The sequence below is a fragment of the beta proteobacterium MWH-UniP1 genome (assembly GCA_036362785.1).
GTDB lineage: Bacteria > Pseudomonadota > Gammaproteobacteria > Burkholderiales > Burkholderiaceae_A > Lacustribacter.
Genome location: CP143625.1, coordinates 1,319,744 through 1,376,648 on the forward strand (window position 1 = coordinate 1,319,744; position 56,905 = coordinate 1,376,648).

Here is a 56,905-nt window from a genome sequence, read left to right on the forward strand (position 1 = left end):
AGCCATTCAACAACACGCGCCGCAATATACCGATGCCATCTTGCAAGACCGCGAGGCGCTGCGCTCCGCATTGAAGTCGTTGCGTGTGGACATCAACGCGCCAAACCTAAAAAATGCCGGCCTTGGTGCCTTGCAATTGGCACTCTTTGAAGAAGTGGCCGAGTCCAAACTCTGGGATCCAACCTTCATCATTGACTATCCCGTGGAAGTCTCGCCACTGGCACGTGCGTCCGATCAGCGGCCCGAAATCACCGAGCGCTTTGAGCTCTTTATCACTGGCCGCGAAATTGCCAATGGCTTTTCAGAGCTCAATGACCCAGAAGATCAGGCGCGACGTTTCCACATGCAGGTGATCGCCAAAGATGCTGGCGATGAAGAAGCCATGTACTTTGATGCCGACTATATCCGTGCGTTGGAGTACGGCATGCCGCCAGCAGGTGGCTGCGGCATTGGCATTGATCGCTTGGTGATGCTGCTCACCGACAGCCCCAGCATCCGCGATGTGATTCTGTTTCCGGCCCTGCGGCGCGAAGAATAAGCGCCAGCAATAAAGAACGGGCCAGCCAAACTCCCCTTCGGCCGGCCCGCCGGAAACTAGACCATCTTCACTGCAGGTGCGGCGGATTTAGAAATAAATCCGTTGATACAAAACGGGCCTTTCGCGGCCAAAGCCGCTTTCGCCGCGGCCTGTGCTTCAGCTGGTGTTTTAACCGACACCCCTTCTGCACCAAAGGCCTGAGCGACTTTTTGATATTCCACCGGCAGCAGTTCGCAGCCTGACAAACGCGCCTCACCATAGGTGCGTAGCTGAATCTGATACTCCGCATTCCAACAACAGTCATTGCCCACCACGCAGACCATCTTCACGCCATAACGAACCGCCGTATCAAATTCCGACGGATGAAAACCAAAGGCGCCATCCCCCATAAAGGCCAAGACCAAAGCATCAGGCCGCTCAATTGCCGCACCGATGGCAAACGGCGTTGCTCCGCCAATGGCGCCTGCTGGGCCGTTGACCACACGAATTGGTGCTTTGATGATGGCCTGGGCCCATTGACCAAACTCGCCACCATCGGCCACCAGAATCACCTCGCGGGTCTTGGCAATCTCAGCAAATGGCTTAAGCAATGCAATCGCATGCATGGGGTCAGTCGCGGCATTGGCCAAGTCGGCCCAGTTCGCAGGCTCAAAGTCGATCGTCTTTTTCGCAAGTGCGGTCCAGTCGGCATGGGCGGAATTTGCCGTAACGCTCGCCGACTGAATCGCTGACATCAGCGATGGCCCGTCGGCATGAATTGCTGCAAGCAGGCGATTGCCCAACACCGTCTTCGCATGCGCCAAGACCTTTTCTTCGGCATCGACCACGACAAAACGGGCCTGAGCAGAAAAGATGCTGGGGTCGCCAAACTTCAAAGTGAAATCGATCTTCTTCCCAACCAAGACCACCAAATCAGACTCGGCCAACAGCCCCGGAAAAGCGCCCAGAGCCGGATCATTAATGCCGCGTGGGCTTTCCATGCCAATAATGGGAATGCCAAGTTTTGTGCGACATGCAGCAACAGCGGACTGATGCGCCGGCTGCATCAAATGCGACCCAGTTAAGACCAAAGGCTTTTTCGCCTGCGCAATTTTGGAGAGGAGATTGCTCAAACTTTCAGCAGCAGGCACGATCGGCACGGGTTGGAAATCTTTTGGAGACACCGGGACATCGGCCTGATCGAGGGTGCCATCCAACACATCCTGCGGCAGACTGAGCGCCACGGGGCCGGGGCGGCCCGACCGGGCAATACGGATCGCATTGGCAATATCTACAGCCAAGGTGGCGGTCGATCGGGCCACAAGTGATGCCTTGACACACGGTGCAGCAACGGTGGCTTGGTCCATTTCTTGAAAGGCACCCTTGCCCAACTGATTCAGTGGTGCATGGCCAGAAAGGAGCAAGACCGGCGACTCTGCCTGCAGTGCCGTGTACATCGCCGACACCGCATTGGCGTGGCCGGGGCCGCCGGTGACCATCGCCACCGCCACATTACCCGTCAGTCGCGCTGCGGCATCGGCCATATGAACCGCAGCAGCCTCGTGCCGGACATGAAACAAGCGCAAAGGGCTGTCAATGGCTGCATCAAAGATGGGCATGATGTGATTGCCCGACAGCGTGTAGATATTCTGAACACCCGCGATCTCTAAAGCCTTGGCAAGAATGTCCGCACCACGGACCTTAGCGGCTGAGGAATTTGCTCCCACTGTGGTTTCCTTATTTGATTTCAATATTTAAAAGTTTTCCAAGACGCTCATACACCGCGACCTGCTCAGCAACAAATTTAGCGGTTTCTTCAGGCGTGGTTGGCTTTGGCATGCCGCCAATTTTTTCGGTGCCCGATATCCATTTGGGATCCGCGCCGATTTTTGCCATCGCCGATGACAGGCGGTTCACCACGTCTTTGGGCATATTCGGGGGGCCAACCAAGGCGCTCCAACCCACCATGGCTTCAAGCTGCGGATATCCGGCTTCGCGTGCGGTTGGCACATCGGGCAAATCTTTAAAACGCTCTGGAACGGTCTGCACCAAAGCCCGAACGCGATTGCCCCGCATCAGCGGCAAGGCCGGGCCCAGGTTGGTGCAAGAGAAATCGGCCTGGCTGCTGGCCACCGCAGTGACGGCCTCGCCACCACTCTTATAGGGCACCTCAACGGCCGCAGCCTTGCCGAGTTTGGCAGCATCGAACAGGGTCTGGGTGGCAAAGTTCAACAAAGTACCTGTGCCGCTCGTGCTGTAAGTCAGCTTGCCAGGGTTTCTTTTAAGACTTTCGACCAAATCTGCCAGAGTCTTGATCGGAGAATCCGCACGCACAACGCAGACCATGGGATTGAGCTCCAAAAGACTGATGAAGGTGAATTCGTTCCATTTGTACTTCAGCCCTGGCTGAATCGCTGGCGCAATGGCATGGGAGCCCACCCGCGACAACAAGAGCGTATGGCCATCGGGGGCGGCATCCCGCACCGCCAATGTACCAACCGTGCCACCCGCACCAGCACGATTCATCACCACCATGGGCTGAGACAAATGCGCCTGCGCTGCTGCCGCGAGATTACGGGCCGAAAGATCCGCATCCCCACCGGGGCCAAAAGGAGCGATCAGTTGAATTGGTTTTGATGGGTATGTCTGCGCGACCGCACTACCCATCGTGATAACACTGGCAAGCACCATCAGACCGAAACTACGTTTCATGCCTATCTCCTCAAAAAAATTGCTGAGCTTAGTGACCAAGTTTTAATCTGTGAACCAATAGTTAATAACTTGCTTTTCACAAAAATAAAAAAGGGGCACCAATCTGGCACCCCTCTCAAGATTACTTCACAAGAATTCACGTTGATAAATTAGTTGGCCTGAAGCTTTCGAGCCGACACGACCTTGCCCCAACGCTCATATTCCAAAGCGATTTCTTTGGCGAAATCTGCAGGTGAATTACCCACGGTGGTCATGCCGAGCTGCTCAATCCGCGACTTTACGTCGGGGTCCGCCAGAACCTTGACCGTGTCTGCATGGATCTTGTCGATAATGGCCTTGGGCGTACCGGCGGGCACCATCAAACCAAACCAACCCAGGTTTTCAAAGCCCGGAATAGCGGCCTCGGCAATCGTGGGCACATTGGGCAGCTGTGGTGAACGGGTTTTGCTGGTCACACCAATTGCACGCAGGCGGCCCGCATCAATATGGCCCTTTGCACCTGCAATGTTGCCCACCATAAATTGCACCTGACCACCCACGGTATCCGTGTAGGAAGCCGCCTCACCTTTATAGGGAATGTGCTGGGCTTCAATGCCCGCAGCATAGACAAACGACTCGCCGGCCATATGCACTTGGCTACCCGTTCCGGCTGAACCGAAGTTCAATTGATTGGGTTTGCTCTTGGCCAATGCGATGAGCTCTTTCACATCTTTTGCAGGAACACTGTTATTCACCACCAAGACCTGTGGACCGCTTGCCAGATTTGTCACAGGAAGGAGATCTTTCTTGGCATCAAACGGCATCTTTTTGTACATATGCGGATTGACGGTCACGATACTGCCTGAGGTGACCAAAATGCTGTAGCCGTCTGCAGGCGATTTAGCGACAGCATCAGCACCGATATTGCCGCCGGCGCCGCCACGGTTTTCAACCACCACCGACTGGCCCCAGGCAACCGAGAGTTTTTGCGCGACCAGACGAGCCACAATGTCCGTGGCACCGCCTGCAACAAATGGCACGACCAACTTAACGGGTTTGTTGGGATACGCTTGGGCCGATGCAACGGGCGCATAGGCAAGCGAAGCGATCACCGAGGTCGCCGCAACCGCTGCGATAAACGTGCGCCGTGCGCTGCGTTTAATTTGATCCTGCATTTAAGTCTCCTAATAGTTTTATAAAGATTGGCTCTGAGTTTGCTGCGAGACAAAACTCAGGCGCTACTGGGGATAACGAAGGGTCCTCCCCAACTTGTTTGGGTGTTCTGATTACACCCCCTGCGTGCGTCACCTGACACAGGCCCGCCCGAATATCCCATGGCGCTAAATTGAATCCCACAAAGGCATCCAATCGACCACACGACACCCAGGCCAAGTCGATGGCCATCGCTCCCGACCGACGCACACCACCGAACGTGCGCAGCTGCCGAGTAAACCACTGGCCGAAAAAATCTACATAAGAAGCATTGGGTTTAGGGGTGACCACCGCTAAAAGTCCAGAAATCGGAACACTTATGGCGGACACGCGGACAGGCTGCCCATTTAATGTTGTGGGCTCACCCTGCAACGCAGCAAAACACTCCTCGCGACAAGGGTCTGCTGTTACCCCCATCACCACCTCTTCTGATCCGTCGGCAAGCCGCTCGGTCAACGAGATCACCGTGGCGTAGTGGGGAATGCCTCGGACATAGTTGGCACTGCCATCAATCGGATCCACATGCCAGACATAACGAGACGACACCGCATCCTGCTGTGGGCCTTGGCCAGCTTCTTCACCATGGATTAGCGTTCCGGGTGCAATCGCGTTCAGCGCCGCGCGAATTTCTTCCTCGATCTCCAGATCCACATCGCTGGCCCAATCCCCTTGGCCTTTTTCGATCACAGCAACATGGCTGCGGGCCCGCTCCATCGACTTGCGCGCCGCAGACTGAGCAAGCTCGCAGACATCGGAAAACCAGGCCTGGTGATTCGCCATGACGAGACGGACCGTTTAATCGTTGCCCAATGGGCCCCTAGACAATCGCTCGAATTTGTTCCACAAGTGCGTCGGGCAACTCAATGCCCTCGGCCCTTGCTTTTTGCTCAAGCGCAAACCGACGCTCACCGGGAACACGAACGTCATCATCTTGCAAAATAAATTCCAATAAGGATTCAATGCGCTGCTCGTAAACCGCACGGCCTGCCAGCGCATCGGGATTGATGCCAATAAAGGCCTGGCCAAGCTTGGGCTGATTCCCCGCGTCGACAAAGAAAGAATCGGCCTCGGCGCCGTACTGCGCGCCCGTGAGTGTGGTCACCAAAAGCTCGACCGTCATCGCGAGCATGGCACCCTTCATGCCCCCCATGGGCATCATCATGCCGGCAAGCGCCGCCTTGGCATCGGTGGTGGGTTGGCCCTGCGCATCCAGGGCCCAGCCCAGCGGGATCGGCTTATCTTGCTTGGCCGCCACCATAATCTTGCCGCGTGCAACCTCAGACAAGGACAAATCAATCAGCACTGGCGATTTGTTTTTCCTTGGGAAAATCGCAGCAATCGGGTTGGTTCCATAGACCGATCGCTTCCCACCCCAGGCTGGCATGGCCGCAGGCGAGTTGCCAAAGGCAAAGCCAACCAGACCAGCCTGCCCCATCGACAAAAGATGATTACCGGCAACACCAAAGTGATGGCTGTTGGTTACCGCGCCAATCGCAATGCCCGTTTCCTTCGCCTTGCGCGCTGCGTGGTCGATTGCCTGTGCACAGGCCGGAAAGGCAAAGCCATTGGCTGCATCGATCAAAACGGCCGATGCGGTCTCACGCAGGACTTTAGGCACCGCCTTGGGATCTACCCGATGATGGGCCACATGGGCCAAATACATGGGTACCCGAGAAATCCCGTGGGAAGCCATGCCCTGCGCCTCCGCCTGAATGAGCGCCTCCGTCGTGGGCACGGACTGCACCTCAGACACACCCTTGCGACCAAAGGCTTCCAGCGTCATGACGCGAATCTGATCAATAGACATCTTCATACAACGGTCTCCAGGGCTTGTTCCACACGTTCGGCAATTAAACTAGACACACGCTCGTTGGCCTCTTGAGTCAGGCCCGCAATATGCGGTGTCATGATCAAAGATGGCAAATCGGTGGGATGGACATTGGCCGGCAGCGGCTCCGATGCAAAGACATCGAGCGCCGCGCCACGCAGGTTTCCAGCAATCAAGGCCTGGTGCAATGCAGTCTCATCCACCACACCACCACGGGCCGTGTTAATCAGCACGGCGGTCGGCTTCATGCGCGACAACTTCTCGGCGTTAATCAGATTGCGGGTTGCATCGGTCAGCGGCACATGCAGGCTCACCACATCGGATTGCTGCAGCAAACTATCGAGTGATCCACAGCGAGAGACTTGATGTTGGGCAAAAATCGGATCTGACTCCGACAGTGCGGGATCAAACGCTACCACCTTCATACCGAGCGGAAGTGCAAGCTTTGCAACAAGACGGCCAATAAAACCAAAGCCCACCAGCCCCAGGGTACGGTGCTCAAGCTCCAGGCCATTGGAGTAATCCAGACGCGGCCATTTGCCCGCAGCGACTGCGGCCGAGGCCGAAAAACAGCCCCGCATCAATACAAATGCAGAGCCGATCACATATTCGGCGACTGCCCGGGCATTGGCGCCGCTTGCCGGAATCACGGTCACATGGCGGTCAGCACAGGCGTTCAGATCAATGTTATCTAGACCAACACCAAGCCGGCCCACCACGCGCAGCTTGGGTCCTGCGGCCAACAGGGCCGCAGTGACCTGAGTCCGGTTGCGCACAATCAAAGCATCTGCCGATTCGATCGCCGCTGCCAGTTCGGCAGGCTGATCGACAAGCTTTGGGTCATAGAGGACGGAGAACTTCTTTTTAAGCCGATCAACCGCGGGTTGATCCATAAATTCGCAAATCACCACCTGGGCCATGGCCGCAACACTTTCTCAGAGTCTTGATGGCGCGATGGTAGCGGGGCCAAGTCGACTAAGTCAACTATATGAGTTGTATCTCTTAGGGCCTTTGGCTATACTGTCCATGTGTACTCGTCACTCAAAACCTTCCAGAAAGCGGAGCCGTTGTACCAGTCGGTCCAGCGGCAGATTATGGATGCCTTGGCCCGAGAGGAATGGCGTCCTGATGAAGCCATTCCGTCAGAAAAACGGCTCTGTGAGCGCTTTGGCGTGTCGATTGGCACACTGCGCAAGGCCATTGATGCCCTGGTAGAAGCCCATATTTTGGTAAGACAACAGGGCCTTGGCACCTTCGTGGCCAGCCACAGCCGGCCCCGTCAGCTCTTCCAATTTTTCAATGTCAGCCCGCACGAGGGCCCCAGAAGCTACCCCGATGTCCAATTCCTGGGCTTTGCGACTGGCAAAGCCGACAAGCTGGCCGCAGACAAACTAAAGATCGCCCTTGGCGCAGATATTTTCAGAATTCGTAATCTCTTGGTGATGGACGGCAAACCCATTATTGCGGACACCATCACGCTGCCCGCCAATCTATTTCGCGGCATGACCGAATCGATTGTCCGCGACCGCCAAGGCACGCTGTACAACCTGTACCTGGAACGCTACGGCGCCAATGTGATTCGCATTGATGAACGTGTCCGTGCGGCGGCGGCACCGGCCACCAGCGCAAAACTTCTCGGCATTAAAACTGGCGCCCCCATCTTAGAAATCAGACGTATCGCTCTTTCCTTTAATCAACAGCCGGTCGAATGGCGAATTTCCCATGTCAACACCAGCCACTACGAATATGTCCACCGAGACGCACTCGAAAACTGAAATGTTAGAGGTCCGCGTCTGGCGCGGCAGCCAAGAAGGCGAGTTCAAAACCTACTCAGTACCACGCCATGAGAGCCAGACGATCTTAGACGTCGTTACCTTTATTCAGCGCGAGGTCGATCCCAGCCTGAGTTATCGCTTTGCCTGCCGTGTCGGCATGTGTGGGTCGTGTGCCATGCTGGTTAATGGCCAGGCCCGCTGGACCTGCCGAACCCATGTCAGCAAAGTGCTCGACAGCACCAACCGACTTGAAATTGCACCGCTGGCCAATCTGCCCGTGATCAAAGACCTGGCCACCGACATGACCCAGTTCTTTGATAAGTGGGCCAAGGCCAAAGGGCAATTCAAGGGCGACAAAACCCGTCACGACAAATTCGCACAGGTCCGGCCAGACTCCGCCGAGCGACAGGCGGCTGATGCCGGCATTGAGTGCATCGGCTGTGGTGTCTGCTACGCCTCGTGCGATGTGGTCACCTGGCGGCCCGATTATCTAGGGCCAGCAGCGCTCAACCGCGCCTGGACGCTGACCAACGATGAGCGTGACATCGCCCAACTCGATCGCCTGAAAGCAATCGCAGGCGACGCAGGCTGCCACGCCTGCCACAGCCATTTTGCTTGTACTGAGCGATGTCCGAAAGGCATCTCGCCCACTGCCGGTATTGCTGGGCTAAAACGACTCGTCGGCCGCATGGCCGCCAAAGGACAACTCAAATGAGCAGCTCTTCCATTGCCCAAGCCAAGGCCTGGTATTGGCAGCGCATCAGCGCCATGGTGTTGACCATCTTTGTTGTCGTACACCTGACCATCATGATTATTGCGATTCGTGACGGACTCACGGCAGCCGAGATCCTCTCCCGCACACAGGGCAGCATTGCCTTTGGCTTATTCTATGCACTCTTTGTGCTGGCCTGCGCCGTGCACGTGCCAATCGGCGTGGCAAAAATTCTTGAAGAGTGGTTGTCTCTTTCAGCCCCGGCGGCATCACTGATTTCAAAAATTCTGGCGGCGGTGATCGTGATCATGGGCCTGACCGCCGTGTGGGGGGTTGTGTAATGCAGACTGCACCACGTCGTTCCGGCCGCGCCCAAAGCATCGCCTACTGGGCCTTCATGGTTCACCGTTTTTCGGGCTTGGCATTGGCCCTGTTCCTGCCGATTCATTTCTTCCTGCTCTCGCAGGCCATTCGCGGCGAGGCCGCGCTGGATCGAGCCTTATCGCTGACCGCGCTGCCCATTGTGAAGTTTGCCGAATGGGGGCTGGTCGTGTTGCTCACTTTGCATTTGGTGGGCGGCATTCGCCTGATCCTGATTGAATTTGGCCCCTGGCGTGGGCAGCGCTCTGGCTGGATCACGGCGTCTGTTTTTATTGCGGGTGGCACTGGGTTTTTGTTTCTGTACAACCTGCTCACTACCGCATAAACGTTCATAACGCAGGCATAGCTTTAGCACTTTTTACTTTCAATTGAATCACTCAAGGATCGACCGCATGTTTAAACTAGATCTTCAGCAGGTGGAAGATGCTGCAAAAGAGCTCTATATCCGAGCACTCAAACAACTCCCCCCGGATATCAAGACCGGCTTTGACAAGCTTGCCAAGAAAGAATCCAATGCGACTGCCCAAAGCATTCTGGGCACCATGATCAAAAACATCTCGGTGGCCGAAGACACCGACAACTTGCTGTGCCAAGACACGGGTATCCCGATTTACAACGTCTGGATTGGGCGCGATGTAGCCGTTGATGGCGTCGCACTCAAAGCGGCCATCCGAAAAGGCTGTGAGCGGGCCACCCGCGAATATCCGCTGCGCTCTTCCGTTGTGCATCCGATTACCCGCAAAAATGACCACACCTCCTGCGGGATCGAAGTGCCGGTCATCCACATCGACTTCGTGGAAACACCTGGCATGATCAAGCTAGAAATGGTGCCCAAGGGCAGCGGCAGCGAGAACAACTCTTACCTGCGCATGGCCATTCCTGCCGAGGGCCTGCAGGCCGTCAAAACGTTTGTCATCGATTCAGTGCTCGCCTCGGGCGGTAAGACCTGCCCCCCCACCATCGTTGGTGTGGGTGTGGGTGGCACATCGGACCTGTGTGTGGCACTTGCCAAACGCGCTGCCACTCGAGCCTTGGGTTCACAATGTGGCGACGCCGAGGGCCGCAAGCTTGAAGAAGAACTCACCAAGGCCGTGAATCAGCTGGGCATCGGCCCACAGGGTCTTGGCGGTGATGGCACCGCTTTCGCCGTCCATGTCGAAATGGCCGCAACCCATATCACCATGAACCCTGTGGCCGTGAATATGCAATGCCATTCGGCCCGCCGGGCCAGCGCGGTCATTAGTCAAAACGGTATTGAGTACGGCTATTAATCAGGAAACGAAGATCACCATGGCTCATTACGACATTTCCATGCCCGCCACCGAAGAACAGGTGCGCAAACTCCGCGTCAATGACACGGTTACCCTTCAGACCACCCTATTTGGTATCCGTGATGCCACCCAGATTCACATGTTTGATCGTGGCCGCAAAACAAAGTTTGATCTCAACGGACACGCCGTTATTCACACCGCCCCCAATGTCCGTAAGGTCACGCCAAGCCCAGAGTTTCCAGCGGGCTATCAGCCTGTTTGCATTGGCACCACCACATCGGACCGTATGGAACGATTCACACGCCCGCTCATGGAACAATATGGCGTGCGCTTCATCATTGGCAAAGGGGGTATGCGCGAAGGTTCTCTGGCCGCATTCAAAGAACTTGGTGGCGCTTACTTGGCCATCATTGGCGGCACTGCCGCATTAGAGACCACCTGGATTGAACAGATTGAAGATGTGGATCTCGATGACTTAAATCCCGAATCCCTCTGGCGTTTCAAGATCCGTAATTTCGGCCCCCTACTCGTTGGCATGGACAGCCACGGCGACAGTCTCTACGACACCGTCAAAGAACATGCGGCTGCACAGCGCAGCAAGGTGTTGGCACAGCTCGGTGTGGGGCAGACATCATGAGCGCGATGAGCCAAGTCAAAACTGTACAGACCGACATTCTGGTCTTAGGCTCTGGCGGTGCAGGGCTCTTTGCGGCATTACACGCCCATCAACGTGCCCCCAATGCCCACATCACCATTGCCGTGAAAGGCCTGCTCGGAAAGTGCGGCTGCACACGTATGGTCCAGGGTGGCTACAACGTGGCACTTGCCCAAGGCGACTCGGTCGAGCGTCACTTTATGGACACCATCGAAGGCAGCAAGTGGCTCGCCGACCAAGACCTGGCCTGGACATTGGTGACCAAGGCGGTGGAGCGTATTCATGAATTAGAAAACGAACTCGGCTGCTTTTTCGATCGCAACCCCGACGGCACCATTCACCAAAAAGCCTTTGCAGGCCAGACCTTTGACCGCACCGTGCATAAGGGCGACCTGACCGGCATTGAAATTATTAATCGTCTTGCCGAACAGGTCTGGGCACGGGGCATTCATCGACTCGAAGAGCATCGCGCCATTGATCTGATCAAGAGCCCCGACGGCCAACAGCTCTCTGGCGTATTGATGATTGACATGCGCACGGGTGGCTACACCTTTGTTCAGGCCAAGGCCGTATTACTGGCCACCGGTGGTGGCCCCACCATGTACAAATATCACACCCCATCGGGTGATAAGAGCTGTGATGGTCTTGCCATGGCCCTTCGCGCTGGTTTGTCGCTGCGTGATATGGAGATGGTGCAGTTCCATCCAACGGGTCTTCTCGCAGGATCTGGCACCCGCATGACCGGCACGGTGATTGAAGAGGGTCTGCGTGGTGCCGGTGGCTATCTGCTCAACGGTGCCAAAGAGCGGTTCATGCACAACTACGACTCGCGTGGTGAGCGGGCAACGCGCGATATTGTGTCGCGATCCATCTATTCCGAAATGCGCGCAGGACGGGGGACGCCTAATGGTGGGGTTTATATCCAGATGTCCCACCTTGGGCCCGAAAAGGTGCGCAAATCTTTCAAAGGCATGGTCGAGCGCTGTGCCGACTGTGGCTTCGATCTGGCCGGCGGCTTGGTCGAAGTCGTGCCCACGGCCCACTACATGATGGGCGGCCTGGTCTTCCAGCCTGACTGCAGCACTGCCCTGCCTGGCTTATTCGCCGCAGGCGAAGACACGGGCGGCGTCCATGGCGCCAATCGCCTGGGTGGTAACGGTGTGGCGAACTCCACCGTCTTCGGCGGCATTGCCGGCGACACGATGGGTGACTATGTCCGCAAAGAAGCACGCGCCGCCGATCCCGACCGCGATGCCATTTCGGCCAGCATCGCTGCCCACGAGCAGCCCTTTCACAACACTGGCCGGGGGCTGGAGCAGGTCCGAGATTTCCTTTATGAAACGATGTGGAACAAGGTGGGCATTCTGCGACAAGCTCAGGACCTGCAGTCCGCCCAGGGCGAGTTAAACGGCTTGGCGGATCAGCTATCGGGCATTGGTGTTGGCGATCAAAACCGTGCCTATAACCTGACCTGGCATGACTGGATGAACCTGCGTAACCTGACCGAGGTCAGCAAGGCCGTCACGGTCGCAGCAATTGCACGCGAAGATTCCCGTGGGGCTCATTTCCGTGAAGACTTCCCTGAAATTCGCAATCTTGAATCGTCGGCCTTCACCACGATTCGCGAGAACAACGGAAAGATTGAGCTCTCTTGGACACCAGTGAAGTTCAGTCGCGTTAAACCGGGTGAAACAATACTCACCGATTAAAGCGTTTCGCAGCGATAAGTCGACTCAGCGAGGTCGTCATCTTGGCCCGATCACCCTAAAGGGAATTGGGCCTTTTTTTAAAGTGCGAATGCCTTCGGTAAATAGCGAACCAACAACGACAGCCCCGCTAGGCCAACAATCACCCAGACCAAACGATTTAAGTGATGGACCTGGAGCCGCTTACGAATTGCACTGCCTGAGTACGCACCGAGTAGACACAAGGGCAAACAGACTAAGACGAGCTGGAAAAGGTCTGGCTGCCACATCAGGCCGGCCACAATAAAGAGTGCGAGTCGCGCAAAAGACGTGAACCAAATCAGAAACGCCAGGGTGGCCCGGCGTTGGGCTTCAGTGGGAATACGCCGGCCTAAGTACATGGCATAGATCGGTCCGCCAGTACCAAAAAGCGCTGTAAAGGCGCCGCCAATACTGCCGTAGACGATTCGCCATGCCGGCGCGATGGCCTGGTGGTTTGGCCGCAACAACAGATTACGTGTGGACTGAAAGACTGCGAAAAGGCCAAGGGCCACTAATAAGACTGGCTCTGGTGCACTGACCAAGAGTGTGAGCCCCACCACCATACCCAGCAGAATCCAGAGCAGTAGCGCTTTCAACTCGGGCCGGTCCACATCGCGGTTATTTCGGACACCAACAAAAATACCCGCCACCAGATCCATGATCAGCATCATGGGAACGGCAATCTTTAATGGAATGACTTGGGCGATCAGCGGAATCGCCACCACTGAGGCGCCAAAACCCGTTAGGCCAAACACCACATAGCCCAGGAAGACAAAGGCGCCAGTAAGGCCGAGGGTCAGCAAGCTGACCCTCGGTAAGCGTTCACAGGCGTGAACACCAAATCACCACCAACAGCAGCGAGTTAGGCGGACTCGTGGATACGAGTCAACACGAACTCACGATGGCCCAGGGCCTCGGCAGCCGTCCAGCGGCCGTTAGCGGTCGCCAGCATGCACTCAAGCAGCTTGTCGCCCGTCTGATCCAGCGTCATTTCACGCTGCAGCAGGCCAGAGCAGTCCACGTCGATGTGCTCAGACATCAGACGCACGGTACGTGGGTTAGCACACAGCTTGATCACAGGAACGATTGGGTTACCGATCACGTTGCCCTGCCCCGTGGGGAAGAAGTGAACTGCAAAACCAGATGCAGCACACAGGGTCACCATTTCGGCAGCAGCCGAGGACGAATCCATAAACCACAGGCCAGGATGGGTTGGGATTTCAGCCTTATCCAACACGCCATCAACCGTGCACTTCTTACCAATTTTCTGGATGTTGCCCAGCGCTTTTTCTTCAATGGTGGTCAGACCGCCAGCGATGTTGCCTTTGGTGGGCTGGGACTCCGACAGGTCGGTGGTCTTCCAGCGGTTGATCATGTCTTGATAGCGGTTGAACATGAACATGAAACGCTCACGAACCTTGTCGTTGGCGCAGCGTGCTGCAACGATGCTCTCGCCGCCGGTCAACTCGGATGTCTCACCGAAGACCAGGGTCGAGCCCAGGGGGTGCAGCTTGTCAAAAGCATTACCCACGGTGGGGTTCGCACCACAGCCCGAGGTCGTGTCCGACTCGCCGCACTTGGTCGACACCCACAGGTCGGCTATCGGCGCCTCTACGCGATGCAGCGAAGTGGCGTATTGCACGAACTCTTTCGCGGCCTTTGAAGCACGCATGATGGTCTCGTGGTCGCCGTGGCCCTCAATACCAAAGCCAACAACGGGCTTGCCAGTCTTGGCAATGCCGTCAACAACGCGCTTGGTCCAGCCGTCTTCAATACCGATCACAACGACAGCCGCCACGTTGGGGTTGCAGCCTGCGCCGATCAGGGTCTGGAAGTGCAAATCAAGGTCCGGACCGAACTGCAGACGGCCATAAGGGTGGGGGATGGCCATGGTGCCTTTGATGGCAGCGGCAACCGCTTCGGATGCAGCGTTGGAAAGGTCGTCCAGGGGCAGGATGATGACGTGGTTGCGAACACCGACGCGACCATTGTCACGGCGATAACCCCAGAAGGTGGTGTTTTTATCAATTACAGGCATGTTTAATCCTTGAAATAAAGTGGTTCGGCTTACCAGCGCTTGGTCTTGATGTTGTGAACATGAGCATGTTCACCGGCCTTGATTGGTGCGACCACCTTGCCGATATCGATGCCGTACTTGAAAACGGTCTCACCCACCGCCATGTCTTTCAGGGCCACTTTATGGCCGATCGGCACATCTTGAACGGCCTTGACCGTGATGGTCTTGTCTTCGTCCATGATCCAGGCGTTGAGTTCGGTCCCCGCCTTGATCCCCTCGACGACCGCGACAGCCACGGTGTCTTTTGCGTCATGCAGCACTACGTGAATCATGTGATCTCCTTTGGGCTAACAACCAAAGGAATTCTAGGCCGGCGGACCCAGGATGTCAACTAAGTCATATATATGAGTTAACTGAGAGGCGCACCCGCCAGTAGGACCGGTGCCAGCGAAATCGGGGCTCGGCTCGACCCCGTTTTTACTCGCCTCGCCCCCGATTCCGCAATGTCACCGGCCTGACCGTAACAATTCCACGAGACATAACAGCTGGGCTACTCCGCCTCGTCGATCCACTGCATCTGGATGGCTTCCAGAATCTTTTCGTTGGAGCGATTGGGATCGTCGGCAAAGCCAGGCAACTCGGTCACCCAGCGATGCAGATCCGTGAACCGAATCTGCTGCGGGTCCACATCGGGGTGGCGCTCGCAGAGCTGGATGGCAATCTCAAGGGTGTCGGTCCATTTCATGATGCAGACTCCAAAAAGCAAACGAATGCGGCGGTTGCTGACGGCTACGATCTTCGCCGCTATTAGTGATTTTCTCGGGCGTAATTGATGGTGTAGCGCGGCAGTTCCACCACCAAATCCTGCTTGGCCACCTCGACCTGACACGAGAGCCTTGAAATTGGCGTTAACCCCCAGGCGCGGTCTAGCAGATCGTCTTCGTCTTCCCCAGAGGGCGGCAAAGAGTTAAACCCCTCGCGGACAATCACGTGACAAGTTGTACAGGCCCGGGACATCTCGCAGGCATGCTCAATCTCCACACCGTGCGCAAGTAGGCTGCGGCAGAGATTATCGCCTTCGGCCGCCTCAAACTCTTTGCCTTCTGGGCAGATTTCCGGGTGAGGCAGAACCTTAATGTGAGGCATTGTTCATCACTCCATGAATCGACTGGCCCGCCAAGGCACGCTGTACGGCGCGATCCATGCGGCGGGCTGCAAACTGATCGGTAAGGCTACCAAGGGCCTTGGTGCGGTCCCTTAATAAATCCAGATCGTGTCCGCCACAGGTGGCATGTAACTTATCTACGGCAGCCGTAATTACGGCCAGCTCTTCTTCAGAGAGCAGATCAGCATCTTGCGATAAGGCCGCTGTAGTGGCTTCCAACATGCGCTGAGCATCTACCTGGGCTTCGCGAAGCGCTCGAATCTGCATATCTTCCTTGGCTGATGTAAATCCGTCTCGCAGCATGTCGGCAATCTGCCCATCCGTTAGGCCATAAGACGGCTTCACAGCAATCGACGACTGCACGCCGGTGCTCTGCTCCTTGGCGGTGACCGACAACAACCCATCGGCATCCACCTGAAAGGTCACTTGAATTCTTGCCGCACCCGCCACCATGGGCGGTATGCCGCGCAACTCAAACTTGGCCAGCGAGCGGCACTCGCTCACCAACTCGCGTTCGCCCTGGACCACATGAATCGACATGGCCGTCTGGCCATCTCTAAACGTCGTAAATTCCTGGGCGCGCGCAACCGGAATCGACGTGTTCCGTTCAATAATTTTTTCTGTCAGGCCGCCCATGGTCTCTAAACCCAACGACAGCGGAAGAACATCCAGCAGTAGCCAGTCATCCCCTTCGGCCTTGTTTCCAGCCAAAAGATTGGCCTGCAACGCCGCACCAATGGCCACCACGCGATCGGGATCGAGTTCGACCTTGGGTTCTTGTTTAAAAAATTCACGAACGGCCTGGCGAATGCATGGCATTCGGGTGCTGCCGCCAACCAACACGACACCCATCAAATCCCCCGCAACCACCCTGGCATCGTTCATGACCTGGCCAGCCACGGCAATCGTTTTGTCGATCAGCGACTTGGTGATTTGATCAAACTGTTGGCGCGACATTTCGGCATGAAACACCCGACCATCGTCGCGCTGCCAGTCCTGGGATAGCGATTCGGTGGGCTGAGCACAATCGGTCAATGCCTCTTTGATCTGGCGGGCCAAGCCCGAAAGACTTCTTTTTTCACGCGGGGACAAAGACGCATAGCCGCCAGAAATCCCCCATTGGTCAAGCCAGTAGTTCAGAAGCAAGTCATCGAAGTCATCACCACCAAGCGCCGTGTCACCACCAGTGGCCACCACTTCAAAAACACCCTTGGTAAGACGCAATACCGACACATCAAAGGTGCCCCCACCAAGATCGAATACCGCGTAGAGCCCCTCGGCACCCGAATCCAAGCCATAGGCCAGGGCCGCGGCCGTGGGCTCATTAATAAGACGCAAGACCTCAATCCCGGCGAGTTTGGCGGCGTCTTTGGTGGCCTGGCGTTGCGCGTCATCAAAATAAGCGGGCACCGTGATCACTGCACCGGCAATTTGATCGGTAACGCCAAGCCCGAAGTGGTCCTCGGCCCGCTGACGCAAGACCCGCAGTATTTCAGCAGACACCTGCACCGGGGAAATCTTTCCTGCAGCTGTGACCAGTTGCACCATGCCGCCCTGCTCATCTTCAGTAAGGCGATAAGGCGTTTGGTTTGTCAATGCATCTTTCAGGCCGCGGCCCATCAGCCGTTTTACCGAAACGATGGTATTTTCAGAGTCATCTTCAGCATGCTCTAAGGCCTCGTAGCCTGTTGCCAATGCGCCTTCGGCGCCATAGCGAACGACCGATGGCAACAACACTCGCCCCTGCGCATCAGCAAGCACATCCGCGCTTCCACTACGCACACCAGCGACGAGTGAGTGGGTGGTACCCAGATCAATCCCTACGGCAACACGCCGCTGATGGGGCTCGGTAGACTGCCCGGGCTCAGCGATCTGCAGCAGTGCCATGACTTACCCTTCTTTGTTCTTGAAGAACCTGTGATTGAAATTTAGTAAGAAACATCAGGCGCCGCACCTCGGCCGATGCACGCACTGCATCCGACGATGGGCGATCCAACAGATGCTCCAGCAGCAACTCAGATTCCGCGATAGATGAGCGGACCTCTTCCGCCAACTGTGACAAAGCACGAACATCGGATGCGGCGACGGCATCTTCCATCGACTCCCGCCACTCCATTTGCTGGATTAGGAAATCTTCTGGCATGGCCGTATTTCGTTCGGCATCAATGGCCACACCGTGCAGTTGACAGAGATAGGCGGCGCGACGAACGGGATCTTTTAAGGTTTCGTGGGCCTCGTTGATTTGAGTGGAGTACTGCAGTGCCAACAGGCGTTGGGCATCGGTGCCGCCAGCGAAGCGATCTGGATGAACCGCCCCTTGAACAGCACGCCACGCCGACTCTAGCGCTGCCGTGTCGAGACCGAACTTAACGGGAAGACCGAAGAGAGAGAAATAATTGCGGGCGGCAAATGTCGAGCCGGACCCATTACCGCCAGAAGCTGCCACCGATTAAACCTTGAATGATTCGCCGCAGCCGCACTCACTTTTCACATTTGGGTTGTTGAACTTAAAACCCTCGTTCAAGCCCTCACGTGCATAGTCCAATTCCGTGCCGTCGATATAAGGCAGACTCTTTGGGTCCACCACCACCGTGACACCGTGACTTTCAAAAGTGGTGTCCTCTGGCGAAGCAGAATCCACGAACTCCAGCTTGTAAGCCAAGCCAGAGCAGCCTGTAGTTTTCACGCCAAGACGCACACCCAAGCCCTTGCCGCGCTTGGCAATAAATTGCGACACGTGCTGGGCAGCTTTTTCCGTCAAGGTGACAGCCATGGTGTTAATCCTGCGGTTGGTTATGCGGCTTTTGCCTGTTGCCCGGCTTCAGAGTGCTTGGCCTTGTAGTCATCAATGGCCGCCTTGATTGCGTCTTCTGCCAGGATAGAGCAGTGAATTTTAACGGGTGGCAGTGCCAGCTCTTCCGCGATCTGGGTATTTTTGATGGCCATCGCCTGATCCAAGGTCTTGCCCTTCACCCACTCGGTTACCAGCGACGAAGATGCAATGGCTGAACCACAGCCATAGGTTTTGAACTTTGCATCTTCAATGATGCCTTGTTCGTTGACCTTGATCTGAAGCTTCATCACGTCGCCACAGGCGGGCGCGCCAACCATTCCGGTGCCGACACCAGGGTCTGCTTTGTCAAATGCGCCAACGTTACGCGGGTGCTCGTAGTGATCAATGACCTTGTCGCTATATGCCATGTTGAATCTCCCTAAAGTCTTTCTTGCTAAGAATTAATACTTAAACCATCTTTCTTAGTGGGCGGCCCACTGAACTGTGTTCAGATCCACACCCTCGTTGACCATCTCCCAAAGCGGCGACATCTCACGAAGTTTGGCTACCTTGTCTTTCAAGAGCGCCACCGTAAAATCAATGTCCTCCTGAGTGGTGAACCGGCCAACCGAGAACCGAATGGAGGAATGGGCCAACTCGTCAGAGCGGCCAAGGGCACGCAGCACATAGGACGGCTCAAGACTTGCCGATGTGCAGGCCGAGCCCGACGACACCGCCACATCTTTAATGCCCATTAACAGGGACTCGCCCTCCACGTAGTTAAAGCTCACGTTCAGGTTGTGGGGCACACGCTGCTCCATATCACCATTCACGTAGACCGCTTCCATTTCAGAAAGACCAGCCCAGAGCCGATCCCGAAGCGCTCGAATCCGCTCGTTTTCTGCGGCCATTTCTAATTTGGCCAGGCGAAATGCTTCCCCCATGCCCACAATCTGATGGGTGGGCAGCGTGCCCGAACGCATGCCGCGCTCATGACCACCACCATGGATCTGGGCTTCAATACGGATACGGGGTTTGCGGCGAACAAACAACGCACCAACGCCCTTTGGGCCATAGGTCTTGTGGGCCGAGAACGACATGAGGTCCACCTTGAGTGCCTGCAAGTCGATGGCTACCTTGCCGGTAGCCTGTGCGCTGTCCACATGAAAAATAATACCCTTCTCGCGGCAGAACTCCCCAATGCGGGGAATATCCTGAATCACACCGATCTCGTTGTTCACATACATGACCGAGACCACCACGGTGTCAGGACGAACTGCAGCAACAAAGGTGTCCCAATCAATCAATCCATTGGACTGCACATCAAGGTAAGTGACCTCGAAGCCTTCGCGCTCAAGTTCACGGCAGGTATCTAACGTGGCCTTGTGCTCGGTCTTCACCGTGATGATGTGCTTGCCTTTTTCTTTGTAGAAATGGGCAGCACCCTTCACAGCCAGATTGATCGACTCCGTTGCGCCTGACGTCCAGACGATTTCTTTGGGGTCGCAGTTCACCAACGCCGCCACCTGTTCACGGGCGTTTTCAACCGCCTCTTCCGCCTTCCAGCCATAGGCGTGGCTGCGAGACGCTGGATTGCCAAAGTCTTCGCGCAAATAAGGAATCATTGCGTCAACCACCCGTGGATCAACAGGTGTCGTGGCGGAGTAATCGAGATATACCGGCTTTTTCATTAGGCCACCGTCGTGTCAGAGACTGAGCGAGGCTCTTGGAACATCACATGACGACGCACGGGAGCCTCGATCGAGGGGATCACACGTTTTGTTTTTTGCTCTTCCACCAGATCGTGCAGGGTCACCGAGTCAAGAAAATCCACCATGTGACGGTTCAGGCTTGCCCACAACTCGTGCGTCATGCACTGATGGTCATCATGGCAGTTCTGCTTGCCACCGCATTGGGTCGCATCCAGGGGCTCGTCGACCGCGTAGATGATGTCCGCCACGGTAATGTCTTTGCCCCCACGGGCCAGCTTATAGCCCCCGCCCGGACCACGCATGGATTCGACCAACTCATGGCGGCGTAGGCGGCCAAAGAGCTGCTCGAGATAGGAAAGCGAGATTTTCTGACGCTGGCTAATGGCGGCCAACGTGACCGGGCCCTTGTCCTGGCGAAGGCCTAGATCGATCATCGCAGTGACTGCAAAACGTCCCTTTGTAGTCAGTCGCATGGAATTCTCCGAATAATTGAGTAAATCAGTAGGGAGTTTATCTTTCCCTATGATTTTGATCAACTATTACGGATTTTTGACCCTAGTACCCGAATGGGTTTTCCAGCCATGAAAACGGGGGCCAAGGCCCCCTATTTTCTGCTCGATAAAGCCGGAGGACCTGTGAATCCGTATCTGGCGCGAGATGCGCCAGATGGACCCCAAGCAGCCCGACGCAGTGACCGCGTTAGGCCGCGGCCACCATGGTCGCGCGACGGCGGACCACTTCCATCAGACCATTGCAGGCGTCTTCGATGTAATCGAGTGCCTGCTCAAAGCCCTGGGGGCCTCCATGGTAGGGATCGTTAATAGTGGCGGCCTCGAACTCAGTCGCAAAGCGCATCAGCAGCTGAAGCTTGTGCTGAAGGCCACGTGGACACATACGCTGCAAGAGCGCCAGGTTTTCCCAATCCATGGCCAGGATGTAGTCGTAATCAGAAAAGTCCGACAACTGGATCTTGCGGGCGACGGTTGTGGACAGATCGTAGCCACGCTTGGCCGCAGCATTGATGGCGCGCTGATCTGGGGCCTCTCCCACGTGAAAATCGTGGGTACCTGCAGAATCGCTCATGACGAAATGCTCTAGGTTGCTGGTTTTTACCAGCGCCTGAAACACACCGTGTGCCGTGGGCGAGCGGCAGATGTTGCCCATACAGACAAACAAGATCTTGGTCTTCATACCAATAGGTACCTCGGTCTTTTTGGTTGGCCGGCTGAGCTTGGGCTTGGCCGTGGAGAGTGCCGAATCAAACGGCGTGGTTTCAATCAACTCTTTGTCAGAGCTCGTATCAAATGTTGTCATACCAATACCTTTTCGATTGAGTCGTGCAACTTGTCTACTCCAAACACTTCTTCTTTTAATTTGGACAGCTGATCTCTCAGCTGTGCCGCTTTTTCAAATTCCAGATTCCGGGCGTGCTCCAGCATGGCCTTCTCTAGTCGTGCAAGCTCTTTGGCCACATCTTTGGGGGATCGCTCTGACAATGCGGCGTCTGGCACAGGCGACATCACCAGCTCGGCGGTCCGGGGATCGACCACGCCGTCAATCAGGTCGCGGATCTGTTTCATCACACCGCGCGGGGTGATGCCACGTTCAGTATTGAAAGCAATCTGCTTGGCGCGGCGGCGTTCGGTCTCGTCGATCGCGCGGCGCATGGAATTGGTGATGCGATCAGCATACAAAATGGCCTGACCGTTTAAATTACGGGCCGCACGGCCAATGGTCTGAATCAGGCTTCGCTCCGAACGCAGAAAGCCTTCTTTGTCGGCATCAAGAATGGCAACAAGAGAGACCTCGGGAATATCGAGACCCTCGCGCAGCAGGTTGATGCCCACCAGCACATCAAAAGCACCGAGCCGCAGGTCGCGCAGAATTTCGACCCGCTCAACCGTATCGATATCCGAATGCAGGTAGCGGACTTTGACCCCGTTATCGGCCAGAAAGTCAGTCAGATCTTCCGACATGCGTTTGGTCAACGTGGTCACCAAGACCCGCTCACTTTTTTCAACGCGCAGTTTGATCTCGCCCAGCAAGTCGTCCACCTGGGAAGTGGCGGGCCGAACCTGGACTGCCGGGTCGATCAACCCCGTGGGGCGCACCACCTGCTCAACAATCGCCCCACCACTCTTTTCAAGTTCGTAATCGGACGGCGTGGCCGAGACGAAAATCGCCTGCCGCATCTTGGGTTCGAACTCTTCGAACTTCAACGGCCGGTTGTCCAGAGCCGAAGGAAGACGAAAGCCGTAATCCACCAGGGTCTGCTTGCGGGAACGGTCGCCGCGATACATGCCGCCCAGCTGACCCATCGTCACGTGGCTCTCGTCAATGAAGATCAGTGAGTCTTTCGGCAGGTAATCCACTAGCGTTGGCGGTGGTTCGCCAGGTTTGGCGCCCGACAGATGGCGGGTGTAGTTCTCGATGCCTTTGCAAAAGCCCAGCTCGGCCAGCATTTCCAAATCAAAGCGTGTGCGCTGTTCAATCCGCTGGGCCTCAACGAGTTTTCCGTTGTCAACAAAGAACTTGCTGCGCTCAAGCAGTTCTTCTTTGATGGTCTCGACCGCCCGCAGCACGACTTCTCTCGGCGTGACGTAGTGCGACGATGGGTAGACCGCAAAACGTGGGATCTTCTGACGAATACGGCCCGTGAGCGGGTCAAAAAGCTGCAACGACTCGATCTCATCATCAAAGAGCTCGATCCGCAGCCCCAATTCGGCATGCTCGGCCGGGAAGATGTCGATCGTGTCACCGCGGACCCGAAAGTTGCCACGGGAAAACTCCAGATCGTTGCGCTGGTACTGCATGCGCACCAGCTGGCCGATCAGATCGCGCTGGGCAATCTTGTCCCCCTGCCGAACAATCAGGACCATCTGGTGATAGTCAGAAGGGTTACCAATACCGTAAATGCAAGACACCGAGGCCACGATGACCGTGTCGCGGCGCTCTAGGAGTGACTTGGTGGCCGAGAGCCGCATCTGCTCAATGTGCTCATTGATCGCCGAGTCCTTCTCAATGAACAAATCCCGCTGGGGCACATAGGCCTCGGGCTGGTAATAGTCGTAATAAGAAACAAAGTACTCCACCGCATTGCGGGGGAAGAACTCCCGCATCTCGGCATAAAGCTGGGCGGCCAGCGTTTTATTGGGCGCCAAAATTAAGGCGGGACGGCCAAGCCGGGCAATGGTGTTGGCCATGGTGAAGGTCTTGCCCGACCCGGTCACACCGAGCAGTGTCTGAAACGAGAGCCCGTCCTCCACCCCTTGGACCAGGCGTGCGATGGCCTCAGGCTGATCACCTGCTGGCTCAAACGGCAACGCGAGCTCAAAGGGGCTTCCAGGAAACTGGATCACCCCGGGGGTTTCACGGAGTCCCATGCTAGACTTTCGGATGGTTTTTTCTGGCACGTAAAAAATTGTGCAATCGCGCATTTTCGCCTGTCAGATGCCGAATTTCCACCTTTTTTTCTTTATCTAAACCCTTGACAAACGGGTTTTCAAGCACCCATGACCAGCCCAGCCCAGACCCTTTTTTCCGCCGTTGAAATGGCCCCCAAAGACCCGATCTTGGGCCTCACCGAAGTCTATTTGGCCGACACGCGGCCAGAAAAAGTTAACCTTGGTGTTGGGGTTTACTACGACGATAACGGCAAATTGCCGCTACTTAGGGCCGTAAAGAAGGCAGAAGAAGACAGGGTCAAGAAAGGGCTGCCCAAGGGCTACCAGCCGATCGATGGGCCCGCCGTCTATAACAAGGCGGTTCAGGCCATGCTCTTTGGGGCCGATAGCCCCGAAGTGAAGTCTGGGCGAATTATTACCATTGACACCCTGGGCGGCACTGGCGGCCTAAAGGTCGGCGCCGATTACCTAAAGCGACTTCTTCCCCACAGCCACGTGGCCATCAGTGACCCCACTTGGGAAAACCACCGGGGCGTGTTCGAGGGGGCTGGCTTTTCAGTCGCCACTTACACCTACTACGACCCCAAGACCCGTGGCCTGGATTTCGGCGGGATGATCACCAGCCTAAAGGGCATGCCCGACCGCACCATCGTGCTGCTCCACGCCTGCTGCCATAACCCCACCGGGGTCGACCTGACCACCCAGCAGTGGGAGGAGGTCGTGGCCCTGTGCAAGCTGAAAAACTTTGTGCCCTTTTTGGATCTCGCCTACCAAGGCTTTGGCGAAGGCATCCACGAAGACGCAACCGCTGTCCGCCTGTTTACCCAGTCGGGCATGCCATTTTTGGTGGCCAGCTCATTTTCGAAGTCCTTCTCGCTTTATGGTGAGCGGGTCGGTGCCTTGTCAATCATGACCGCCAATGCTGACGAGGCCGTCCGCGTGCTGAGCCAGATCAAGCGTGTGGTTCGCACCAACTACTCTAACCCCCCCACCCATGGTGGCGGGATTGTGACAGACGTACTTACCAACCCCGAACTTCGCAAACTCTGGGAGGATGAACTCGGAGAAATGCGTGAACGTATCCGTAAGATGCGCGTTGAGCTGGTTGAGAAACTGAAAGCCTTGGGCGTGAAACAAGATTTCTCTTTCATGACCAAACAGCGGGGCATGTTTAGCTATTCGGGCCTGAATCCCCAGCAGGTAGACCGCATGCGGGAAGAATTCGGCGTTTACGCAATTGCTTCCGGCCGAATCTGCGTTGCAGCCCTGAACTCGGGCAATATCGACCGCGTCGCCAAAGCCATCGCCGCAGTTCTCTAACGGCCTGCTGTTTCCTGCAAAAGTGCTATCCCCACTGGCGATAGCCCTTAAGGACTTCCCCCGAGTGATCTTCGGGGACAGATCTGGTCAGATAGAGGCTTCTCGCTTTCTGGGGTTTGGGAATGACAACTAAGCCGCGCATCGCCGTATGCGATGACTGGGAACAGTGCGCGCAAAACTGTGCCGATTGGTCTGTACTGCAGCAGCTGGCTGACGTGCAAATTTTCACATCGGCGTTTTCTTCTCGCGAAGAAGCCATACGAACACTGAAAGACTTCGATGCAATCTGCCTGATGCGGGAACGCACCCCCTTTCCCAAGGAAGTCATCAGCCAGCTGCCCCGGCTCAAAAGACTGCTGTTTACGGGCGAGAGAAACCTGTCGGTTGATTCGGAGTTTGCGCGCAGTTGTGGCATCGAGGTCTCCGGAACACCGGGCGGCCCGAACAAGTCCTCGACTGCGGAACACACCTGGGCCCTTATCTTGGCGGCAACTCGCCGCGTCGTGCCATCCATGAACGGCATGGTGGCGGGCCATTGGCGGGCCGCTCCATCTGGAGAACCCTATCCCCTGCCCGACACCTTAGAGGGCGACCGTCTCGGCATCATTGGCCTTGGCGAGATTGGGCAGCGCGTGGCCCGCATTGGCCAAGCATTGGGCATGGACGTTGTGGCCTGGAGTCAGAATCTCAGCAATGAGAAAGCAACTGCCTGCGGTGTCCGTCGCGTCGACAAGAATGAATTGATTGCGACATCCAAGGTCATCAGCCTACATCTCGTGCTGTCCGATCGCACCCGTGGCACGATCGGCCCCACCGAGTATTCTCTAATGCGACGAGACTCGGTGTTGGTCAACACCTCTCGTGCAGCACTGATTGACGAGGCGGGGCTCATTGATGCGCTCGCGTCAAACCGGCCCGCACATGCCGCACTGGATGTGTTCGGCACCGAGCCCCTGCCAGCAGGACACCCATTTTTAAGCCACCCCAAGATCACGGTCACACCGCACCTGGGCTTTGTGTCAACACCCGTCTACGAAACGTTTTACAAGACGCTGGTGACAGACCTGCTGAAGTGGGTTCGCCAGCAATCGGCCTGACCGTTTACTTCTGCGGCACCGGCGGGTGGTCTTCGGGCGTCACCCCAAGCGCAATCAGGAAGCGCGACACCATGTTGTAAGCAGAAATTACGCCAACTAGCTCTACAGTCTGTGTGTTTCCCAAAGACTGCTGAAGCCGTTGCATGATCTCAGCTGGCACCTCAATATCTCGCGTCATGTGAAGCGTTAATGCAATCGCATCTTGCTCGGTCTGATCAAACATCGAGAAGTCGGCAGACGACTGACCAATCAGACGTAAGGCATCCACCTGAGCCTGTGTACCGCCTGCCGCAAGAAGCTCGGGGGCATGATGAAAAAACTCATACTCGGCTCCGTTTAAAACCGCCACACCGCACATGGCGATTTCTCGTAGCTTCGCCGAGAGCGACAAGTTACGCCGGACTTCCCCGATAAACGTATTCCATCCGCGGGCAAAAGGAATGCTGTGCAAGAGCATACGATCCAGGTTGATCAGGTGGCCGCCACGGCGAGCACGAATGGCGTTCACCACATCGGCCGGTTCAGCAAGGTCTTGGGGAACGTAGGGGATAGGCTGGGACATAAACGTCAATCTCTCTTTCCAAAGTATCGTTTTTTTAAAAAAACAACTGGCAGCAATTTATAAACAAAAACTAGGCGGCCTAGCGCTTCCGTTGGATTCGTTATTGCCAAGCGCAGAATTATGCGTGTTAAAAGACAATGCGTATTCAACATAATCCAAAACATGTCGGAGAAGTCACGCAGGCGATCATCCTTGCAGAACTTCTGAAGCGCGGCATAGCTGTGTCGATCCCCTTCGGCGACAACCAACGTTACGATCTGATCATCGAGTTAGCCACCGGTTTTCAACGTGTGCAATGCAAGACTGGCAGGCTTAAAAAGGGGGCGATTGAGTTTGCCGTTGCCTCATCCAGATACCACCGAGGTGGTCGGCGGGTGTCCTATGTCAACCAGATTGAACTCTTCGCCGTCTACTGCCCTGCCAACGGGAAATGCTACCTGGTACCGGCCGCCTCTCTCGCACTCAAGAATCAGTGCTCCCTGAGAATCGAGCCTGCTGGCAATGGCCAATCCAAGGGAATCCGCTGGGCAATCGATTTTGAGTTAGTGTAGAATCCCTGTTCTTTCCTCGATAGCTCAGTTGGTAGAGCACCGGACTGTCAAAAGGCAGCACTGCAGGGAAACCTGCAGAGGAAAATCGGGTGAATTCAGGGAATGTCAGACAGGGGGTAGCCTCTTTTTGAAGAATCCTGAGCCAAGCCCGCCGAAGGACCATCTTTCACTGCGTGGAAGGTGTTTAGGCGGGAAGGTGCAGAGACTAGAGGGTGAGCAGTCCACGCAATAAACCTCATTAGCGCCCGACACCCTAACGGTTTTAGCCGAGGGTGATGAGATAGTCCAGCGTGAAAACGTTGTAATCCGTAGGTCCCTGGTTCGAGCCCAGGTCGGGGAGCCAAAACAAAAGGCTTGCGCACGCGCAAGCCTTTTTCTTTTAGACTGCCGGGCATGTCACAAGAAACCCTTCTGGTCACGCTCGAGGCCCTGTTAATTGGGGGTGGCGCGCTCGCCTTTGGCCTGTGGCAACTCCATAGCGTCAAAAAAGACCAGGAAAAGACCCGTGAAGAAAAAACACGGCAACCCAGCCAAGCAGAGCGAGACCAGCCTTGATCCCAAACGTGGATACCCTGAACCCCCTGACCGAGGCCATCGGGCTATCGGTGGCGCCGGTTTTTCTGCTTACCGGCGTTGCGGGCATGCTCAATGCATTGGGCACCCGCCTGGCGCGGGTCATTGATCGCGGCCGTGTCTTGGAAGACCGGCTGGTCGACTCCACGCCCGAGTCCAACCCCCGTCACCACCAGTTTGTAAAAGAGCTCGAATCACTAGATGTCCGAAAACGCATCATTAATGGCGCCACAGCCCTAATGGTGATTTGTGCGGTATTCATCGGCCTGACGGTGGTCGAACTTTTCTACTCCACCGGCATGCAAGGTAGGCTTCAAATTTCGCAGTGGGTGCCGACCACATTTTTAGCTGGTTTTTTCTGTTTCATCGCTGCCTGCGTGCTCTATCTGGTCGAGATTCTTGTGGCCTCTCGGGGCATTGTCTTCGCTAGCAGAAAACGGTAGCGAATCATCTAGGGCTGTTTTAGCCGGTCCGGACAAGTAAAGAGCATTCGTCCGAACAAATTCGGTGCTGGCTCACCTGGCCGACACCCCACTTTTCTTTGTCTCGATTTTCGTGGTTCTTGCGCCCTAAGGGATCTCCCGATTGTTTGCGGCTATCAGCTTGAAAGAATATATAGCCACCAAAACAATTATTAGGAGACCGCCTTAAATGAAACTCTCTTGCGTTCAAAAACGTATCGCAAAATCAGCGACTGCCATCGGCTTGTCCGCACTAGCAGCCAGCGTTTTTGCCCAGGCCGCACCCGCACCCCAGCCCGCATGGAAGCAAGGCATGCCGTCCAGCATGTCCGACTCCAAGCTTGCACCACTGGCTGGAAAAATGACGATCACCGCCGCCGCCGACATCCCAGTGCAAAACATCAAACTGCCCCCTGGCTTTAAGGCCGAGGTCTGGGCGACCGGCATGCCTGGCGCACGGGCCATGGCTATGGGTGACAACGGAAAGATCTACATCGGTACCCGCGCCATTGGCCGTGTCTACGAAGTCACCGATAACGGCAATGAGCGCACCAGCCGCGTGGTGGTAGACAAACTCGTGCAGCCCGCTGGCGTGGCCTACAAAGATGGCTCGCTCTATGTGATGGCGATCAACAAAGTCTTGCGGTTTGACGGCATTGCGAAAAATCCAGCAGCGCAGCCCGTTGATCTGACCGACAAATTTAAACTACCACCCGAGCAGCACCACAACTGGAAGTACATTGCCTTTGGTCCAGATGGCAAGCTCTATGTGCCCTTTGGTGCGCCTTGCAATATTTGCGAACTACCAACCCCCGAGTACGCCCAGATTCGGCGCTACAACCCCGATGGTTCAGGCATGGAAGTGATTGCCACCGGTGTGCGTAACAGCGTTGGCTTTGACTGGCACCCAATAACCAAAGAGCTCTGGTTTAGTAATCATGGCCGTGACTGGTGGGGCGATGACAAACCAAACGACACATTGAATCGGATTCACAAAACCGGTTTGAATTTTGGCTTTCCGTACTGCCACGAAGGCAAGCTGGAAGACGATGCCGTTCGCAAGCCCAATGCTTGTAAGGGTGTCGAGCAGCCCGTTGCGCTAATGGGGCCGCACGCCGCAGTGATGGGCGTTCACTTCTACACCGGCAACATGTTCCCGGCCGAGTACAAGAACGTGGCCTTTGTGGCGCGCAAGGGCTCTTGGAACCGGTCGACCAAAATTGGCTTTGACATCGTGACGGTGAAGGCCGACAACGATGGAAAAAACGCCAAGATTGCATCGTTTATGACGGGCTTCATGAACCCAGCAGACCAGTCTTTCTGGGGCCGCCCCGCCTACATGCTGCAAATGAAAGACGGCTCGCTGTTGGTCTCTGACGAACAGCTTGGCGCGATCTATCGGATCAGCTACGCAAAATAAACTGAGTTGAAGTTCAGACTCCGTTCTCTCGTGGCACTCGGCCTTGTATGGGCCGGTGTCACAGTTTCCCAAGCACAAGACCTCGGCTCTCGGCTGGTGTCTTGTGCCGCCTGTCATGGCGCAGACGGCAACTCCAAAACATCTGCAAGCCCGTCACTGGCTGGTCAACCCCGGACTTTTCTAGAGAATCAAATGATCATGATTCGTGAGGGCATACGGGACATCCCACTCATGAAAGGCCAGCTTGATGGCGTGTCAGACACCGATGTTATCGCTTTGGCCAAACACTTTTCAGGCCAGACCCTGATTCCGCTAGAGATCAAGCGCAACGATGCGCTCTATCAACGCGGCGCAGAGCTCTCTAAAAAAATGTTGTGCGGCACCTGCCACTTGCCAGACTACCGTGGCCGCGACCAAATGCCACGCCTATCGGGCCAGCGTGAAGACTATCTGCTGCACTCCATGCGCCAGTTCCGTAACAATGAAGCGATTGGCCGAGACACCATCATGACGGCATCGCTCTACGGCATTCCCGACGAAGACTTGATCGCAATCGCACATTATTTGGCGCAAAACAAACCAGCCAACTAACTCAGCGGCTTCGAAACGGATTGCTCCGGTGCAACCACCAATCAAACACCGGAAACAACATGCAACCCGCACCAAGGGCTGCAAAGCCAATTGCCCAATCACTTGGCGCTGTTCCGCCACCTGCTAGATCAAGCGCACCACCAAAAATCGCTGGGCCCAACACCCCGCCACCACCGAACCCGATCAAGGAATACAGGCCCATCGCAGCGCCCTTTACCTTTGGGTCTGCAGAGGCCACCATTCCTGCTGTTAGCGTTGCCGAATCGGCCATTACCAAAACCGTGTAGCCCGTCAGTAATAAAAACACTACCCACCACGCACTACCGGCACACAAAGCCATGGCAATTCCTGCCAAACCGGTGCACACCATTACCACCACAATCCAGGCCCGCCGCCCAACTTTCAACGCCACTTCATTTCCCAATATGGATGAGGCAACGGAAAAAATACTCACCACGGCCGCCGCAGTTGCCGCAGAAAACGGCGTGAACGAGCCGGACGGCATCAGGGCCGCACTAAACGATAAAAAGGCAACGATCCACGCGCGAGACCCAAAGAGCTCAGCGCAATGCACGCCGTATCCCACAGTAAAACCAAGACATCGCCGATCGGCCAGAATCAGTCGCCAGGTTGCCACTGGAAACAATCGCTGCCAAGACCACTGAATTGGCGCGGGGTTACGTTCATGCGCCAACGGCCGTGTCCGCGACAACACAATTAAGCCGGCCACCAAAGGTCCCAGAGCACACAGGAAAAAAGTCCAGTGGGTGCCAATGTGCGGCAGCGCTAACCCGGTGACAAACAAAGACGATGCCGCACCAAAGCCAAAAAACGCTGTGTAAAACGCCACAAAACGCGACTGTTCCACACCACGGGTGCGGTCTGAGAGAATCTTTAATCCGGGCATATACGTGGCGGCAATACCAACACCCAACATCAGCTGAAAAAACAAGGCCGATAAAAAGCCCTCGGCACCAATCGCAAAACCCATCCCGCCCGAAGCCGCAATAAGACTACCCGCCATATAAATTCTGCGGGCATCCATCACATCCGTAAGACTCGACCAAGTCGACACCGTGGCCACATAGCCAATGAAAAACCCGCTGGCAATCCAGCCCGCCTGGCTGTTGGATAGGCCCCAATCCGCCTGAAGCTGAGTCAAGGCCACCGCATAGGTCGAAAAGCCCATCAACGACAAGATATGGGCAACGAGCAAAGCAATGGCCACGCGTTTAACTTGCATGCACAATAGACGCCATGATTCGAGGCCTGGTGGTAATTCTTCTTTTCCAGGGGCTTGGCGAGATTATCTCCAAAGTCTTGGCTTTGCCTATTCCTGGTCCAGTGATCGGGCTGGTGTTGCTGCTGGCCACCCTGCTCATTCGGGGCAAGATTGACCCAGACCTGGATATGGTCGCCTCGGCCTTTGCACAACACCTGGGGCTACTCTTCATTCCTGCGGCCGTAGGCGTGGTGATGTTTGTACCCAAACTTGCCGACTATGGTCTTGCGATTGCAGCCATTTTGATCTTAAGTGTTGGCCTTGCCGTGGCCACCACCGCCTTGTGCCTGAAGTGGCTCAGTAAACCTGGTCCATCCGATATCTATGGTAGCCCCAATCAGCCAGACGGGGAAATTGCCTCAGAGCGATCAACACCTGCAGGCGGAGAACGCCCATGAACACGGCACTGCCGCTGATGGAATTGCGTGAAATCTGGGTTTACTTAACGGGCACGCCGCTACTATCGCTAGTGCTGACATTGATTGCCTATCAAGTCGGCCTCATGATTTACGAGCGCTTTAACAAAAATCCGTTTGCCAACCCTGTGGCGATTGCCATCGCGATTGTCATCACCACCACTTCCCTAATGCAGATGCCTTACGCCACCTATTTCGAGGGGGCGCAGTTCATTCACTTTCTGCTCGGCACTGCCACGGTAGCGCTCGCCATACCCATCTTTAAGGGCTGGCACCTGCTTAAGGGCCGAGGAATTCTGCTGAGTCTCTCGCTGATCGCCGGAGGCGCCGTATCAATTTTTAGTGCGGTGGGTGCTGCCGCCCTGCTCGGCATTCCCAAAGAATTACTGATGCCCTTTTATGCAAAATCAGTCACCGCGCCCATTGCTATGGGTGTTGCGGAAACTATTGGTGCTTCGCCAACATTGACTGCCGTTTATGCCGTGAGCACCGGCATTATTGGTGCCATTCTTGCCCGTTATGTGTTGGATTTTTTAAAAATCACACAATGGTGGCAGCGTGGCTTTGCTATTGGCGTGGCCGCCCACGGCATTGGGACATCCCGCGCGTTTTCCGTTAACGCCGAAGCCGGGGCCTTTGCCAGCATTGGCATGGGCCTGCACGGCATTGTGGGCGCAATTATGATTCCCTGGATACTTTGAACCAGGCGGCGTACATCGCCGGCAGTGACAAGAGTGTGAGCACCGTTGCCACAATCAATCCGCCCATAATGGCCACGGCCATTGGCCCCCAGAACACGCTGTTGCTCAGTGGGATCATGGCCAAAACGGCCGCAGCGGCCGTCAATACAATTGGCCGAAATCGCCGCACGGCTGATTCAATCACTGCCTGGCGATCGGGCACACCGCGTTTGCGGTCCTGCTCAATCTGATCAATCAGAATGACTGAGTTGCGCATGATCATGCCGGAGAGCGCAATCACCCCCAGCAAGGCCACAAAACCAAAGGGCCGATCTAACACCAACAACGATGCCGCAACACCAGCGATGCCAAGCGGCCCAGTAAGAAATACCAAAAAGGCCCGTGCAAAACTCTGCAGTTGAATCACCAACAGGGTGAAGATCACAAAGAGCATGACCGGCAGGCCGGCCGCAATCGATGCCTGGCCTTTGCTGCTTTCTTCCACCGAGCCCCCAATGTCCAGCCGATAGCCAGCCGGCAAACGCGCCACGAGGGGTTTTAATTGCTCAAGCAGCAGTGTGGTCATGGTGGCACCCTGCACACCATCGACCACATCTCCCTGCACGGTAATGGCGTACTCACGATTTTCACGCCAGACCACACCGGGCTCCCAGACCACGCGAATCTTCGCAATCTGATCCAGCGGCACGAGTCCGCCAAGCGTGGAAGGCAGCATGGTCTGTGACAACTCGGTGAGTTGGTCACGCTCGGATTTGGTCAGCCGCATCACAATCGGCAAAGAACGATCCGCTTCTCGGAATTGACCAATCCCAACCCCGCTGTACTGGGCCGCTAAAGACTGCGCTACTGCCTGCGACGACACACCAAACTGTTGGGCACGGGCAGCATCCACATCAATACGCGCAATCGGAATGCTTTGATTCCAGTTGTCGTTTACACCGTGCATACGGGCGTCGGCCCGCATCACGGCTTTGGCCTCATCTGCAAACCGCCGCAGGACTGCGGGGTCGGTACCCACCAAACGAAACTGCACGGCATAGGCCACAGGCGGGCCGTTGGGCAACAGACGCACCCGAATACGTGCCTCGGGAAAGGCATCTTCCAACTCGCGTGGCAGGCGGGCCACCAGGGCCTTGCGGTCTTGGGCTGTGTCCGACAACACAATGGCCTGCGACACGTTACTCTGCGGCAGGATCTGGTCAAGCGGCAGGAAAAATCGCGGTGCGCCAGTTCCGATCCAAAAGTTTACTGACCGAACGCCGGGTGTCTCTGAGATTTTTTTCTCAACTCGTTTGGCCAATTCCTCACTCGCCGCAACACTCGCGCCCTCGGGCAACCAGACATCGACCATGATCTCTGGCCGCGAAGAGTCCGCAAAAAACTGCTGCTGGACCTTGGTCATGCCAAAGAGCCCCAGACCAAACATGACCAGGGTGAGTGCGATTGCAGTCTTTCGGTAATCCACGCACCAGGCCACGGCGCGACGAAAAGTCTTGTAAAACGCCGAGTCAAAATGCTCACCCGTCTCGCCGCGCGAGGCATTCGGTGGGATCTTCAGCATCCGGTAGCCCAGATAAGGAACAAAGATCACCGAGACAAACCACGACACAATCAAAGCCGCCGCCGTCACTGCAAAAATTGCAAAGGTGTATTCACCCACTGCAGACTTGGCAATACCAATTGGCAAAAATCCCGCTGCGGTAATGAGCGTGCCAGTCAGCATGGGCATCGCAGTAAGCGAATAGGCCGCCGTCACCGCCGTGACCCGGTCCGCACCCTCCTCCAGCTTTCTGACCATCATTTCCACCACAATGATTGCGTCGTCGACCAACAGCCCCAGTGCAATGATCAAAGAGCCCAGGGAAATCTTATGCAAACCAACCCCCCAAAGCTTCATGATTAAAAACGTCACTGCCAATACCAGCGGGATGCTGATGGCCACGACTAGCCCGGGCCGCGGATCAATCCGCCAGGGCTGGCGATGCAGGCCCAAAGACAAAAGACTCACCGCCAAGACAATCGCAATGGCCTCCAGGAGCACCACCAAAAACTCATTGACCGAGCCAGCCACCACGGCGGGCTGGTCTTGCACCTGACGCAAGACAATACCGGCGGGCAATTCCGTTTCAATTTGTTGCACGGCCTTATTCAGGCGTTTGCCCAGGGCCACGATATCGCCGCCACGACGCATAGAAACGCCGAGTGCGACCACCTCTTCACCTTGAAACCGCACCTTCATCTGGGGCGGGTCAATCGGCTGGCGACGAATCTCGGCAATATCGCCAAGGCGCAAGACCTGATTACCAATGCGAAGCGGCAGCTGCCTTACGGCCTCAATCGAGCGCAGGCCCTCTTCTAGGCGCAGGCCAAAATCAACACGATCACCGGAAAGGCTCCCCGCAGATTCAACTGCATTTTGAGCACTCAGCTGATTGGCGACCTGGGCCACCGTGAGCCGATACTGGGCAAGTCGCCGACGCGAGAGTTCCACATAAACCCGCTCCTCTTGCAGGCCGTAGATCTCGACCTTGCCCACATCGTCAACCCGCAACAGAGACTGCCGAACCTGCAGGGCATAGTCGCGAAGATCCCGCGCCGAGTAGCCTGGCGCCTGCATGGCATAAATCACGCCATAGGTATCCCCGAAGTCATCGTTAAACACTGGCCCCTGCACACCAGGAGGCAGCAAGGCCTTCATATCGCCAATCTTTTTACGGACCGTGTACCAGACCTGACTCACCTCAGAAGCAGGAGAGCTGTCTTTGATCTGAAAAATAATCACGGATTCGCCAGGCTTGGAATAGCTGCGAATCTTGTCGGCATAGGGCACTTCCTGCAACGTGCGCTCTAGGCGATCGGTGACCTGCTCGGCCACTTGTATCGCGGTCGCACCTGGCCAGGCCGTGCGAATCACCATCACGCGCCAATTAAAGGGCGGGTCTTCGTCTTGTCCGAGTTGGAAAAACGCGCCCACACCCATCACCAAGAGCACCACCATCAGGTAGCGAATGAGCGCTGGGTGTTCAATGGCCCAGCGAGAGAGATTAAATTGGCCGCGTTGCATTTATCGGGGGCTGACACGCACGGTCTGGCCGTCGGAGAGCACCTGAGTCCCTGCGGCGACAATCTGGTCACCTTTACTCAGCCCACTAAGCACCTGAACACTTTGCTCAGTGGTGGGCCCCACCTTGATCTCCACACGCTCTAACACCGCCTTGTCGTCGGCCTGGGGCTTTAAACGATACACAGCGCCACCATCCATAACCGCAGACAGCGGGATCATCCATCCCGGCGACTGTCCAGACGCAGGCGAGACTCGCCGGCTGGCACCACTTACTTTTAACTGAATCACAATCTGCCGGGGTGCCACCACATCACCGACCGATGCCTTTAGGCCCGTCACCACGCCGGAGCGAATCGCCCGCAGGGTTAAAAAGCCGAGCTGATCAGAAGTGGCCTCAAACTTTGCACGGGCAAGTTCAAGCTGTGCGCGGCGACGTTCGATTTCCGCCGCAGAAATAAAGCCTTTTTGGTGAAGCTCACTGTAACGACGGAAGTCTGCCTCTGCTGCGTTTAACTCGGCCTGTGCTGCCTGCAGTTGGACTTTGGCCGATGACTCTGACAGCGCCAAATCGGTGGGGTCCAATCTGGCCAGGGCCTGCCCCTCGGATACCGTGTCGCCCACCTTGACCAAGATTGTCATGAGCCGGCCTTGTCCATCAAACCCAAGGGCGGCAGGATCTTTTTCCAAGGTCGAAGCTTGGCCGCTCGCACCAGGACTGACTGCCGATTCAACGGAATCCCCCACCGTAAACACTTTGACAAGACGCAGCGGTGCCGGCGCCTGCACCGGTTCGCCACAGGCCACCAGGCCCAGGCTCAGCAGGCCAAACAGAAACACCAAAAGAGAACGACTCGTCTTGCGAGTCATGCTGGCAGAACGCACGACAGACCGCCTTTGAGATGAAGGGATTGGCTAAGAGATTCGCTGATAGCGAACAAACCGATATTTTATCGCGGAAGATTCGCTGGTCAGATTCTCGCCAGCCTGGCGAGACCACTGGGCCGCATTAATCTCAGGAAAGAACGCATCCCCCGGGACTTCGAGATCAACCTCGGTAATGTCAAGCTCGGTGGCCATGGGCAATGTCAGGCTGTAGATTTCAGCGCCACCAATCACATAAATTGGATCGTCTGGCAGGGCCAACATGGCATCCACCGTGTGGACCACTCGCACCGAAGCAGCATGTTCCGTGGCAGGCGCCCAGGCGGGATCACGGGTCAAGACGACCGACTGTCGATTGGGCAGGGGTTTGCCCAATCGATCCACAATCGAGTCATAGGTTTTGCGGCCCATGGCCACCGTGTGCCCCGTGGTGAGCGCCTTAAAGCGCTTCAAGTCTTCAGGAAGATGCCAGGGCAGTTCATTGTTGATGCCAATGACACGATTGTTCCCAACGGCCGCCAACAAAATGAGTCGGCCCATCAGATCGCCACCGGCGCCTTGATGTGGGGGTGACATTGGTACCCCACGATCTCAAAGTCTTCAAATTGATAATCAAAAATGGAATCAGGTTTGCGCTTGATCACCAGCTTGGGCAGCGGATAGGGGTTGCGCGACAGCTGCTCTTTGGCCTGCTCTAGATGGTTCGAATACAAATGGCAATCACCACCGGTCCAAATAAAGTCGCCCACACCCAGGTCTGCCTGCTGCGCCACCATGTGCGTTAACAAAGCGTAACTGGCGATGTTAAACGGCACGCCCAAAAAGATATCGGCGCTACGCTGATACAACTGACACGACAGCTTGCCATCGGCCACATAAAACTGAAACAAAGCATGACAAGGCGCCAAGGCCATTTGCGGAATCTGGGCCACATTCCATGCAGAGACAATCAGCCGACGTGAATCTGGCGTGGCCTTGATGTCGTGCATCAGCTGTTTGATTTGATCGATCGTGGCGTTGGGATTGTCCTGCGTGGGGGCCGGCCAAGAACGCCACTGCTTGCCATAAACGGGGCCAAGGTCGCCATCTTCGCGGGCCCACTCGTCCCAGATCGTGACGCCATTTTCCTGCAGTGGTTTGACATTGGATGAACCGCTCAAAAACCAGAGCAGTTCGTAAATGATGCTTTTTGTGTGAAGTTTTTTGGTGGTGACCATGGGAAAGCCATCGGCCAGATTAAAACGCATCTGCCACCCAAAGACCGATTTCGTGCCCGTGCCGGTGCGATCCGTTTTCTCAGCGCCATGCAACAGCACGTGTCGCATCAAGTCTAAATAGGCCTTCATGAATTTCTTTCCTTCGTGCGATTGAAGATGTTTGTTAGCTGCCTAGGCATCCACATGAACCGTAGATCTTGCCTCGGACCGCGACACCATCTTGCCAATCACTGCGGCGCGGGCAAACCCGGCCTGACGAAATTGCTCCAAGACTTCGTCGGCCGCCTCTGGCGCAACGCAGGCCAACAAGCCCCCGCTGGTCTGTGGGTCGGTGACCAAAATCTCTGCAGACTTTGACAGGCCCGCTGCCAGCCGCACATCTGCCCCATAGCCTTGCCAATTACGGGTGGATGCACCGGTGTAAAAACCCTGTGCAATAAGATCCATCACACCAGGCAGGACCGGCAGATTTGCCATTGAAACCTGGGCATCCAAATTAGATCCACGGGCAATTTCAAGAAGATGGCCCGCCAGTCCAAACCCCGTGACGTCGGTCAAGGCATGAACCTTTGAATTGGCGCCAAGCGCTGCCCCAACGGTATTGAGCGTGGTGGTGCTCTGAATCATTTCTTTGTAATGGGCGTCTGCCAACTTTTCTTTTTTCAATGCGGCAGAGTAAACCCCAACACCCAATCCCTTGCCCAGAATTAATACATCGCCTTCGCGGGCATCGCGGTTGCGGCGGATGTGGTCCGGGTGGGCCAGGCCAAGGGCCACCAATCCATAAATTGGTTCGACCGAATCAATCGTGTGCCCCCCGGCAATCGGAATGCCTGCTGCCGCACACACATCATGGCCGCCCGACAAAATCTTGGCGATGGTTTCTTTCGGCAAGACATTGATCGGCATGCCCACGAGCGCGAGTGCAAAAATGGGCTTGGCACCCATGGCATAAATATCGGAAATGGCATTGGTGGCGGCGATTCGACCAAACTCATAGGGGTCATCCACCACTGGCATAAAAAAATCTGTGGTGGCGACCAAGGCCTGCTGGTCATTGAGTTGCCAAACCGCTGCATCGTCACTGGTCTCAGTGCCCACCAACAACTCTTTGGGCGCAACACCAATCGGAATGCGGGACAAAATCTCGGTTAACACTGCGGGCGCAATCTTGCATCCACAACCGCCGCCATGGGCCAATTCTGTTAGCCGGGGACTGCCCGAATCCTTTGTCTGTGTGGGTGCGTTCATACCTGTTCCTCTGGCAAAAATTCCACTAACTGTCGCACGAGTCTAACCAACTCATCGCGCTCCTGGGCGGGCGACGCCAGCTTTGCGGTCAATGCCCCCTGGCGACGCCGGAGTTGCTCGAGAAAGTCAGCATCGGCAACAAACCGCTGCAACTGTCGGGCCAGGTCTTGAGCATCCCCCACCCGGAAAAGCCCTGGGTAGTCGGCCCCGAGCTGGGCCCGATGGGCTGGAATATTCGATGCAATCACGGGCAGCCGACAGGCCACCGCCTCGGCAATCACCAGCGCCCCACCCTCAGATAGCGAAGGCTGAATCAAACAGTGGACATGGGTCATCTGACGCATCGTGGCGGCATGGGTCAGCGACCCCTCTAGCAAAACACCGGGATATTGGCCGGCAAGCAGCATCAATTCATGGGCCAGGTTCTTGTCTTGATAACTGCCCACATGAATCAGGCGGACAGGCACCCGGCCGCCATCAGCACGGGTTGCCCAGCCCTGCGGAAAGGCCAAGTGAAAAGCACGAAAGGCAGTTCGCGGGTCTTTCTCCTCGCGGATATGGCCCGCAATCATGAAGCGAACCGTCTTGCTTTGCGGTGTCACCGGGGGCGCATAGGGCTTTCGCGGAGGACTGGTCTGGGTGAGCACAAAGACCCGATCGGCAAGATCTGGCCAGCGTTGCTGAATCTCTTTTTGGGCCTCTTCTTGAAGCGTTAACAGCATTGAGGCCGCATGCATGGCATTTTCTGCAGCAACGTAGGCCGACTGCCCAGCCGCATCGGGCCGCAGCGCCCCGTACAAGTCTGTGCCGGTCATCACAATCATCACGGGAATTCCCGCCGCGACAAAGGTGTGCACGTGTTCTGCACAGCGGGCCGCATTGAGCACAATGGCAACGGTGCGCTGACCCGACTCTGCACAGGCGTCTTCGATCTTGGTCGAATCGTAGATCGAGGCATTCAGGCCACTGGCACGCAACATCTGCGCATAGCGCGAAGCCGTGCGCCAGTTCCCCATGCCCGAACTGGCCCCAAACGGTGTCAGGATTCGGACATCAATACGACGGGTCATTTATTCGGGCACGCCAACAGCCACAGAATTAAATCCTGCATCGACATAAGTGATTTCGGCGGTAATTCCCGCAGCCAAGTCTGACAACAAAAAGGCGGCGGTATTGCCGACATCTTGAATCGTCACGTTGCGACGCAGTGGCGATGTTGTTTCCACAAAGTCCAGAATCTTTCCAAAGCTCTTGATGCCGGCAGCCGCCAGGGTCTTGATTGGACCCGCCGAGATGCCGTTGACTCGAATATTTTTTGGGCCCAGATTGGTCGCCAAATAACGGACCGATGCCTCCAGGCTGGCCTTGGCCAGGCCCATGGTGTTGTAGTGGGCCACAAATTTATCAGCGCCCAGATACGACAAGGTGATCATGGCGCCACCCTTTTCTTCCATCATGGGCAGGGCTGCCTTGGCCAACGCAGGAAAGCTGTAGGCCGAGATCTCATGGGCAATACGGAAAGCATCGCGCGACAGACCATCTAGGAAATCCCCCGCAATCGCCTCTCGAGGCGCAAAAGCAATGGCATGCACCAGGCCATCTAACTGCGGCCAGTGCTCGCGCAATGATGCAAAGCACTGATCAATCTGGGCGTCTTCCGCCACATCCAGGGGCAGACACAGGGAGCTGCCGAATTCGGCGGCCATTTCCTTGACACGCTCTTCAAAGCGCTCGTTTTGATAGGTAAAGGCGAGTTCCGCGCCTTGGGCATGACAGGCCTGGGCAATGCCATAGGCGATTGACCGGTTGGACAAAAGGCCAGTCACCAAAATGCGTTTGCCTTTCAGAAAAGCCATAAAAACTCCTTGGGAATACTGAGATTGATCTTAGGCGCGGATTTTTTCCGCCTAGGGGCAATTCTAATCGTCCGGACACCCCAGCTTCGATACACTCCCCTGCATGCTTTCCCCAGTCGCTCACCCACGCCCTTCTCCCCCTGCCCCACCCATGTCGGCCCCGCCCAGCGGCGCGGCTAGGCCTGGCCAGCGGTTGGGCGTGTTCGGGGTCGCCACAGCCCTGATGGTGTTGGGATGCGTCAGCATTACGGCCCCGGCATCCGCTCAGCCGGTACAGGCAGGTTTCGTGCACGGCATGGCCCTGGGGGATAAGCCCAAATACGGGCCTGATTTCACCCACTTCGGCTACGCCAATCCCAGCGCCCCCAAGGGTGGAGAGCTTCGTCTGTCGGCCATGGGCACTTTCGATAAGGTCAACCCATTCACACTCAAAGGCATTGCGGCACGTGGCGTGATGGACCTGATGTTTGAATCGCTCACCATTGGCAGTCTAGATGAGCCCATGAGCATGTATGGGTTGCTGGCCAAGGACATGATGCTGGCCCCAGATCGGCTCTCGATCACCTTTCGGCTGCGGCCCGAGGCCCGTTTCAATAACGGCGACCCAGTCACCGCAGAGGATGTGAAATTTTCATTCGACACTTTGCGTGGCAAGTCGGCAAGCCCGGTCTGGCGAAACTATTGGGCCGATGTCAAAGACGCGGTGGTCATTGACCGCCAAACTGTTCGTTTTAATTTTTTACGCAAAAACCGTGAGCTCCACATGATCGTGGGATCAGTACCGGTGTTTTCAAAAAAGTGGGGCAGCCAGCAGGGCAAGGACAAGCCCTTTGAGCAATGGGTGCAGGACTACCCGATTGCCAGTGGCCCCTATGTGATTGAGCGCATGGACCTGGGTAAATCCATTCGATTCAAACGCCAGCCCAACTATTGGGGTGATAGCGCTCCCACACGCCGTGGTCAATTTAATTTCGAAACGGTCACTTTTCGTTATTACAAAGATGAGTTCGCCCGTATTGAGGCCTTTAAAGCAGGCGAGTTTGATTTCGTCCACGAAAATGCCGCCAAAAACTGGGCCAGAAGCTACATTGGTGGCAAATTTGCCAATGGCACACTAACCAAGACCGAATTGCCCAATTCAAACGCCCAGGGCATGCAGGCGTTTTTCTTCAACACCCGCAAGGCTAAATTTCAAGACGTGCGGGTTCGGCAGGCCATTGGCCTGGCACTCGATTACGAGTGGATGAATCGGCAGCTCTTTTACAACCAATACAAGCGCTCGTATTCCTATTTCACCAACACCACCATGGCGGCGACAGATTCGCCAAGCGCCGAAGAGTTAAAGCTCTTGCTGCCATTAAAAAATCGGCTCAGCCCCACTGTTTTCGGGCCGGTGCCCATGCCGCCTGACACCAACCCACCCCATAGTCTGCGCGACAATCTGCGACAGGCCAGAAGCCTGCTGGCCGAAGCCGGCTGGACCTATCGGGATGGCGCCCTGCGTAATGCAGCAGGCCAGCCTTTTGAATTTGAAGTCCTGCTTTCTAGCAGAACCTGGGAGCGGATCATTGCGCCGTTTTCACGCAACCTGGCCAAACTTGGGATCAAGGTCACTGTCCGCGTGACCGACACATCTTTATTTAAAAAACGTGTCGATGATTACGACTTCGACATGATTGTTCACTGGTATTTGTCAAGCCAGAGCCCCGGCAATGAACTCGTCTTTCGATTCACAAGCCAGGCAGCAGATGAGCCAGGTGCCGACAATTTCATTGGCCTAAAAGACCCCGCGGTGGATGCTTTGGTGCAGAGAATTCTGGCCGTAGAGTCGCGCGACCAACTCATCACAGCCGCCCGTGCACTCGATCGTGTACTGCGCCATGGCCACTACGCCATTCCCCACTGGCACAACAATGTCCACCGCGTGGCGTTTCGATCCGAGCTTCGCCGGCCAGAGCAATTGCCCGATTACTATCACTCGGAAGACTGGGTCTTGGCCGCATGGTGGTGGGACCCCGCTAACCTGCCCAACTTAAGAGACAAACGATGAGCCCAGCACTGCTGCGTTATATCGGCAAGCGACTGCTGCTAATGGTGCCCACACTCTTTGGCATCTTGCTCATTACGTTTGCCATTATTCAGTTTGTGCCGGGCGGCCCGGTGGAACAGATGGTGCAGATGCTCAAGGGCGATCATGCCGCCACGGGCGGCGCTTCTGCCTCACTTCCGGGTGGGGCCAGCACGGAAGTCGGCCAGACCAGCAATATCTATCGCGGCAATCGCGGTATTGATGCGGCAAAGTTGGAAGAAATCAAAGCCCTGTATGGCTTTGATAAGCCCGTGCATGAACGATTCATTCAGATGGTCACCGGTTTTCTAACCTTTGATCTGGGCAAGAGTTTTTTCCATGACCGCAGTGTCTGGGAATTGATGAAAGACAAACTGCCGGTGTCAATCAGCCTGGGCATCTGGACATTCCTGCTCACCTATTTAATTTCACTACCGCTGGGTATTGCCAAGGCCGTGCGCCATGGTTCGCGGTTTGATCTATGGACCAGCACTGCCATTCTGGTGGGCTATGCCATTCCTGGTTTCGTGTTGGGGGTGGCCCTGCTGGTGCTCTTCGGTGGCGGCAGTTTTCTCCAACTCTTTCCACTGCGGGGGCTCACATCTGATGACTGGGAAAGCTTGAGCCTAATCGGCAAGGTTCTGGATTATTTCTGGCACCTAACACTTCCGATTATCTGCATGACCCTGGGCAGCTTTGCGGTCACCACCATGCTGACCAAAAACACCATGCTCGAAGAAATCCGCAAGCAATACGTCTTAACAGCGCGGTCCAAGGGCCTGTCAGAGCGCACGGTGTTGTGGCGCCATGTCTTTCGCAATGCCTTGATCCCGATTGTGACGGGTTTTCCCGCAGCCTTTGTTGGTGCGTTTTTCACAGGCTCATTGCTGATTGAAACCCTGTTCTCGCTCGATGGCCTGGGCCTGTTGTCCTATGAGTCCGTGATCAAACGCGACTATCCCGTGGTCATGGGCACGCTCTTCTTTTTCTCGCTGATCGGATTGGTGGCGAAGTTGCTCAATGACCTGATGTATGTCTGGGTCGACCCGCGTGTGCAATTCGAAGGGAATAAGGCCTGATGCAGCCCAACACCCCGGCTCCGGACAACATGTGCAATGGCGCGCAGGGCATGCAAGATGGCCTGCCGGATGGCGCCAGCCAGAAAAGCTTGTCACCCGGCCAGCGGGCCTGGCGGCGCTTTACCCGAAACCGCCGTGGCTATATCAGCCTGTGGATCTTTGCGATCACCTTTGTCGTCTCGCTCTTTGCGGAAGTGCTCTCCAATGATCGGCCGATTGTGGTGCGTTATCAAGGTGAGTTCTACTTCCCGTTACTGCAGCAATATCCCGAAAAAACATTTGGCGGCGACTTTGAAACCCCCACCGATTTCTTAGATCCGTTTATTGAAGAAAGCATTCGCGCCGGGGATAACTGGGCCATCTATCCGCCTAATCGCTATTCCTTCACCAGCCTGAATTACTTTGCACCAAGCCCCAACCCTGCTGCGCCATCCGGCACGAACTGGCTGGGCACCGATGACCGTGGCCGCGATGTGCTGGCAAGGCTACTGTATGGCTTTCGTACATCCGTGCTCTTTGGCCTGGCACTCACCGCTATCGGCGTGGTGCTGGGGATTGTCATGGGCGCGCTGCAGGGCTACTTTGCCGGCAAAACAGATTTGGTCATTCAGCGCTTTATTGAAATCTGGGGGTCGGTGCCTGAGCTTTATCTGCTGATTATTCTGGCCAGTGTCTTTGAGCCGGGGTTATTGATCTTGCTCGTGATTCTGTCGCTCTTTGGCTGGATGGGGTTGTCTGACTATGTGCGGGCAGAATTTTTACGCAATCGGTCTTTGGAATATGTCACAGCGGCGCGAGCACTCGGGTTATCGAATCTGCAAATCATTTGGCGGCATGTGCTGCCCAACAGTCTGACTCCCGTGATTGCCTTTTTACCGTTTCGCATGAGCGCATCGATTCTTGCGTTGACCAGCCTAGACTTTCTGGGCCTGGGTGTGCCCTCTTCCACACCAAGCCTGGGTGAGCTGCTCGCACAAGGCAAGGCCAATCTGGATGCCTGGTGGATTTCACTCAGCACCTTTGGTTTATTGGTGGCCTTGTTGCTGGTGCTGATCTTTATTGGCGAAGCACTGCGCGACGCGCTCGATACGCGGCGGGGATGATCATGACACCCATTTTGTCGGTCTCTCATCTGCGTGTGTGCTTTCAAAACGGAAGCGATGCTCGTCATCAACATAGCCATATGGCCGTGGATGATGTGAGCTTTGACATCTACCCAGGTGACCGCCTGGCCATTGTTGGGGAATCGGGCAGCGGCAAGACGGTTACCGCACTGTCTATTTTGCGTCTGCTCCCCGATGCGCACACGACTGGCCGCATTCAGTGGTCACCCCCTGACACTGCCGGACAAACCGGCAGCGAACAAGATTTGATTACTGCCAGTGAGCGTGAGATCCGAGCCATTCGTGGCCGCGACATTGCCATGGTGTTCCAAGAGCCCATGTCGGCACTCAACCCCCTGCTCACGGTAGGTCAGCAGATCGCAGAAGTGCTGGAGTTGCACGAGGGCCTATCGACCAAGGCGGCCTTGCAAAAGGCGGTTGAGCTTTTGGATCGCACCGGCGTGGATGAACCGCAGCGCCGGGCCCATAGCTATCCCCACCAGTTATCGGGGGGGCAACGTCAGCGGGTGGTGATTGCCATGGCCCTGGCCTGCAGCCCGAAGCTTCTGATTGCCGATGAGCCCACCACGGCGCTCGATGTCACTATTCGTGAACAAGTCCTGGAGTTGCTATTAAAACTGCAGCACGAAGAGGGCATGGCCATTTTGCTGATCACGCATGACCTGCCTTTGGTGCAGCGGTTTGCCAATCGGGTGGGCGTGATGCAGCTCGGCAAACTGGTGGAACAAGGGCCAACGGACACCATCTTTACATCCCCCCAGCATGACTACACCAAGCGACTCTTGGCGAGCCGGCCACGTCGAATGGTAGGCGACTCCGTATCGCGGGATGTGATTCTGAGTGCCCGCGGTGTGAATGCCACTTTTGAAATCCCTGTGGGCTGGTTTGGCAAACGCAGATTCATGGCTGTGGCCAACGAGGCCTTAACGTTGTCGAAAGGCGAAACGCTGGGAATTGTGGGGGAGTCAGGCTCTGGCAAGACCACCTTTGGCATGGCCCTGCTGCAGTTAAGTGGCGCGCAGGTGAAGGGTGAGGTGCAGTTTGACGGTCAAAGCCTGTATCAGTTGCCCAAACAATCCTTGCGCAAACTGCGCCGCCGTATGCAGATCGTGTTTCAGGACCCCTTTAGTGCCCTATCGCCACGCATGACCATCGGACAGATTCTCGGTGAAGGCCTGCAGCTGCATTTCCCAGAACTGAGTCGAGAAGAACGGGAAACAAAAATCGCTGAGATGCTGGAAGAGGTGGGCCTGCCTGCGAACAGCGTTGGCCGCTATCCCCATGAGTTTTCTGGCGGTCAGCGGCAACGGATTGCGATTGCGCGCGCAGTGATTCTTCAGCCAGACCTTGTGCTACTGGATGAACCCACCAGCGCCTTAGACGTATCGATTCAACAGCAGGTCTTGGAACTCTTGGTCCGGCTGCAACAAAAACACGGCATGGCGTATTTGTTCATTACCCATGACCTGGCCGTGATCAAGGCCATCGCCCATCGGGTAATGGTCATGCGCGCCGGAAAAGTGGTGGAGTCTGGCTACACCGAAGAAGTGTTGTCCAAGCCGCGCGAGGAATACACCTGGCGGCTGGTTACGTCTTCGGCAGTGTGACGCCCGTCTGGCCCTGGTACTTACCGCCCTTGTCTTTGTAAGACGTTTCGCAGACTTCATCGCTCTCGAAAAAGAGCATCTGGGCGCAGCCCTCGCCAGCGTAGATCTTGGCGGGCAGCGGCGTGGTGTTCGAGAATTCCAGGGTCACGTGGCCTTCCCACTCGGGTTCCAAGGGGGTAACGTTCACGATGATGCCGCAACGTGCATACGTCGATTTCCCCAAACAGACCGTGAGCACACTGCGGGGAATGCGGAAGTATTCCACCGTGCGGGCCAGGGCAAAAGAATTGGGCGGAATAATGCAGACATCACCCACAAAATCGACAAACGATCCCGTGTCGAAATTCTTTGGGTCGACAATCGTGCTGTTGATATTGGTGAAGATCTTGAATTCGTTGGCACAACGAACGTCATAGCCATAACTCGACGTGCCGTAGGACACAATTTTGTTATCGCCCACATAACGCACCTGTTCGGGTGCGAAGGGCTCGATCATTTTTTGGGATTCCGACATGCGTCGGATCCACTTATCGCTTTTGATGGTCATAGTGCAGGAATTCTCGCACAGCTGAATCACGGCGGTGCCGCAGGCCCCCGGCTCAAAAAAAAGCGGGGCCAAAAGACCCCGCCAAGCCAACCAGTCACCCGCCAAAGCGGGCGGAGGCGGCCTTAAGTACCCACGATCTTGATGCTCGGGAACTTCGCGCTGTGGTCTTCCGACAGCAGGGCCACCCGTGCGCCCACTGTGCGGGCAATCTCACGATAGGCCTGCGCGATCGGGCCATCGGGCTCTGCCACGACCGTGGGCCGGCCAGAATCCGCCTGCTCCCGAATCTTGATGTCCAGCGGCAAGGCCCCCAGGAACTGGACGTTGTACTGGTCCGCCATGCGGGAACCACCGCCCTCGCCAAAGATGTGTTCAGTGTGGCCGCACTTCGAACAGACGTGCATGGCCATGTTTTCGACAATCCCCAGAATCGGCACTTTGACCTTTTCAAACATGACCAGGCCTTTTTTGGCGTCCAGCAGAGCAATATCCTGTGGCGTGGTGACAATCACCGCGCCCGTGACTGGAACCCGCTGCGACAGTGTGAGCTGGATATCCCCCGTACCCGGCGGCATGTCCACAATCAGATAGTCCACATCGTCCCAGGCCGTTTCGGTCAGCAGCTGCTCCATCGCCGATGAGGCCATTGGGCCGCGCCAGACCATGGGCGTGTCGTCGTTGGTGAGCATGCCCATGGAAATCACCTGCACACCATGGGCCACCTTGGGTTCGATCTTATTGTCTTGATTGGAATAAGCCTGGCCTGCGGTCCCCAGCATCATGGTCTGAGAGGGGCCGTAGATATCGGCATCCATCATGCCCACTCGGGCACCCTCCGCCGCCAGTGCCAGGGCCAGGTTGGCGGCCGTGGTGCTCTTGCCCACACCGCCCTTGCCCGAGGCCACTGCAATGATGTTTTTAATGCCGTTTAAGCGCTTCATGGCGCCAGGAACGGCCCGGGCCTTGACCTTGACCGAGACATTGACCTTGACCTTGCCGCCCGGGGCAATGCCGGCCAAGGCCCTGGCGACACGGTCTTGCCAAACGCCGGACTCCCCCATCGCGGCATAAGGCAAGACAATGTCAACCGTGAGCACGCCATCCTGGATGGCGACATCGCCCACCATCTTGGCGCTCACCAGATCCTTACCGGGAGCCGGCCCAAGCCGTGGGTCATAAACAGTGGATAACAGCTTATTAACGTCTGAGAGAAGTGTCGTATTCATAGATGGGGCAGAATACACGGGTTAACGAGAACACGTGGGCCATCGGGTCTTCGTATCTTCCCCAATTTCCCTGCAAATGTCCCAGCAATTGTCCGAATCCAACTCAGAACAAAAACGCCGCATCCTGGTCACCTCGGCCCTGCCGTATGCCAACGGCGCCATTCACCTTGGCCACCTGGTGGAATACATCCAGACCGATATCTGGGCCCGTTTCCAGCGCATGCGTGGCCATGAGCTGACCTATGTCTGCGCCGACGACACCCACGGTACGCCCATCATGCTGCGGGCCGAAAAAGAAGGCATCACACCAGAAGCCCTGATTGAAAAAGTCTGGCTGGAGCACACCCGTGACTTCGCGGGTTTTCATGTGTCCTTTGACCATTACTACAGTACCCACTCGCCTGAAAACAAAGAACTCTCAGAGAAGTTTTACAACGCGCTGAAAGCGGCGGGCTTGATCGAAGTTCGCCGTATTGAGCAGATGTATGACCCGGTTAAAGAAATGTTCTTGCCGGATCGCTTCATCAAGGGTGAGTGCCCCAAGTGTGGCGCGAAAGATCAGTACGGGGATTCTTGTGAATCCTGCGGCGCGACTTATGGCCCAACTGATTTAAAAAACCCTTTTTCAGTGGTGTCCGGTGCGGCGCCCATTCGTAAAGAATCCGACCACTACTTTTTTAAACTCTCAGACCCACGCTGCGCTGCTTTTCTCAAGCAATGGGCCATTGACGATGCTCGCCTGCAGCCCGAGGCCACCAACAAATTAAAAGAATGGCTGGTCGGCGATAAAGAAAACGAGAGCAACACCACGCTATCGGACTGGGACATCTCCCGCGATGCGCCCTATTTTGGCTTTGAAATCCCTGGCGCGCCCGGCAAGTACTTCTATGTCTGGCTCGATGCCCCGATTGGCTACTACGCCAGCCTGAAAAAATACTGTACTGATCACGGTAAAAACTTCGATGAGTTCGTTGCGGCCGACTCCACCGTTGAGCAGTACCACTTTATCGGCAAAGACATTCTGTACTTCCACACCCTGTTCTGGCCGGCGATGTTGAAATTCGCGGGCTACCGCACGCCCACCAATGTCTTTGCCCACGGCTTTCTCACCGTCGATGGCGCCAAGATGAGCAAATCACGCGGCACTTTTATTACCGCGCAGAGTTATCTCGACCAGGGACTCAATGCCGAATGGCTGCGCTACTACTTCGCCTCTAAGCTCAATGGCAGCATGGAAGATCTGGACTTAAGTCTCACGGACTTCATCGCCAAGATTAATAGCGACTTAGTGGGCAAGTTCGTCAACATCGCGAGCCGCTCGGCAGGTTTTATCACCAAGCGGTTTGATGGCGCACTTCATGCCGAGACACTCGCCGAGGCCGACAACCCGATTGGCCAGGCGGTCATGAGGGCCGCGCCTGAAATCGCAGCGGCCTATGAGTCCCGCGATACCGCCCGGGTGGTCCGCGAGGTCACGGCCCTAATGGACTTAATCAATGGCTATGTGGACACCGAAAAGCCCTGGGAGATCGCCAAGCAGGCCCAGACTCAGCCCGATCTGATGCCCAAACTCCATCAGGTGTGTACCCTGGCCCTGCGGTCTTTTGCACAGCTCACCATTTTGCTCAAGCCCATCCTGCCCATCACCGCCCAGCGGGTCGAAACCGAGGTCTTTGGCCTGGCCCAGCCCCTTGGCTGGGGTGACCTGAAAGCCCCCCCAATCGCGCGCCTGCAGGGCTTTTCCCACCTGATGACCCGGGTGGACAAGGCCCAGATTGATGCCCTGATTGCGGCCAACCAACAGTCCCTCGGCTAAAATCGCGCCATGGCACTCTACGAATCTGACATTACCCAGTTCTTACGCTCACTTAAAGAGCAAAAACCCCACCTCGAGGAAGCCCAGCTAGAGGGCCGCGCTCTGCTCTGGGAAAAAGATCCTTTGGATATCAACGAGCTTGAGCGGACCAAAGCCGTCAAGGTGAAGCAAAAGCCCTACGTGTATCAGACCAACTGATCTGCGTGAGATCAGCCTGAAAACCGTTTAAAACTCGCCCACCATGACCGCACCCCAAGAGTCCAACGTCCAAGAGGACAACGCAGCCGCTGCAATTGCGGCCGAGGGGGCTGCCGATCAGCCACAGGCAAACGAGGCACCCGTCATCGAGACGATTGCGCGCCTTTATGGCGAGCCGCTCACGGAAATTCCCAAAGACCTCTATATCCCGCCGGATGCCCTTGAGGTCATCTTAGAAACATTCGAGGGTCCGCTGGACCTGCTGCTGTATCTGATCCGTCGCCAGAACTTCAATATTCTGGACATCCCCATGGCCGAAGTCACACGCCAATATCTCAGTTATGTCGAGCAGATCCGCTCACGCAACTTGGAATTGGCCGCCGACTATCTGCTGATGGCGGCGATGCTGATTGAGATTAAATCCCGCATGCTGCTGCCGGTTCGCGCCAAAGAGGGCGAAGAAGAAGTGGGCGATCCGCGTGCCGAGCTGGTGCGCCGCTTGTTGGAATACGAGCAGATGAAAATCGCTGCCCAGCAGATCGACAAGATTCCACAGCTTGGCCGCGATGTGCTGACGGCCCAAGTCTATGTCGATCAGACCATGACGCCACGCCTGCCCGATGTGAACCCTGATGATTTGCGGGCCGCCTGGGCCGACATCCTGCGCCGGGCAAAACTGGTGGCCCACCACCACATTGCCCGCGAGCCGCTCTCGGTTCGCGAACACATGTCACGGATTTTGAAGTTCCTACAGGGCCGCCCCTTCGTGGAGTTCACCGAACTCTTCATGGAAGAGCTGGCCCATGGTGGTGGCGTACCCATTGTGGTGGTCCACTTCCTGGCGCTTTTAGAGCTTGCCCGCGAAGGCCTGGTCGAAGTCACCCAGGCCGAGGCCTATGCCCCGATCTACGTCCGCCTGGGCTACACCGCTTCTTAAGCCACGCGGGCTCATCGCGTGAATCTGAGTCAACACAACTCCCTTGGTCTGCCGGCACGGGCCGACCGCATCATCACGGTGCACAGCCCAGACGAGCTGCCTGCAATCACCAACGATCTTGGCCAGCAACCCCGATTCATCCTGGGCGGTGGTAGTAATGTCGTGATTCGTGCGCCAATATCCGCCTGCGTCTTACTCAATGAATGCAAAGGCAAATCCATTGATACCAATGGCCGACTGACCGCAGCATCAGGTGAATCCTGGCATGACTTAGTGATGTGGTCGCTCGATCAGGGCTATGCGGGATTAGAAAATCTGGCGCTCATCCCTGGCACGGTGGGCGCAGCACCCGTTCAAAACATTGGTGCTTATGGTGTCGAACTGAAAGATATTTTCGTTGCGCTCACGGCCTGGGACTTTGTCGAAAAAAAGTTTCGCACCTTTACCAAGGCGGACTGCCAATTTGGCTATCGCGACAGCATTTTTAAGCACGCCGATATCCAAGGGCCGTGGAATGCGCCGCGCTACTTTATTACCGACGTTGTGCTGCAGCTCGCCCCAATGGGCACCGCCACCTTGTCCACCAACTACGCCGATCTCAATGCGGAACTTGCAGCACTCGGCAATAAGGTCACCGCACGAGATGTGGCCCATGCGGTGATTCAAGTGCGGCAGCGCAAACTGCCCGACCCAAAGCTGTTGGGCAATGTCGGCAGTTTTTTCAAAAACCCCATCATCAGCAATGTGCAGGCCAAGCACTTAAAACTGCTACACCCCAACCTGCCCCAGTACCCGGTGTCTGACACCCAAGATGATGTCTGCAAGATTTCTGCGGCATGGCTGATCGATCGCTGCGGTTTTAAGGGCGCTCGGCGTGGTGACGTGGGCGTGCATGCCGACCATGCCTTGGTCTTGGTGAATTACGGCGGTGGCAGTGGCCGTGAACTACTGGCACTCGCCAGCGAAATCCAACAGGCCGTGGTGGCAAAGTTTGGCGTGTTCCTAGAACCAGAGCCAATCATCGTCCCCTAGAACACGATGCGTACCGCCTGCGATTGCCGCAACGGCGGCACAACACGCGAATCTTTGCTTACTTAATCGCGACGAAACACTAGCCGGTCATCGGTTGATGCTTTTTTATCGAAGACATAGTCTTCCACATCAAAATCTTTTAGTCCTGCGGGATCGTCAATCTTGTGATCCAGGGCATAGCGAACCATAAGACCGCGGGCACGCTTGGCTGAAAAACTCACAATCTTGTAAACATTACCTTTTCGCTCTTGAAAGACCGGTGTGATCACGGGGTAGTCCAAGCCCTTCACGGCCTTGAAATACTCGTCCGACGCTAGATTCACCAAAACTTTGGTCTTGTGGCTGGAAAGCTCGGTGTTTAGCGCCTTGCCTAGCCGATCACCCCAAAAGGCATACAGATCTTTGCCCTGTGAATTCGGCAGGCTCGTGCCCATTTCAAGCCGATAGGGCTGCATTAAATCCAGTGGCCGCAGCAGACCATAGAGCCCCGACAGAATTCTTAAGTGCTTCTGGGCACGATCCAGCCCCGCCTTATTCAGTGAAGTCGCATCCAGGCCGTCATAGACATCTCCATCAAAGGTCAACACGGCCTGCTTGGCGTTCTTTGCCGTAAAGGGCCGCTTCCAGGACTCAAATCGCGCCACATTTAATGCGGCCAGCTTGTCGCTTAAGTCCATGAGCTTGGCCACCTGGGGAGCTGTCATGGGCTTCAAAATCTTGATCAGCTCGGCCGACCGATCCAAAAAATCACACTGCGTGCTGGCATCGGTTGTCGGTGGCGTGTCAAAATCAAGCGTTTTCGCTGGTGAAATCACCATCAACATGGCAGTCTCCTGTGGTCAACTGTGAGAAAAATAACAGCAAGGAAGCTATTTTAGACATGATCAGCACCAACACTTTCTGGGCCCATCGCACCCCCTTGAGAAGCAGCAATCGCATCCAAGGCCTTGCCGGCTTGGGCCGCACCGGACTGATTGCAGCCATGCTGGTCTTCGCGGCACTGCTTGCAGGCTGTGGCAGCGCATTGAAAAAACCCACGGTAGAAGTGGCTGACGCCCGTGTGGCAAATTTTGATCGCGACACCGCACAATTCACCGTCACATTAAAGGTGGACAACCCCAACAGTACGGAGCTGACCATTTCCGATATTCAAGCGAAATTCTTTTTGGTCGATGAAGAAGTCGGCACCGCCGAGGGTACACAACCAAAATATATTCTGCCGGCCAACGGCAGTGTCATGCTGCCCGTACGCGTGAATGTGACTTTTAAGACCCTGCCCGATGTGCTGCGCAAGAGTCTGATTGCACTGGTCAGTGGTGGCCTGCCCTATAAAATTTCGGGTAGCATCACCACTTTTAATGGCCTGACCACCATTCCGTTTGAGCGCAAAGGCGACTTGGCAAAGCCACGCTAAAGTTTCATATGCCCCGCTTTGCTGCCAACCTGACGATGCTGTTTAACGAGGTACCCTTTCTTGATCGGTTTGAAAGGGCAGCCGCCAATGGGTTTCAGGCCGTTGAGTTTTTATTTCCTTATCCCTACACGGCCCAGGAAATAAAGGAGCGCTTAGCACGCCACAACTTACAGCTGGTGCTGCACAATCTACCCGCAGGCGATTGGGATGCGGGCGATCGCGGCATGGCCTGCGACCCAAACCGTGTCGATGAATTTCGTGCAAGCGTGGCCAGGGCCATAGCCTATGCAAGCGTTCTTGGCACCCCCCAGATCAACTGCCTGGCAGGCAAGGCGCCTGCGGGTGTGAGCGCAGCGCAACTTCGCGACACCTTTGTAGCCAACCTGCGGTTTGCAGCCGCAGAACTTCAACAGGCCGGCATTAAACTCCTGATTGAACCGATCAATCACTTCGATATTCCTGGCTTTTATCTCAACACCACCGCACAGGCCATCGACATCATGAACCAGGTGGGCTCTGATAATTTATTTTTGCAGTACGACATCTACCATGCCCAGCGCATGGAGGGTGAATTGGCTGCCACTATTGAAAAGTACCTTGACCGCATCGCCCATATGCAATTGGCCGATAACCCCGGCCGCAACGAACCGGGCACAGGTGAGATCAACTATCGGTTTTTATTCCAGCATCTTGATAAGCTTGGCTACCCCGGCTGGATCGGCTGTGAATACAAGCCCGCCACCACCACAGAAGCGGGCCTGGGCTGGCGATCGACACTAGCGGCCTAACCGCCTGCACGGGCGTTGATTTGGATTGATGTCAAGCGCAGTTCAATTATTAAAACAACACTTTTCACCCACCAAAGGAAGACTATGAGCGCAGCACCCTTTAACGTTGGTTTTATCGGACTTGGCATTATGGGCGCCCCCATGTGTGGCCACCTGATCAATGCCGGACACAAGGTCTTTGTCACCACCCGCAGCAAGGTGCCTGACACCATTGCACAAACCAATGCGGTGAAGTGCAAGACCCCGCAAGAAGTCGCCGAAAAAGCCGACATCATTTTCACCATGGTGCCTGACACCCCCGATGTTGAGAAAGTGTTGTTTGGTGAAACCGGTGTGGCCAAGGGCTTGAGCAAGGGCAAGGTGGTAGTCGATATGAGTTCGATTTCCCCCATTGCCACCAAAGAGTTCGCACAAAAAATTAATGCACTGGGCTGCGAATATTTAGATGCCCCGGTCTCGGGCGGCGAAGTCGGTGCCAAGAACGCTGCACTCACCATCATGGTGGGGGGTAGCGACGCAGGCTTTGCCCGCGTGAAGCCCTTATTCGAACTGATGGGCAAAAACATTACCCTGGTGGGCGGCAATGGCGATGGTCAAACTGCAAAAGTCGCCAATCAGATCATTGTGGCGCTCAATATCGAGGCAGTCTCTGAGGCCCTGCTCTTTGCGGCAAAGGCCGGTGCCGACCCCGCAAAAGTCCGTGAGGCCCTGATGGGTGGCTTTGCGGCATCACGCATTCTGGAAGTCCATGGTGAGCGCATGATCAACCGCACCTTTAACCCCGGCTTTCGAATTGAGCTGCACCAAAAGGACCTGAACCTGGCCCTGCAAAGCGCACGCGCCATGGGCATGTCACTACCCAACACCGCGACCGCCCAAGAGTTGTTCAATGCCTGTGCCGCACACGGCGGCAAGGCCTGGGACCACTCGGCGATGGTCCGTGCTCTAGAAAAAATGGCTAACTTTGAAATCGGCCAGAAGTAATCCCTTAAGCACGCTCTGATCCATAGCAGCATGGTGGAAATCAGAGCTGCACCAAGAAAAACCCCGCAGCCTCTTTTTTAGGAGACTGCGGGGTTTTTTGTTGAATTGAAGTAAAAAATCAGTCCGTTTTGTAAAACGGGTAATCCGTGTAGCCCTTTTCTCCGCCGGCATAAAACGTGGTTTGATCCGCCTGATTTAATGGGTAGCCGTGCTTAAAGCGCTCCACCAAATCGGGGTTTGCAATAAACGGCACGCCAAAGGCAATCAAGTCGGCCTTGCCCCCTTCCACTGCCGCCTGGGCCATCTCACGTGAATAGCCGTTATTGGCCATCACTGCATGACCACCCGATGACTTAAACAAATTTTCAAGCATTGGGAAATCGACTTCGGGCCGGGCATCGCGCGGCCCGCCGGTCTGGCCTTCGATCACATGCAAGTAACCCAGTCCCCGCTGGCCAAGTTCTTTCACCACGTAAGCAAAGAGTTCTTGGGGGTTGCTGTCATCAATGTCGTTAAAGGTGGATGCGGGGGAGATACGGGAGCCCACACGTGCTGCTGGGTACACCTCGCAGACCGCATCGACCACTTCCAGCAAGAAACGGGCTCGATTCTGAATGCTGCCACCGTAGTCGTCCTGACGCTGATTGGTCTTATTGCGCAAAAACTGGTCGATCAAGTAACCATTGGCGCCATGGACTTCCACCATGTCAAAACCAGCCCGTTTGGCGTTTTCTGCTGCCTGGCGAAATGTCGCGACCAACTCACGAATCTCTTCCACCGTGAGCGCACGGGGCATGGACACATCATCGAAACCGCTGGGAATAAACACCTTGGCATTGGCACGAATCGCCGAAGGTGCCACTGGTGCTGCATTGCCAGGCTGAAAAAATGTGTGCGAAATACGGCCCACGTGCCAGAGTTGCATACAGATTTTGCTACCTTTGGCGTGGACCGCATCGACCACTTTTTTCCAGCCGGCTACCTGCTCTTCCGAGTAGATG

General features: G+C 55.9%; 59 protein-coding genes and 1 pseudogene (2 of these 60 cut by a window edge). 28 read left to right on the plus strand and 32 right to left on the minus strand.

Annotated elements, in window-relative coordinates:
* Positions 1-538, plus strand: the final stretch of a protein-coding gene (gene lysS, locus AOB54_06370; GenBank protein ID WVN42788.1) for a lysine--tRNA ligase. It extends 938 nt beyond the left edge of the window; the window shows 538 of its 1,476 coding nt (coding positions 939-1,476); its start codon lies off the left edge, out of view; it ends in the stop codon at positions 536-538.
* Between the two features lie 56 nt (positions 539-594).
* On the opposite strand, the gene AOB54_06375 is transcribed toward lysS, so the two are convergent.
* The 6 genes from AOB54_06375 to AOB54_06400 all read right to left on the minus strand — a co-directional run bounded on the left by AOB54_06375 (position 595) and on the right by AOB54_06400 (position 7,168).
* A complete protein-coding gene (locus AOB54_06375; GenBank protein ID WVN41122.1) occupies positions 595-2,244 on the minus strand; it encodes a thiamine pyrophosphate-binding protein in 1,650 nt (549 codons plus the stop codon).
* 10 nt (positions 2,245-2,254) lie between these two features.
* Positions 2,255-3,229: a tripartite tricarboxylate transporter substrate binding protein gene (locus AOB54_06380; protein ID WVN41123.1), complete on the minus strand. Its 975-nt coding sequence runs from the start codon at positions 3,227-3,229 to the stop codon at positions 2,255-2,257.
* Positions 3,230-3,378: 149 nt separating this feature from the next.
* Complete coding sequence (locus AOB54_06385) at positions 3,379-4,383, minus strand: tripartite tricarboxylate transporter substrate binding protein (protein ID WVN41124.1); 1,005 nt, start codon at positions 4,381-4,383, stop codon at positions 3,379-3,381.
* Positions 4,367-5,200 carry an inositol monophosphatase gene (locus tag AOB54_06390; GenBank protein ID WVN41125.1) on the minus strand — a complete coding sequence of 278 codons (834 nt, stop codon included), beginning with the start codon at positions 5,198-5,200 and terminating at the stop codon, positions 4,367-4,369. Before AOB54_06390 ends, AOB54_06385 begins: the two co-directional genes overlap by 17 nt.
* Before the next feature lie 37 nt (positions 5,201-5,237).
* Positions 5,238-6,233, minus strand: coding sequence for an Ldh family oxidoreductase (locus tag AOB54_06395; protein ID WVN41126.1), 996 nt, complete (start codon positions 6,231-6,233; stop codon positions 5,238-5,240).
* Positions 6,230-7,168, minus strand: coding sequence for a hydroxyacid dehydrogenase (locus tag AOB54_06400; GenBank protein ID WVN41127.1), 939 nt, complete (start codon positions 7,166-7,168; stop codon positions 6,230-6,232). Before AOB54_06400 ends, AOB54_06395 begins: the two co-directional genes overlap by 4 nt.
* A gap of 147 nt (positions 7,169-7,315) precedes the next feature.
* Here AOB54_06400 and AOB54_06405 point away from each other — a divergent pair, with 147 nt between their 5' ends.
* From AOB54_06405 to AOB54_06435, 7 genes are all read left to right on the plus strand, one after another.
* Positions 7,316-8,023 carry a GntR family transcriptional regulator gene (locus tag AOB54_06405; protein WVN41128.1) on the plus strand — a complete coding sequence of 236 codons (708 nt, stop codon included), beginning with the start codon at positions 7,316-7,318 and terminating at the stop codon, positions 8,021-8,023.
* Positions 7,971-8,738, plus strand: coding sequence for a succinate dehydrogenase/fumarate reductase iron-sulfur subunit (locus tag AOB54_06410; protein WVN41129.1), 768 nt, complete (start codon positions 7,971-7,973; stop codon positions 8,736-8,738). The genes AOB54_06405 and AOB54_06410 overlap by 53 nt, the downstream gene beginning before the upstream one ends.
* Positions 8,735-9,076, plus strand: a complete 342-nt coding sequence (locus AOB54_06415; protein WVN41130.1) for a succinate dehydrogenase — start codon at positions 8,735-8,737, stop codon at positions 9,074-9,076. The genes AOB54_06410 and AOB54_06415 overlap by 4 nt, the downstream gene beginning before the upstream one ends.
* Positions 9,076-9,441, plus strand: coding sequence for a succinate dehydrogenase, cytochrome b556 subunit (sdhC, locus tag AOB54_06420; GenBank protein ID WVN41131.1), 366 nt, complete (start codon positions 9,076-9,078; stop codon positions 9,439-9,441). Before AOB54_06415 ends, sdhC begins: the two co-directional genes overlap by 1 nt.
* Before the next feature lie 67 nt (positions 9,442-9,508).
* A complete protein-coding gene (locus AOB54_06425) occupies positions 9,509-10,387 on the plus strand; it encodes a fumarate hydratase (protein WVN41132.1) in 879 nt (292 codons plus the stop codon).
* 13 nt (positions 10,388-10,400) lie between these two features.
* On the plus strand, positions 10,401-11,024 hold the full coding sequence (locus AOB54_06430; protein WVN42789.1) for a fumarate hydratase C-terminal domain-containing protein: 624 nt from the start codon (positions 10,401-10,403) through the stop codon (positions 11,022-11,024).
* 5 nt (positions 11,025-11,029) lie between these two features.
* Positions 11,030-12,751, plus strand: a complete 1,722-nt coding sequence (locus AOB54_06435) for an FAD-binding protein (GenBank protein WVN42790.1) — start codon at positions 11,030-11,032, stop codon at positions 12,749-12,751.
* Between the two features lie 77 nt (positions 12,752-12,828).
* Here AOB54_06435 and AOB54_06440 read toward each other — a convergent pair whose 3' ends face one another.
* From AOB54_06440 to uvrB, 13 genes are all read right to left on the minus strand, one after another.
* Positions 12,829-13,572 (minus strand): sulfite exporter TauE/SafE family protein, encoded by a 744-nt coding sequence (locus tag AOB54_06440; protein WVN41133.1) that lies wholly within the window; start codon positions 13,570-13,572, stop codon positions 12,829-12,831.
* Positions 13,573-13,631: 59 nt separating this feature from the next.
* A complete protein-coding gene (locus AOB54_06445; GenBank protein WVN41134.1) occupies positions 13,632-14,807 on the minus strand; it encodes a UxaA family hydrolase in 1,176 nt (391 codons plus the stop codon).
* 29 nt (positions 14,808-14,836) lie between these two features.
* Entirely contained in the window at positions 14,837-15,118 is a 282-nt protein-coding gene (locus AOB54_06450) for a UxaA family hydrolase (protein WVN41135.1), read from the minus strand.
* A 218-nt stretch (positions 15,119-15,336) separates the two neighbouring features.
* Complete coding sequence (gene iscX, locus AOB54_06455) at positions 15,337-15,531, minus strand: Fe-S cluster assembly protein IscX (GenBank protein WVN41136.1); 195 nt, start codon at positions 15,529-15,531, stop codon at positions 15,337-15,339.
* A 62-nt stretch (positions 15,532-15,593) separates the two neighbouring features.
* Positions 15,594-15,932: an ISC system 2Fe-2S type ferredoxin gene (gene fdx, locus AOB54_06460; GenBank protein WVN41137.1), complete on the minus strand. Its 339-nt coding sequence runs from the start codon at positions 15,930-15,932 to the stop codon at positions 15,594-15,596.
* On the minus strand, positions 15,919-17,838 hold the full coding sequence (gene hscA, locus AOB54_06465; GenBank protein WVN41138.1) for a Fe-S protein assembly chaperone HscA: 1,920 nt from the start codon (positions 17,836-17,838) through the stop codon (positions 15,919-15,921). Before hscA ends, fdx begins: the two co-directional genes overlap by 14 nt.
* On the minus strand, positions 17,816-18,397 hold the full coding sequence (gene hscB, locus AOB54_06470) for a Fe-S protein assembly co-chaperone HscB (protein WVN41139.1): 582 nt from the start codon (positions 18,395-18,397) through the stop codon (positions 17,816-17,818). Before hscB ends, hscA begins: the two co-directional genes overlap by 23 nt.
* Before the next feature lie 3 nt (positions 18,398-18,400).
* Complete coding sequence (gene iscA, locus AOB54_06475) at positions 18,401-18,724, minus strand: iron-sulfur cluster assembly protein IscA (protein WVN41140.1); 324 nt, start codon at positions 18,722-18,724, stop codon at positions 18,401-18,403.
* A gap of 20 nt (positions 18,725-18,744) precedes the next feature.
* Positions 18,745-19,152, minus strand: a complete 408-nt coding sequence (gene iscU / locus AOB54_06480) for a Fe-S cluster assembly scaffold IscU (protein WVN41141.1) — start codon at positions 19,150-19,152, stop codon at positions 18,745-18,747.
* Positions 19,153-19,206: 54 nt separating this feature from the next.
* A complete protein-coding gene (locus AOB54_06485) occupies positions 19,207-20,415 on the minus strand; it encodes an IscS subfamily cysteine desulfurase (protein ID WVN41142.1) in 1,209 nt (402 codons plus the stop codon).
* Positions 20,415-20,909: a Fe-S cluster assembly transcriptional regulator IscR gene (iscR, locus tag AOB54_06490; protein WVN41143.1), complete on the minus strand. Its 495-nt coding sequence runs from the start codon at positions 20,907-20,909 to the stop codon at positions 20,415-20,417. The genes AOB54_06485 and iscR overlap by 1 nt, the downstream gene beginning before the upstream one ends.
* A 226-nt stretch (positions 20,910-21,135) precedes the next feature.
* Positions 21,136-21,627 (minus strand): low molecular weight protein-tyrosine-phosphatase, encoded by a 492-nt coding sequence (locus tag AOB54_06495; protein ID WVN42791.1) that lies wholly within the window; start codon positions 21,625-21,627, stop codon positions 21,136-21,138.
* Between the two features lie 119 nt (positions 21,628-21,746).
* Complete coding sequence (gene uvrB / locus AOB54_06500) at positions 21,747-23,819, minus strand: excinuclease ABC subunit UvrB (protein ID WVN41144.1); 2,073 nt, start codon at positions 23,817-23,819, stop codon at positions 21,747-21,749.
* Between the two features lie 129 nt (positions 23,820-23,948).
* Here uvrB and AOB54_06505 point away from each other — a divergent pair, with 129 nt between their 5' ends.
* Both AOB54_06505 and AOB54_06510 read left to right on the plus strand, forming a co-directional pair.
* Positions 23,949-25,160 (plus strand): amino acid aminotransferase, encoded by a 1,212-nt coding sequence (locus AOB54_06505; protein ID WVN41145.1) that lies wholly within the window; start codon positions 23,949-23,951, stop codon positions 25,158-25,160.
* 122 nt (positions 25,161-25,282) lie between these two features.
* Positions 25,283-26,257 (plus strand): D-2-hydroxyacid dehydrogenase family protein, encoded by a 975-nt coding sequence (locus AOB54_06510; protein ID WVN41146.1) that lies wholly within the window; start codon positions 25,283-25,285, stop codon positions 26,255-26,257.
* 4 nt (positions 26,258-26,261) lie between these two features.
* Here AOB54_06510 and AOB54_06515 read toward each other — a convergent pair whose 3' ends face one another.
* Positions 26,262-26,819: a carboxymuconolactone decarboxylase family protein gene (locus tag AOB54_06515; GenBank protein ID WVN41147.1), complete on the minus strand. Its 558-nt coding sequence runs from the start codon at positions 26,817-26,819 to the stop codon at positions 26,262-26,264.
* A 137-nt stretch (positions 26,820-26,956) separates the two neighbouring features.
* Here AOB54_06515 and AOB54_06520 point away from each other — a divergent pair, with 137 nt between their 5' ends.
* The 5 genes from AOB54_06520 (at position 26,957) to AOB54_06540 (ending at position 30,415) form a co-directional block, all read left to right on the plus strand.
* Positions 26,957-27,370, plus strand: coding sequence for a group I intron-associated PD-(D/E)XK endonuclease (locus tag AOB54_06520; GenBank protein WVN41148.1), 414 nt, complete (start codon positions 26,957-26,959; stop codon positions 27,368-27,370).
* 393 nt (positions 27,371-27,763) lie between these two features.
* Positions 27,764-27,925 (plus strand): hypothetical protein, encoded by a 162-nt coding sequence (locus tag AOB54_06525; protein ID WVN41149.1) that lies wholly within the window; start codon positions 27,764-27,766, stop codon positions 27,923-27,925.
* 8 nt (positions 27,926-27,933) lie between these two features.
* Positions 27,934-28,386 carry a DUF2721 domain-containing protein gene (locus tag AOB54_06530; GenBank protein WVN41150.1) on the plus strand — a complete coding sequence of 151 codons (453 nt, stop codon included), beginning with the start codon at positions 27,934-27,936 and terminating at the stop codon, positions 28,384-28,386.
* Positions 28,387-28,594: 208 nt separating this feature from the next.
* Complete coding sequence (locus AOB54_06535) at positions 28,595-29,824, plus strand: PQQ-dependent sugar dehydrogenase (protein WVN41151.1); 1,230 nt, start codon at positions 28,595-28,597, stop codon at positions 29,822-29,824.
* Between the two features lie 96 nt (positions 29,825-29,920).
* Positions 29,921-30,415 (plus strand): c-type cytochrome, encoded by a 495-nt coding sequence (locus AOB54_06540; protein ID WVN42792.1) that lies wholly within the window; start codon positions 29,921-29,923, stop codon positions 30,413-30,415.
* A gap of 1 nt (position 30,416) precedes the next feature.
* Here the strand turns inward: AOB54_06540 and AOB54_06545 are convergent, their stop codons facing one another.
* Positions 30,417-31,658, minus strand: coding sequence for an MFS transporter (locus AOB54_06545; GenBank protein WVN41152.1), 1,242 nt, complete (start codon positions 31,656-31,658; stop codon positions 30,417-30,419).
* A 14-nt stretch (positions 31,659-31,672) separates the two neighbouring features.
* Between AOB54_06545 and AOB54_06550 the strand changes: the two genes are divergently transcribed.
* Together AOB54_06550 and AOB54_06555 are read left to right on the plus strand one after the other, a co-directional pair.
* Positions 31,673-32,095: a CidA/LrgA family protein gene (locus tag AOB54_06550; protein ID WVN41153.1), complete on the plus strand. Its 423-nt coding sequence runs from the start codon at positions 31,673-31,675 to the stop codon at positions 32,093-32,095.
* Positions 32,092-32,814 (plus strand): LrgB family protein, encoded by a 723-nt coding sequence (locus tag AOB54_06555; GenBank protein ID WVN41154.1) that lies wholly within the window; start codon positions 32,092-32,094, stop codon positions 32,812-32,814. Before AOB54_06550 ends, AOB54_06555 begins: the two co-directional genes overlap by 4 nt.
* Here AOB54_06555 and AOB54_06560 read toward each other — a convergent pair.
* Genes AOB54_06560 through fabI form a run of 7 tightly spaced genes read right to left on the minus strand, consistent with a single transcriptional unit; the run spans position 32,792 to position 41,084 of the window.
* Entirely contained in the window at positions 32,792-35,878 is a 3,087-nt protein-coding gene (locus AOB54_06560; protein ID WVN41155.1) for an efflux RND transporter permease subunit, read from the minus strand. The two genes, AOB54_06555 and AOB54_06560, sit on opposite strands and share 23 nt — an antisense overlap.
* Entirely contained in the window at positions 35,879-36,760 is an 882-nt protein-coding gene (locus AOB54_06565) for a biotin/lipoyl-binding protein (GenBank protein ID WVN41156.1), read from the minus strand.
* A 30-nt stretch (positions 36,761-36,790) separates the two neighbouring features.
* Positions 36,791-37,336 (minus strand): dihydrofolate reductase, encoded by a 546-nt coding sequence (locus tag AOB54_06570; GenBank protein WVN41157.1) that lies wholly within the window; start codon positions 37,334-37,336, stop codon positions 36,791-36,793.
* Positions 37,300-38,106, minus strand: a complete 807-nt coding sequence (locus tag AOB54_06575) for a thymidylate synthase (protein ID WVN41158.1) — start codon at positions 38,104-38,106, stop codon at positions 37,300-37,302. Before AOB54_06575 ends, AOB54_06570 begins: the two co-directional genes overlap by 37 nt.
* Before the next feature lie 42 nt (positions 38,107-38,148).
* Complete coding sequence (gene selD, locus AOB54_06580) at positions 38,149-39,228, minus strand: selenide, water dikinase SelD (GenBank protein ID WVN41159.1); 1,080 nt, start codon at positions 39,226-39,228, stop codon at positions 38,149-38,151.
* The gene (locus AOB54_06585; protein WVN41160.1) at positions 39,225-40,298 is read right to left on the minus strand and encodes a glycosyltransferase family 4 protein; all 1,074 of its coding nucleotides are present in this window, start codon (positions 40,296-40,298) and stop codon (positions 39,225-39,227) included. The genes selD and AOB54_06585 overlap by 4 nt, the downstream gene beginning before the upstream one ends.
* The gene (fabI, locus tag AOB54_06590; GenBank protein WVN41161.1) at positions 40,299-41,084 is read right to left on the minus strand and encodes an enoyl-ACP reductase FabI; all 786 of its coding nucleotides are present in this window, start codon (positions 41,082-41,084) and stop codon (positions 40,299-40,301) included.
* A gap of 151 nt (positions 41,085-41,235) precedes the next feature.
* Between fabI and AOB54_06595 the strand changes: the two genes are divergently transcribed.
* The 4 genes from AOB54_06595 to AOB54_06610 are packed head-to-tail and all read left to right on the plus strand — an operon-like array spanning position 41,236 to position 46,962.
* A complete protein-coding gene (locus AOB54_06595) occupies positions 41,236-43,134 on the plus strand; it encodes an extracellular solute-binding protein (GenBank protein WVN41162.1) in 1,899 nt (632 codons plus the stop codon).
* 8 nt (positions 43,135-43,142) lie between these two features.
* Positions 43,143-44,231 (plus strand): microcin C ABC transporter permease YejB, encoded by a 1,089-nt coding sequence (gene yejB, locus AOB54_06600; GenBank protein ID WVN42793.1) that lies wholly within the window; start codon positions 43,143-43,145, stop codon positions 44,229-44,231.
* Positions 44,232-44,260: 29 nt separating this feature from the next.
* Entirely contained in the window at positions 44,261-45,334 is a 1,074-nt protein-coding gene (locus AOB54_06605) for an ABC transporter permease (protein WVN42794.1), read from the plus strand.
* A 2-nt stretch (positions 45,335-45,336) separates the two neighbouring features.
* On the plus strand, positions 45,337-46,962 hold the full coding sequence (locus AOB54_06610) for a dipeptide ABC transporter ATP-binding protein (GenBank protein WVN41163.1): 1,626 nt from the start codon (positions 45,337-45,339) through the stop codon (positions 46,960-46,962).
* Here the strand turns inward: AOB54_06610 and dcd are convergent.
* A complete protein-coding gene (gene dcd, locus AOB54_06615) occupies positions 46,943-47,509 on the minus strand; it encodes a dCTP deaminase (protein WVN42795.1) in 567 nt (188 codons plus the stop codon). The two genes, AOB54_06610 and dcd, sit on opposite strands and share 20 nt — an antisense overlap.
* 122 nt (positions 47,510-47,631) lie before the next feature.
* Positions 47,632-48,735 carry an iron-sulfur cluster carrier protein ApbC gene (apbC, locus tag AOB54_06620; protein WVN41164.1) on the minus strand — a complete coding sequence of 368 codons (1,104 nt, stop codon included), beginning with the start codon at positions 48,733-48,735 and terminating at the stop codon, positions 47,632-47,634.
* A 76-nt stretch (positions 48,736-48,811) separates the two neighbouring features.
* Here apbC and metG point away from each other — a divergent pair.
* From metG to murB, 4 genes and pseudogenes are all read left to right on the plus strand, one after another.
* A pseudogene (gene metG / locus AOB54_06625) lies at positions 48,812-50,545 on the plus strand (methionine--tRNA ligase).
* A 15-nt stretch (positions 50,546-50,560) separates the two neighbouring features.
* The gene (locus AOB54_06630; GenBank protein WVN41165.1) at positions 50,561-50,749 is read left to right on the plus strand and encodes a DUF3460 family protein; all 189 of its coding nucleotides are present in this window, start codon (positions 50,561-50,563) and stop codon (positions 50,747-50,749) included.
* A gap of 43 nt (positions 50,750-50,792) precedes the next feature.
* Entirely contained in the window at positions 50,793-51,686 is an 894-nt protein-coding gene (locus AOB54_06635; protein WVN41166.1) for a ScpA family protein, read from the plus strand.
* An 18-nt stretch (positions 51,687-51,704) separates the two neighbouring features.
* Positions 51,705-52,718, plus strand: a complete 1,014-nt coding sequence (gene murB, locus AOB54_06640; GenBank protein ID WVN41167.1) for a UDP-N-acetylmuramate dehydrogenase — start codon at positions 51,705-51,707, stop codon at positions 52,716-52,718.
* A 62-nt stretch (positions 52,719-52,780) separates the two neighbouring features.
* Here the strand turns inward: murB and yaaA are convergent, their stop codons facing one another.
* Positions 52,781-53,542 carry a peroxide stress protein YaaA gene (yaaA, locus tag AOB54_06645; protein ID WVN41168.1) on the minus strand — a complete coding sequence of 254 codons (762 nt, stop codon included), beginning with the start codon at positions 53,540-53,542 and terminating at the stop codon, positions 52,781-52,783.
* A gap of 56 nt (positions 53,543-53,598) precedes the next feature.
* On the opposite strand from yaaA, the gene AOB54_06650 reads away from it, so the two are divergent.
* From AOB54_06650 to glxR, 3 genes are all read left to right on the plus strand, one after another.
* Positions 53,599-54,132, plus strand: coding sequence for an LEA type 2 family protein (locus AOB54_06650; protein ID WVN41169.1), 534 nt, complete (start codon positions 53,599-53,601; stop codon positions 54,130-54,132).
* Positions 54,133-54,140: 8 nt separating this feature from the next.
* Entirely contained in the window at positions 54,141-54,920 is a 780-nt protein-coding gene (gene hyi, locus AOB54_06655; protein ID WVN41170.1) for a hydroxypyruvate isomerase, read from the plus strand.
* An 84-nt stretch (positions 54,921-55,004) separates the two neighbouring features.
* Positions 55,005-55,904, plus strand: coding sequence for a 2-hydroxy-3-oxopropionate reductase (gene glxR, locus AOB54_06660; protein WVN41171.1), 900 nt, complete (start codon positions 55,005-55,007; stop codon positions 55,902-55,904).
* Between the two features lie 118 nt (positions 55,905-56,022).
* Here glxR and AOB54_06665 read toward each other — a convergent pair whose 3' ends face one another.
* Positions 56,023-56,905, minus strand: the 3' portion of a protein-coding gene (locus AOB54_06665) for an alkene reductase (GenBank protein WVN41172.1). Its footprint extends 221 nt past the window's final position; the window shows 883 of its 1,104 coding nt (coding positions 222-1,104); the start codon falls outside the window, past its right edge; its stop codon occupies positions 56,023-56,025.

Coding starts and splice junctions, on each gene's coding strand:
- AOB54_06425 (WVN41132.1), top strand. CDS start 9,509: ATGTTTAAACTAGATCTTCAGCAGGTGGAAGATGCTGCAAAAGAGCTC.
- selD (WVN41159.1), bottom strand. CDS start 39,228: ATGAACGCACCCACACAGACAAAGGATTCGGGCAGTCCCCGGCTAACA.
- AOB54_06585 (WVN41160.1), bottom strand. CDS start 40,298: ATGACCCGTCGTATTGATGTCCGAATCCTGACACCGTTTGGGGCCAGT.
- AOB54_06555 (WVN41154.1), top strand. CDS start 32,092: ATGAACACGGCACTGCCGCTGATGGAATTGCGTGAAATCTGGGTTTAC.
- AOB54_06630 (WVN41165.1), top strand. CDS start 50,561: ATGGCACTCTACGAATCTGACATTACCCAGTTCTTACGCTCACTTAAA.
- AOB54_06510 (WVN41146.1), top strand. CDS start 25,283: ATGACAACTAAGCCGCGCATCGCCGTATGCGATGACTGGGAACAGTGC.
- AOB54_06400 (WVN41127.1), bottom strand. CDS start 7,168: ATGGCCCAGGTGGTGATTTGCGAATTTATGGATCAACCCGCGGTTGAT.
- sdhC (WVN41131.1), top strand. CDS start 9,076: ATGCAGACTGCACCACGTCGTTCCGGCCGCGCCCAAAGCATCGCCTAC.
- hscA (WVN41138.1), bottom strand. CDS start 17,838: ATGGCACTGCTGCAGATCGCTGAGCCCGGGCAGTCTACCGAGCCCCAT.
- AOB54_06570 (WVN41157.1), bottom strand. CDS start 37,336: ATGTCACCCCCACATCAAGGCGCCGGTGGCGATCTGATGGGCCGACTC.
- AOB54_06380 (WVN41123.1), bottom strand. CDS start 3,229: ATGAAACGTAGTTTCGGTCTGATGGTGCTTGCCAGTGTTATCACGATG.
- AOB54_06445 (WVN41134.1), bottom strand. CDS start 14,807: ATGCCTGTAATTGATAAAAACACCACCTTCTGGGGTTATCGCCGTGAC.
- AOB54_06550 (WVN41153.1), top strand. CDS start 31,673: ATGATTCGAGGCCTGGTGGTAATTCTTCTTTTCCAGGGGCTTGGCGAG.
- AOB54_06560 (WVN41155.1), bottom strand. CDS start 35,878: ATGCAACGCGGCCAATTTAATCTCTCTCGCTGGGCCATTGAACACCCA.
- AOB54_06595 (WVN41162.1), top strand. CDS start 41,236: ATGTCGGCCCCGCCCAGCGGCGCGGCTAGGCCTGGCCAGCGGTTGGGC.
- iscA (WVN41140.1), bottom strand. CDS start 18,724: ATGGCTGTCACCTTGACGGAAAAAGCTGCCCAGCACGTGTCGCAATTT.
- iscR (WVN41143.1), bottom strand. CDS start 20,909: ATGCGACTGACTACAAAGGGACGTTTTGCAGTCACTGCGATGATCGAT.
- AOB54_06520 (WVN41148.1), top strand. CDS start 26,957: ATGCGTATTCAACATAATCCAAAACATGTCGGAGAAGTCACGCAGGCG.
- iscX (WVN41136.1), bottom strand. CDS start 15,531: ATGAAATGGACCGACACCCTTGAGATTGCCATCCAGCTCTGCGAGCGC.
- hyi (WVN41170.1), top strand. CDS start 54,141: ATGCCCCGCTTTGCTGCCAACCTGACGATGCTGTTTAACGAGGTACCC.
- yaaA (WVN41168.1), bottom strand. CDS start 53,542: ATGTTGATGGTGATTTCACCAGCGAAAACGCTTGATTTTGACACGCCA.
- glxR (WVN41171.1), top strand. CDS start 55,005: ATGAGCGCAGCACCCTTTAACGTTGGTTTTATCGGACTTGGCATTATG.
- dcd (WVN42795.1), bottom strand. CDS start 47,509: ATGACCATCAAAAGCGATAAGTGGATCCGACGCATGTCGGAATCCCAA.
- AOB54_06610 (WVN41163.1), top strand. CDS start 45,337: ATGACACCCATTTTGTCGGTCTCTCATCTGCGTGTGTGCTTTCAAAAC.
- AOB54_06605 (WVN42794.1), top strand. CDS start 44,261: ATGTGCAATGGCGCGCAGGGCATGCAAGATGGCCTGCCGGATGGCGCC.
- AOB54_06505 (WVN41145.1), top strand. CDS start 23,949: ATGACCAGCCCAGCCCAGACCCTTTTTTCCGCCGTTGAAATGGCCCCC.
- apbC (WVN41164.1), bottom strand. CDS start 48,735: ATGAATACGACACTTCTCTCAGACGTTAATAAGCTGTTATCCACTGTT.
- fdx (WVN41137.1), bottom strand. CDS start 15,932: ATGCCTCACATTAAGGTTCTGCCTCACCCGGAAATCTGCCCAGAAGGC.
- AOB54_06525 (WVN41149.1), top strand. CDS start 27,764: ATGTCACAAGAAACCCTTCTGGTCACGCTCGAGGCCCTGTTAATTGGG.
- AOB54_06495 (WVN42791.1), bottom strand. CDS start 21,627: ATGAAGACCAAGATCTTGTTTGTCTGTATGGGCAACATCTGCCGCTCG.
- AOB54_06415 (WVN41130.1), top strand. CDS start 8,735: ATGAGCAGCTCTTCCATTGCCCAAGCCAAGGCCTGGTATTGGCAGCGC.
- AOB54_06435 (WVN42790.1), top strand. CDS start 11,030: ATGAGCCAAGTCAAAACTGTACAGACCGACATTCTGGTCTTAGGCTCT.
- AOB54_06635 (WVN41166.1), top strand. CDS start 50,793: ATGACCGCACCCCAAGAGTCCAACGTCCAAGAGGACAACGCAGCCGCT.
- AOB54_06575 (WVN41158.1), bottom strand. CDS start 38,106: ATGAAGGCCTATTTAGACTTGATGCGACACGTGCTGTTGCATGGCGCT.
- AOB54_06390 (WVN41125.1), bottom strand. CDS start 5,200: ATGGCGAATCACCAGGCCTGGTTTTCCGATGTCTGCGAGCTTGCTCAG.
- iscU (WVN41141.1), bottom strand. CDS start 19,152: ATGGCATATAGCGACAAGGTCATTGATCACTACGAGCACCCGCGTAAC.
- AOB54_06385 (WVN41124.1), bottom strand. CDS start 4,383: ATGCAGGATCAAATTAAACGCAGCGCACGGCGCACGTTTATCGCAGCG.
- AOB54_06515 (WVN41147.1), bottom strand. CDS start 26,819: ATGTCCCAGCCTATCCCCTACGTTCCCCAAGACCTTGCTGAACCGGCC.
- AOB54_06545 (WVN41152.1), bottom strand. CDS start 31,658: ATGCAAGTTAAACGCGTGGCCATTGCTTTGCTCGTTGCCCATATCTTG.
- AOB54_06650 (WVN41169.1), top strand. CDS start 53,599: ATGATCAGCACCAACACTTTCTGGGCCCATCGCACCCCCTTGAGAAGC.
- AOB54_06485 (WVN41142.1), bottom strand. CDS start 20,415: ATGAAAAAGCCGGTATATCTCGATTACTCCGCCACGACACCTGTTGAT.
- AOB54_06535 (WVN41151.1), top strand. CDS start 28,595: ATGAAACTCTCTTGCGTTCAAAAACGTATCGCAAAATCAGCGACTGCC.
- AOB54_06410 (WVN41129.1), top strand. CDS start 7,971: ATGTCAACACCAGCCACTACGAATATGTCCACCGAGACGCACTCGAAA.
- uvrB (WVN41144.1), bottom strand. CDS start 23,819: ATGGGACTCCGTGAAACCCCCGGGGTGATCCAGTTTCCTGGAAGCCCC.
- AOB54_06395 (WVN41126.1), bottom strand. CDS start 6,233: ATGAAGATGTCTATTGATCAGATTCGCGTCATGACGCTGGAAGCCTTT.
- AOB54_06450 (WVN41135.1), bottom strand. CDS start 15,118: ATGATTCACGTAGTGCTGCATGACGCAAAAGACACCGTGGCTGTCGCG.
- fabI (WVN41161.1), bottom strand. CDS start 41,084: ATGGCTTTTCTGAAAGGCAAACGCATTTTGGTGACTGGCCTTTTGTCC.